At 65.1% G+C, this 57671-nt stretch carries 48 protein-coding genes (1 of these 48 running past the window's edge); 25 read left to right on the top strand and 23 right to left on the bottom strand.

Annotated features, from left to right (window positions below; translation table 11 throughout):
* Nucleotides 1-591 carry the 3' portion of a threonine/serine dehydratase gene (locus tag JQ621_RS25910; RefSeq protein WP_212238268.1) on the top strand. It extends 393 nt beyond the left edge of the window, so the window shows 591 of its 984 coding nt (coding positions 394-984); its start codon lies beyond the left edge, outside the window; it ends in the stop codon at nt 589-591.
* A 338-nt stretch (nt 592-929) separates the two neighbouring features.
* Here JQ621_RS25910 and JQ621_RS25905 read toward each other — a convergent pair whose 3' ends face one another.
* A complete protein-coding gene (locus JQ621_RS25905; protein WP_212238266.1) occupies nt 930-2693 on the bottom strand; it encodes a caspase family protein in 1764 nt (587 codons plus the stop codon).
* Between the two features lie 143 nt (nt 2694-2836).
* Between JQ621_RS25905 and JQ621_RS25900 the strand changes: the two genes are divergently transcribed.
* Entirely contained in the window at nt 2837-3280 is a 444-nt protein-coding gene (locus JQ621_RS25900; protein WP_212238264.1) for an RbsD/FucU family protein, read from the top strand.
* A gap of 44 nt (nt 3281-3324) precedes the next feature.
* Here the strand turns inward: JQ621_RS25900 and JQ621_RS25895 are convergent, their stop codons facing one another.
* Nucleotides 3325-4719: a hypothetical protein gene (locus tag JQ621_RS25895; protein WP_212238261.1), complete on the bottom strand. Its 1395-nt coding sequence runs from the start codon at nt 4717-4719 to the stop codon at nt 3325-3327.
* Nucleotides 4720-4794: 75 nt separating this feature from the next.
* On the opposite strand from JQ621_RS25895, the gene JQ621_RS25890 reads away from it, so the two are divergent.
* A complete protein-coding gene (locus JQ621_RS25890; RefSeq protein WP_212238258.1) occupies nt 4795-5973 on the top strand; it encodes an MFS transporter in 1179 nt (392 codons plus the stop codon).
* Here the strand turns inward: JQ621_RS25890 and JQ621_RS25885 are convergent.
* Together JQ621_RS25885 and dgcA are read right to left on the bottom strand one after the other, a co-directional pair.
* Entirely contained in the window at nt 5961-6272 is a 312-nt protein-coding gene (locus JQ621_RS25885) for a hypothetical protein (protein ID WP_212238255.1), read from the bottom strand. The genes JQ621_RS25890 and JQ621_RS25885 overlap by 13 nt on opposite strands.
* Before the next feature lie 21 nt (nt 6273-6293).
* Complete coding sequence (dgcA, locus tag JQ621_RS25880; RefSeq protein ID WP_212238253.1) at nt 6294-7289, bottom strand: N-acetyl-D-Glu racemase DgcA; 996 nt, start codon at nt 7287-7289, stop codon at nt 6294-6296.
* Nucleotides 7290-7423: 134 nt separating this feature from the next.
* On the opposite strand from dgcA, the gene JQ621_RS25875 reads away from it, so the two are divergent.
* From JQ621_RS25875 to JQ621_RS25865, 3 genes are read left to right on the top strand one after another with little or no spacing between them, the layout of a single operon-like run.
* A complete protein-coding gene (locus JQ621_RS25875) occupies nt 7424-8557 on the top strand; it encodes an MlaE family ABC transporter permease (protein ID WP_212238251.1) in 1134 nt (377 codons plus the stop codon).
* A gap of 2 nt (nt 8558-8559) precedes the next feature.
* Complete coding sequence (locus JQ621_RS25870; RefSeq protein ID WP_212238249.1) at nt 8560-9354, top strand: ABC transporter ATP-binding protein; 795 nt, start codon at nt 8560-8562, stop codon at nt 9352-9354.
* Nucleotides 9355-9370: 16 nt separating this feature from the next.
* On the top strand, nt 9371-10252 hold the full coding sequence (locus JQ621_RS25865; RefSeq protein ID WP_212238247.1) for an MlaD family protein: 882 nt from the start codon (nt 9371-9373) through the stop codon (nt 10250-10252).
* Between the two features lie 269 nt (nt 10253-10521).
* Here JQ621_RS25865 and JQ621_RS25860 read toward each other — a convergent pair whose 3' ends face one another.
* Complete coding sequence (locus tag JQ621_RS25860; protein WP_212238245.1) at nt 10522-16167, bottom strand: apolipoprotein A-IV repeat region-like domain-containing protein; 5646 nt, start codon at nt 16165-16167, stop codon at nt 10522-10524.
* Nucleotides 16168-16589: 422 nt separating this feature from the next.
* Here JQ621_RS25860 and JQ621_RS25855 point away from each other — a divergent pair, with 422 nt between their 5' ends.
* Together JQ621_RS25855 and JQ621_RS25850 are read left to right on the top strand one after the other, a co-directional pair.
* Nucleotides 16590-16934 carry an Hpt domain-containing protein gene (locus tag JQ621_RS25855; protein WP_249125575.1) on the top strand — a complete coding sequence of 115 codons (345 nt, stop codon included), beginning with the start codon at nt 16590-16592 and terminating at the stop codon, nt 16932-16934.
* A 172-nt stretch (nt 16935-17106) separates the two neighbouring features.
* Nucleotides 17107-17427, top strand: coding sequence for a 2Fe-2S iron-sulfur cluster-binding protein (locus JQ621_RS25850; protein ID WP_011088626.1), 321 nt, complete (start codon nt 17107-17109; stop codon nt 17425-17427).
* Between the two features lie 101 nt (nt 17428-17528).
* On the opposite strand, the gene JQ621_RS25845 is transcribed toward JQ621_RS25850, so the two are convergent.
* Entirely contained in the window at nt 17529-17996 is a 468-nt protein-coding gene (locus JQ621_RS25845) for an acyl-CoA thioesterase (protein ID WP_212238240.1), read from the bottom strand.
* 181 nt (nt 17997-18177) lie between these two features.
* Here JQ621_RS25845 and JQ621_RS25840 point away from each other — a divergent pair, with 181 nt between their 5' ends.
* The 3 genes from JQ621_RS25840 (at nt 18178) to JQ621_RS25830 (ending at nt 20520) form a co-directional block, all read left to right on the top strand.
* A complete protein-coding gene (locus JQ621_RS25840) occupies nt 18178-19206 on the top strand; it encodes an NAD(P)/FAD-dependent oxidoreductase (RefSeq protein WP_212238237.1) in 1029 nt (342 codons plus the stop codon).
* A gap of 107 nt (nt 19207-19313) precedes the next feature.
* The gene (locus JQ621_RS25835; protein WP_212238234.1) at nt 19314-19916 is read left to right on the top strand and encodes a DUF2147 domain-containing protein; all 603 of its coding nucleotides are present in this window, start codon (nt 19314-19316) and stop codon (nt 19914-19916) included.
* Between the two features lie 247 nt (nt 19917-20163).
* A complete protein-coding gene (locus JQ621_RS25830; protein WP_212238231.1) occupies nt 20164-20520 on the top strand; it encodes a hypothetical protein in 357 nt (118 codons plus the stop codon).
* Between the two features lie 52 nt (nt 20521-20572).
* Here the strand turns inward: JQ621_RS25830 and JQ621_RS25825 are convergent, their stop codons facing one another.
* The 11 genes from JQ621_RS25825 to JQ621_RS25775 form a co-directional block, all read right to left on the bottom strand.
* A complete protein-coding gene (locus tag JQ621_RS25825) occupies nt 20573-20842 on the bottom strand; it encodes a hypothetical protein (protein ID WP_212238228.1) in 270 nt (89 codons plus the stop codon).
* Between the two features lie 270 nt (nt 20843-21112).
* Nucleotides 21113-22654 carry a galactarate dehydratase gene (gene garD / locus JQ621_RS25820; RefSeq protein WP_212238225.1) on the bottom strand — a complete coding sequence of 514 codons (1542 nt, stop codon included), beginning with the start codon at nt 22652-22654 and terminating at the stop codon, nt 21113-21115.
* 116 nt (nt 22655-22770) lie between these two features.
* Complete coding sequence (locus JQ621_RS25815) at nt 22771-24219, bottom strand: aldehyde dehydrogenase family protein (RefSeq protein WP_212238222.1); 1449 nt, start codon at nt 24217-24219, stop codon at nt 22771-22773.
* Between the two features lie 24 nt (nt 24220-24243).
* Nucleotides 24244-25602, bottom strand: a complete 1359-nt coding sequence (gene gudD, locus JQ621_RS25810) for a glucarate dehydratase (RefSeq protein WP_212238219.1) — start codon at nt 25600-25602, stop codon at nt 24244-24246.
* 26 nt (nt 25603-25628) lie between these two features.
* Nucleotides 25629-26573, bottom strand: coding sequence for a 5-dehydro-4-deoxyglucarate dehydratase (gene kdgD / locus JQ621_RS25805; protein ID WP_212238216.1), 945 nt, complete (start codon nt 26571-26573; stop codon nt 25629-25631).
* A 127-nt stretch (nt 26574-26700) separates the two neighbouring features.
* Nucleotides 26701-27606 (bottom strand): LysR family transcriptional regulator, encoded by a 906-nt coding sequence (locus tag JQ621_RS25800; RefSeq protein WP_212238207.1) that lies wholly within the window; start codon nt 27604-27606, stop codon nt 26701-26703.
* A 127-nt stretch (nt 27607-27733) separates the two neighbouring features.
* Nucleotides 27734-29083 (bottom strand): MFS transporter, encoded by a 1350-nt coding sequence (locus tag JQ621_RS25795; protein WP_212238206.1) that lies wholly within the window; start codon nt 29081-29083, stop codon nt 27734-27736.
* Between the two features lie 178 nt (nt 29084-29261).
* Nucleotides 29262-30455 carry a DUF1501 domain-containing protein gene (locus tag JQ621_RS25790; RefSeq protein ID WP_212238204.1) on the bottom strand — a complete coding sequence of 398 codons (1194 nt, stop codon included), beginning with the start codon at nt 30453-30455 and terminating at the stop codon, nt 29262-29264.
* Between the two features lie 15 nt (nt 30456-30470).
* Nucleotides 30471-32018 carry a DUF1800 domain-containing protein gene (locus JQ621_RS25785; RefSeq protein WP_409334251.1) on the bottom strand — a complete coding sequence of 516 codons (1548 nt, stop codon included), beginning with the start codon at nt 32016-32018 and terminating at the stop codon, nt 30471-30473.
* 164 nt (nt 32019-32182) lie between these two features.
* Nucleotides 32183-34135, bottom strand: coding sequence for an SGNH/GDSL hydrolase family protein (locus tag JQ621_RS25780; protein ID WP_212238191.1), 1953 nt, complete (start codon nt 34133-34135; stop codon nt 32183-32185).
* 113 nt (nt 34136-34248) lie between these two features.
* The gene (locus JQ621_RS25775) at nt 34249-35331 is read right to left on the bottom strand and encodes a lysylphosphatidylglycerol synthase transmembrane domain-containing protein (protein WP_212238189.1); all 1083 of its coding nucleotides are present in this window, start codon (nt 35329-35331) and stop codon (nt 34249-34251) included.
* 430 nt (nt 35332-35761) lie between these two features.
* On the opposite strand from JQ621_RS25775, the gene JQ621_RS25770 reads away from it, so the two are divergent.
* Nucleotides 35762-36268, top strand: a complete 507-nt coding sequence (locus JQ621_RS25770; RefSeq protein WP_212238187.1) for a YciE/YciF ferroxidase family protein — start codon at nt 35762-35764, stop codon at nt 36266-36268.
* 144 nt (nt 36269-36412) lie between these two features.
* Here JQ621_RS25770 and JQ621_RS25765 read toward each other — a convergent pair whose 3' ends face one another.
* Nucleotides 36413-36847 carry a hypothetical protein gene (locus JQ621_RS25765; protein ID WP_212238470.1) on the bottom strand — a complete coding sequence of 145 codons (435 nt, stop codon included), beginning with the start codon at nt 36845-36847 and terminating at the stop codon, nt 36413-36415.
* A 79-nt stretch (nt 36848-36926) separates the two neighbouring features.
* On the opposite strand from JQ621_RS25765, the gene JQ621_RS25760 reads away from it, so the two are divergent.
* Together JQ621_RS25760 and JQ621_RS25755 are read left to right on the top strand one after the other, a co-directional pair.
* Complete coding sequence (locus JQ621_RS25760) at nt 36927-37514, top strand: hypothetical protein (protein WP_212238467.1); 588 nt, start codon at nt 36927-36929, stop codon at nt 37512-37514.
* Nucleotides 37515-37675: 161 nt separating this feature from the next.
* Nucleotides 37676-38275, top strand: coding sequence for a YdcF family protein (locus JQ621_RS25755; protein ID WP_212238185.1), 600 nt, complete (start codon nt 37676-37678; stop codon nt 38273-38275).
* Nucleotides 38276-38287: 12 nt separating this feature from the next.
* On the opposite strand, the gene JQ621_RS25750 is transcribed toward JQ621_RS25755, so the two are convergent.
* Nucleotides 38288-39631 carry an aminotransferase-like domain-containing protein gene (locus JQ621_RS25750; RefSeq protein ID WP_212238183.1) on the bottom strand — a complete coding sequence of 448 codons (1344 nt, stop codon included), beginning with the start codon at nt 39629-39631 and terminating at the stop codon, nt 38288-38290.
* 187 nt (nt 39632-39818) lie between these two features.
* Here JQ621_RS25750 and JQ621_RS25745 point away from each other — a divergent pair, with 187 nt between their 5' ends.
* Complete coding sequence (locus JQ621_RS25745; protein ID WP_212238181.1) at nt 39819-40052, top strand: DUF1127 domain-containing protein; 234 nt, start codon at nt 39819-39821, stop codon at nt 40050-40052.
* A gap of 159 nt (nt 40053-40211) precedes the next feature.
* Here JQ621_RS25745 and JQ621_RS25740 read toward each other — a convergent pair whose 3' ends face one another.
* The 3 genes from JQ621_RS25740 to JQ621_RS25730 all read right to left on the bottom strand — a co-directional run bounded on the left by JQ621_RS25740 (nt 40212) and on the right by JQ621_RS25730 (nt 41847).
* Nucleotides 40212-40670 (bottom strand): hypothetical protein, encoded by a 459-nt coding sequence (locus tag JQ621_RS25740; RefSeq protein ID WP_212238179.1) that lies wholly within the window; start codon nt 40668-40670, stop codon nt 40212-40214.
* 158 nt (nt 40671-40828) lie between these two features.
* On the bottom strand, nt 40829-41254 hold the full coding sequence (locus JQ621_RS25735) for a universal stress protein (protein WP_212238176.1): 426 nt from the start codon (nt 41252-41254) through the stop codon (nt 40829-40831).
* A gap of 56 nt (nt 41255-41310) precedes the next feature.
* Complete coding sequence (locus JQ621_RS25730; RefSeq protein WP_212238173.1) at nt 41311-41847, bottom strand: SixA phosphatase family protein; 537 nt, start codon at nt 41845-41847, stop codon at nt 41311-41313.
* A 181-nt stretch (nt 41848-42028) separates the two neighbouring features.
* Here JQ621_RS25730 and JQ621_RS25725 point away from each other — a divergent pair, with 181 nt between their 5' ends.
* The 9 genes from JQ621_RS25725 to JQ621_RS25685 all read left to right on the top strand — a co-directional run bounded on the left by JQ621_RS25725 (nt 42029) and on the right by JQ621_RS25685 (nt 56203).
* Nucleotides 42029-43501: an NAD(P)/FAD-dependent oxidoreductase gene (locus JQ621_RS25725; protein ID WP_212238171.1), complete on the top strand. Its 1473-nt coding sequence runs from the start codon at nt 42029-42031 to the stop codon at nt 43499-43501.
* 86 nt (nt 43502-43587) lie between these two features.
* A complete protein-coding gene (gene msrB, locus JQ621_RS25720) occupies nt 43588-44100 on the top strand; it encodes a peptide-methionine (R)-S-oxide reductase MsrB (protein ID WP_212238169.1) in 513 nt (170 codons plus the stop codon).
* Between the two features lie 292 nt (nt 44101-44392).
* Nucleotides 44393-46651, top strand: coding sequence for a flagellar hook-basal body complex protein (locus JQ621_RS25715; protein WP_212238167.1), 2259 nt, complete (start codon nt 44393-44395; stop codon nt 46649-46651).
* Between the two features lie 34 nt (nt 46652-46685).
* Nucleotides 46686-48566, top strand: coding sequence for a flagellar hook-associated protein FlgK (gene flgK, locus JQ621_RS25710; RefSeq protein ID WP_212238165.1), 1881 nt, complete (start codon nt 46686-46688; stop codon nt 48564-48566).
* 21 nt (nt 48567-48587) lie between these two features.
* Nucleotides 48588-50981 (top strand): beta strand repeat-containing protein, encoded by a 2394-nt coding sequence (locus JQ621_RS25705; protein ID WP_212238163.1) that lies wholly within the window; start codon nt 48588-48590, stop codon nt 50979-50981.
* A 70-nt stretch (nt 50982-51051) separates the two neighbouring features.
* A complete protein-coding gene (locus JQ621_RS25700; RefSeq protein WP_212238161.1) occupies nt 51052-51831 on the top strand; it encodes a hypothetical protein in 780 nt (259 codons plus the stop codon).
* A gap of 10 nt (nt 51832-51841) precedes the next feature.
* A complete protein-coding gene (locus tag JQ621_RS25695) occupies nt 51842-53446 on the top strand; it encodes a sugar phosphate isomerase family (protein ID WP_212238159.1) in 1605 nt (534 codons plus the stop codon).
* Between the two features lie 16 nt (nt 53447-53462).
* A complete protein-coding gene (locus JQ621_RS25690) occupies nt 53463-54710 on the top strand; it encodes an ATP-grasp domain-containing protein (RefSeq protein ID WP_212238156.1) in 1248 nt (415 codons plus the stop codon).
* Nucleotides 54707-56203, top strand: coding sequence for a pyridoxal phosphate-dependent decarboxylase family protein (locus JQ621_RS25685; RefSeq protein ID WP_212238153.1), 1497 nt, complete (start codon nt 54707-54709; stop codon nt 56201-56203). Before JQ621_RS25690 ends, JQ621_RS25685 begins: the two co-directional genes overlap by 4 nt.
* A gap of 73 nt (nt 56204-56276) precedes the next feature.
* Here the strand turns inward: JQ621_RS25685 and flbT are convergent, their stop codons facing one another.
* Nucleotides 56277-56723: a flagellar biosynthesis repressor FlbT gene (gene flbT, locus JQ621_RS25680; RefSeq protein WP_212238150.1), complete on the bottom strand. Its 447-nt coding sequence runs from the start codon at nt 56721-56723 to the stop codon at nt 56277-56279.
* Between the two features lie 322 nt (nt 56724-57045).
* Here flbT and JQ621_RS25675 point away from each other — a divergent pair.
* Nucleotides 57046-57671 (top strand): flagellin N-terminal helical domain-containing protein (locus tag JQ621_RS25675; protein ID WP_464165373.1); only part of this gene is annotated, 626 nt, incomplete at its 3' end.

Raw genomic sequence — 57671 nt, 5'->3', positions numbered from 1 at the left:
GACCGCGAGGCGATCTCGCGCGGCATCGCCGAGAAGCGCGGCGCGACGCTGGTCAGGCCTTACGACGATCCGCTCGTGATCGCGGGCCAGGGCACCGCCGGCCGCGAGATCGCGCAGGACATGGCAACGCTCGGCCTGTCGCCCGACATCGTGGTCGCCCCGGCCTCCGGCGGCGGCCTGATCGCGGGCGTCGCGACCGCCGTCAAGGCGCGCTATCCATTCGCCGAGATCGTGGTCGCCGAGCCCGAGTCGTTCGACGATCACGGCCTGTCGCTGACATCAGGCCATCGCGAGCCGCATGGCCCTGCGGGCCGCACCATCTGCGATGCGCTGATGGCGCTGATCCCCGGCGAGATGACCTTTGCGATCAACAGCAAGCTGCTGGCGCGCGGCGTCACCGCCTCGGACAAGGAAGTCGGGGCAGCCGTCGCCTTCGCCTATCGCGAGCTGAAGCTCGTGGTCGAGCCCGGCGGTGCGGTCGGCCTCGCCGCGCTGCTCGCCGGCCGCCTCGACGTCGCCGGGAAGAACGTCGTCATCGTGCTCTCCGGCGGCAATGTCGACGCGGACCTGTTCGCCGAGCTGGTGGCGTGAGATTCTGGCATAAAGCCGGGGACCTCTCGAACCCGCCATCCTGAGGCGCGAAACACGCAGCGCAAGGCGCCGCGTGGAGCCTCGAAGGATGAACGGCCCGTCTGCCCGTCACACCAGACTTACTTCTTCGATCTAGGCGATGCCCACAACATCATCCTTCGAGGCTTCCGGCGCGATGCCTTGCATCGCGCCACTCGCACCTCAGGATGACGGCGGTGCGCGTGGTGTCAATACTCTGAAGCGACTTCCGGGGTCTGCCAGCGTCAGTCGTTGCGCTCAGAAATGACGAGGGGCAGAGCGTTGCCGCTCTGCCCCTGCCTCGTTTGCGGTTGCCGCGATCAGTGCATGAAGCCGTGGCGGTTGTTGCCTGCATTCATGTTTGACTGGTTCATCGACTGACGGAAGTTGTTGCCGCCGGCATTCCCGATCGCGTTGAACTGAGGACGGGTGGTCTGAACGCTGTTCTGAACGTTGTTCTGGACGTTGTTCTGGACCTGCACCTTGTTCACCGGATTGTTGTTGAGCTTCACGATGCCGGTGTTGCCGGTGTTGCCGTTGTTGATGTGGACCGGCTGGTTCTGGGTCTGAACATTCGTGGTCTTCACATCGGTGGTCTTGACGTCGACACCTTTGCCGATCGTCACCGGCATGCTCACGACCTTGCCTTGCGCGCCGGCATTGTTGTTGCCGGTGGCCTGGTTGCCGTTCGTCGCCGGCAGGGTCACGATCTTGCCGATGCCGCCGGTGTTCGTCGTCGTGTTGGTCGGCGCGGGCAGGGTGACGATCTTGCCCGGATTGCCGTCGACCGGCTTCTGCACGACCGGCAGGTTGGCGTTCAGCTGCGAGCCACCATGACCCTGCTGGTCCTGCTGGATCAGCGGCATGTATTTGGGCTGGCCGAGATTGCCGATCTTCAAGGTCGGAGCAATGTTCTGCGGGGCCAAAAACTTCGTCGCCTGCATCAGCGGGATCTGCTTCGGCTGCGCCTCGAGCTTCAGCGCGACTTGCGCATAGGGGCTGTTGCCGTAGTTGTCGTAGAAGGCCTTGTAGGCGACCGGCGAATTCAGGAGCACGGTCTGGTGCCAGGCCTGCGAGAGCAGGAGGTTCGCCAGCAGCCAGCGGATGTGATCGCACAGCGGGTCGTGCGGATACATCTGGATGAACTCCTGATAGTACTCCGGCCGCCCCTCTGACACGACGTAGTCATAGGCCTGGCGCGTCGAACGGCTCGGCAGGTTGGAGGCCATCTGCACCACAGGCGCGCGCACCGGGGCGCGGTTGGCGGCAACGGCGGTATCGCCGAAGAAGGTGAAGTCGGAGGTGAGCGACGAGCTCTCCCACGGAACTTGCGCGCCGCTCGTGGTCTGGTTCACGGCGAGGCGCACGCGCTTGAACAGCTGCTCGATCGGCACGTTGGGTTCGCGCGCGATGTTCAGGAACGCCTGCGTGTAGGGGCTGTGGCCATTGTTGCCGTCGAGCGCCTCAGTGCCCGGCGCGGTCGAATAGCCGACGATCGAGCCGTTCGGCGCATCGACGATGGCAAGGCCGCGGCCGGCGTCGTTCACGTTCGGGAACGGGTTGTTGCGGCAGGCATCGAGGATGACGATGCGCATCCGGCTCGGGATCGTCTCGAGCGTCGACATCACGTCGACCAGGCGGACCGAGTCGTTCACGAGCTCGGTCTGGCTGGTCACCTTTGCATCGACGGGAACGAGGTAGTTTTCGCCGGCGAGCTGGACGCCGTGACCGGCGTAATAGACCATCGCCACCGTGTTCGGGCCGCGCGCGGACACCTTGGCCGAGAAATCCTGCACAGCGCGGAGCATGTCATTCTGGCCGAGATCGGTCGCCGAGATCACCTCGAAGCCGGCGGAGTTGAGAAACTGCGCCATCGACTGCGCGTCACTGTCGGGGTTCGCAAGCTGCGGCGCGTTGCGGTAGTTCGAATTGCCGATCACCAGCGCAACCCGCTGCTCCGGGCCTTGCAGCGCGGTCGGGGCGGGTTCGACAGGGGCAACTTGCGCGGAAACGGGCCCGCAGGCGAAGCCGAACAGGCTTCCCAGCAGGCCCACTGTCATCAGGAAGGGTTTTAGGCGGAACATGGCGTGCTCCTTTGGCACTCATCTCGATGCGAGATTGGTTGCACCGAAGCGTGGCCGCGTTCGAACCGTGGGTCCGTGATCGCAATCACTATGGTAGGATGCGTGATCTGAATCACGTTGGAACCTGCCATGGTGAGCGCCGCATGCTGAAATCGATCGACCCGATCCTGACGCCCGATCTGCTCTGGCTGCTGGCCGCGATGGGCCATGGCGACGACCTCGTCCTCGTCGACGCCAATTTCCCCGCGACCCACATCGCCCGGACGACGTCGTCGCAGCGCCTGATCCAGCTGCCGGGCATGAGCATGGAAACCGCCGTGCGCGCCATCATGACGCTCTATCCGCTCGACGATTTCGTTGCCGATCCGGTGCGCGTGATGATGCCGGTCGACGATCCCGAGCGCGTGCCTGAGGTGCAGCACGCGGTGCTGGCGGAGATCGCGCGCGCCGCCGGAGGCCTCGTGACGCCCGGCAAGCTCTCGCGGCCGGACTTCTACCGCGCCGCGGCCGCGGGCTTCGGCGTCGTCCAGGTCGGCGACAGCAGGGGCTATGGCTGCTTCCTGATCCGCAAGGGCGTGATCAGTTAAGGGAAGCTGCGCTCGCAATGACGATGGTGAGCGCGCCGCGCCCCCTACGAGAAGAACGCGATCTTCTCGGCCTGGGTCATGCGGCGGATCGGGGCCAGCGCGTCATTGGCCGCAGGGCGGGGCCTTTGCACGATGCCGCTGGCGAGGATGGTGGCGCCGAGCGAGGGCTCGGGCAGCGGGGAGGGCATCGGCAGCGTCGCGCCGGGTGGCGCGTCGAACGACGCCGCGGCCGCCATGGCCGGGGCCGGCTGCTCCATCACTTCGGCGGCGGCTTCCGCGATCGCGTCGGTGAGGCGCGCGAGCGAGTCCATCGCGATCGGGGCCTCGACCGGCTCCTCGAACGGAGGCGTGACTGGCGGCGCGACGGGTGTCCTGGCTGCGACGGGCTCTGAAATCTCAGCGGCAACGAGTTCCGCAACTTCCTCGGCCATTGGCTCCGGCATCGGCTCGGGAACGGCCGCTTCCATCTCCATGGGCTCGACGATCTCGTCGAACTCCGGATCGGGCGCGGCCATCTCCATGGCGATGCGCGCGAGCACGGCGTCGTCCTCGGCCTCCGCCGCGGCATCGAGCGAGAACGCATCGGCGATCTCGGCGACGGAAGCGGGATCGGCGAGGCTGTCCTCGACCGCGACAAAATTCTCTCCGGAGGCCGCGTTGCTCTCGGCGATCTCGGGCGCGATCGCGACGTCCATCGCCGCGTCCTCGGCGATGCCGCCGATGTCGGCAGCAACCTCGGGCGCGATCTCCTGCGGCATCTCCGTAAAAGCCACGGGGGCTTCGCTCGCCATCGCGGCGGGCGCTTCGGCAAACGGCGCTTCGGCAAACGGCGCTTCCGCGACAGGCGCTTGAGGCGCGGGCGCCGGAGCGGGCCGCGCTGAACCTTGCGGCGATGCGACGCCGCTAAATTCGGTCTCTTCGACCCGGTCCTTGAGCAGATCGAAGGCGGCCTTGAGATCGGCGCGCGGGTCGAAGGTCGAGATCTGGGCGCAGGTGGCCTCGATCGAGGCGAGCTGCGAATCAATCAGGTCGCAGATTCGCCCGTCGGCGCCGATCTCGCGCCAGCGCCAGGAGATCTCCTTGATGATGCGCACGCCGCGCGGAATGGGCGCAAGGCTCGCCTCCATCGCGGCCGGATCGAACGCCTTGCTGACAGCGGTTTCGGCGTCCTCGACGGCGCGGCGGATCGCGACCAGCGCCTCGGGCAGGCGGTCCACGACGACGGGTTGTCGCTGCGCCGCAAGGGTTTCTTCGATTTTTGCTACCGCATCGAGCACCATGCGTGTGTCGGCATTGCGGTTGCGCTTGGCGTATTCGCCGAGGAACCAGCGGCCGCGCGCGGTCTCCATGAAGGCTTCGCGGATCGCGTCGTAATCCTGCTCGTTCGGCTCGGCCGCGCGGGCAGACATGGGCGAGAGGGCGAATGCTTCGTTGGCCATGACAATCTCGTCGCGCAAATCACCGCGCGGTACTGTAACGATCACCACGATATCGACCGAATCGCAATTGGTTTGATGCCGCCCGAATCACAAATCCCCATCGCAGCAACCGTCAAGCGGCGATTCGCCGCGAGTCTCGCGCTGTTCTACGGCATGTCATACGGTGTCCTGGGCACCCACCTGCCGTTCTTCACGGTGTGGTTGAAGGCGATCGGTATCGAGCCGGGCTGGATCGGAATCATCAGCGCCGTCCCGGCCGTCACGCGCTTCACGACGCTGCCTTTCGTGACCGGTCTTGCCGAACGGCGCCACGCCTTGCGCGGCGCGATGATCCTGACGGCGTTCTCCACCGCGCTCTGCTTCGTGCTCGTGGGCACCCGGCAACAGCCGTTGCCGGTGCTCATGTTCTATATCGTGACCTGTTGCTGCTGGACTCCGCTGACGCCGCTCACCGATGCCTACGCCTTGCGCGGCGTCGCCAGGTACAAATTCGCTTACGGGCCCGTGCGGCTCTGGGGATCGGTCGCGTTCATCCTCGGTGCGCTCGCGTGCGGGCTGTTGATCGATGTGATCGCGGCGCGTCAGCTGATCTGGGTCATTGTCGCGATGGCGACGATCTCGGCTTTATCAGGGCTTGCGCTTCAGCCGCTGGAGGAGATGCCGCGAACATCCGGGGTGGCGGAGGCCGGCAAGCCTCTGCTGCGCGATGCGGGCTTTCTCGCCATCATCGTCTCGTCCGCGCTGATCCAGTCCAGCCACGTCGCCTATTACACCTTCGCCTCGATCAACTGGCAGAACAATGGTCTTGGCGGATTGACGATCGCGGGGCTGTGGACGCTCGGCGTCTGTGCCGAGATCGTCGTATTCGCGGTGTCGCCGCGCTTTTCGCTGCATCCTGTGGTGCTGGTGCTGATCGGAGGCTCGAGTGCGGTGATGCGCTGGTCCATCACCGCGCATGAGCCGCCGATCGCCGTCCTCGCGATCACGCAGCTCGGGCATGGCCTGAGCTTCGGCCTGACCCAGGTTGGCGTGATGACTCTGATGGTGCGTCACGTCCCGCCGCGTCAGATGGCGCGGGGGCAGGGATACTACGCGGCGACCGGTGGGTTGTTGAGCGCGGCCACGTCGATCGTCTCAGGCGCGATCTACGCTCGCTATGGCGAGGGGCTGTACTACGTCATGGCGTCGATGGCCGCGGCCGGTGCTGTTGTCATCTGGTCGGCGCGGCACCAGCTCAAGGCTCAAGCCGAATAGCGCTCTCGCAGACGGAAGGCAAGGCGGGCAGCGGCAACACCGCCGGTGATGCTCGCAGACAGTAGCCAACCAAGGTAGAGAAGGACCGCGAACGTGGACTGGAGCGTTGGCCCGATGCCAACCACTAGCGTCGCGGCTAGGACAGCAAGAGCGCCGGAGAGAATCGCTCCGCCGACGAAGGCGAGGGCCAACCCGAGCGCCATTCGGGAGGAATACCTAAAGAGCAGAATACAGAACAGGATCGCGACGAGCGTTCCCGCACCGAAGGACACGAAGACGATGGTGACGGCTGGACCCATGGTTCCTCAAGCTCAACGATCTCAGCCCCAGAGCGATGCATCCGGCGGGTAGACCAGGCTCTCGTCATAGCGCAGCCCGTGATCGCGATCGCGCGCGAGCAGCAAGGGACCATCGAGATCGACGAAACGGGCCTGCGGCGTCACCAGCATGGCCGGGGCCATCGACAGCGAGGTCGCGACCATGCAGCCGATCATGATCTCGAAGCCGAGCGCCTGCGCCGCATCGGCCATGGCGAGCGCTTCGGTGAGGCCGCCGGTCTTGTCGAGCTTGATGTTCACGGCGTCGTAGCGGTCGCGCAAGGGCGCCAGCGAATTGCGATCATGCACGCTCTCGTCGGCGCAGACGGCGAGCGGCCGCTTGATCCGCGCCAGCGCCTCGTCCTTGCCTGCCGGCAACGGCTGCTCGACCAGGGTGACGCCGGCAGCGGCGCAGGCGGCGAGGTTGTGCTCCAGATTGGCCTCGGTCCAGGATTCGTTGGCATCGACGATCAGCTCGGACTCGGGGGCAGCCTTGCGCACGGCCGCGATCCGATCCGGGTCGCCGTCGCCGCCGAGCTTGATCTTGAGCAGCGGCCGGTGCGCGGCCTTGGCGGTCGCCGCCGCCATGGCCTCGGGCGTGCCCAGCGAGATCGTATAGGCGGTGGTGCGCATGCCCGGCACCGGGCGGTCCAGCAGGGTCCAGGCCCGCCGGCCGGTCGCCTTGGCCTCGAGGTCGATCAGGGCGCAATCCAGCGCGTTGCGGGCAGCGCCAGGCGGCATGGCGGCCTGGAGGGCCTGCCGCGTCAGCCCGCCCGCCACGGCTGCCTGCATGGCCAGGATGGCCGCGAGGGTCGTCTCGGGCGTCTCGCCATAGCGCGGATAGGGCACGCATTCGCCGCGGCCGATCAGGCCGTTCCGGCCCACTTCGGCCACAACGGTCACGGCTTCCGTCTTGGCGCCCCGGCTGATGGTGAAACTGCCGGCGATCGGGAACCGCTCGATTCCCGCGGAAAGATCAGGAACTTTGCTGGAAGTCATTTTGAACTCTGGCGAAATCTGAACCTGCTGGTTACCTCTAGCAACTAATATTAACCAGTTGGGGGTACCTTTCCCGGGTAAGGGCGCGTGCGCAACACTCTGATTTTCTCCGCCCTCGAACGGGAGCGGACACCTTGAGCGGCGATCCGAAGCTGGAACGGATTGCCAAAGGCAATGCGCTGGCCCTTTGCGCCACCGGAACCTGGACAGCGAGCTTCGCCCCGGTCCTGGAGCGGATGGTGGCCGACGCCGAGAAGCTTGCCGGCAGCCCGCAGAATATCTTTATCGACGTCTCCGAGGTCGCCAAGCTCGACACGTTTGGGGCCTGGCTGATCGAGCGGCTGCGTCGCAGCCTGACCAAGGGCACGGTCGAGGCGCAGATTGCGGGGCTGTCAGCCAATTATTCGAGCCTCGTTGACGAGGTGCGGCGGGTCAGGGCGACGCCCGTCGTCGACGGCAGCACGATCACCATTTCAGGCATGCTGGAGCAGATCGGCCGCGCGGTCGCCGGCGTCGGCGGCACCTTTGCCGGCCTGATCGACATGCTTGGCGCGGTGCTGGCCGCGGGCGGGCATGTCCTGATCCATCCGCGCTCCTTCCGCCTGACCTCGACCGTGCATCACATGGAGCAGGTCTGCTGGCGCGCGGTGCCGATCATCGTGCTGATCACCTTCCTGATCGGCTGCATCATCGCCCAGCAGGGCATCTTCCATTTCCGCCGCTTCGGCGCCGACATCTTCGTCGTCGACATGCTCGGCGTGCTGGTGTTGCGCGAGATCGGCGTCCTGCTGGTCGCGATCATGGTGGCGGGCCGCTCGGGCAGCGCTTACACCGCCGAGCTCGGCTCGATGAAGATGCGGGAGGAAATCGACGCGCTGCGCACGATGGGCTTCGACCCGATCGAGGTGCTGGTGCTGCCGCGCATGCTCGCGCTGGTGCTGGCGCTCCCCATCCTCGCCTTCCTCGGTGCGATGGCCGCGCTTTATGGCGGCGGTCTCGTCGCCTGGCTCTATGGCGGCGTCGATCCCGAGGCGTTTCTGCTGCGACTGCGCGACGCCATCTCGATCGATCATTTCATCGTCGGCATCGTCAAGGCGCCTGTGATGGCCGCGGTGATCGGCATCGTCGCCTGCGTCGAGGGCCTCGCCGTGCAGGGCAGCGCGGAGTCGCTCGGACAGCACACCACCGCGTCGGTGGTGAAGGGCATCTTCTTCGTCATCGTCATGGACGGCGTGTTCGCCATCTTCTTCGCCTCGATCGGGATGTGACGATGGCGCAAGACACTCAAAAGGAAACTCGAAGCGAGATTCAAAACCCCATCATCCGCGTCCGCGACATCACCGTGCAGTTCGGCACGACGCGCGTACTCGACGGCCTCAACCTCGACGTCAAGCGCGGCGAGATTTTGGGCTTCGTCGGTCCTTCCGGCGCGGGCAAATCGGTGCTGACGCGCACCATCATCGGGCTGGTGCCGAAGGTGGCGGGCTCGATCGAAGTGTTCGGCGTCGACCTCGATTCCTCCAACACCTCGCAGCGCCGCAATGTCGAACGGCGCTGGGGCGTGCTGTTCCAGCAGGGCGCGCTGTTCTCCTCGCTCACGGTGCGGCAGAATATCCAGTTTCCGATGCGCGAATATCTGCGCGTCTCGCAGCGGCTGATGGACGAGATCACCATGGCCAAGCTCGCCATGGTCGGCCTCAAGCCCGAGGTGGCCGAGCGTTTCCCCTCGGAACTGTCGGGCGGCATGATCAAGCGCGTCGCGCTGGCGCGCGCCTTGTCGCTCGATCCCGACCTCGTCTTCCTGGACGAGCCGACCTCCGGCCTCGATCCGATCGGCGCCGGCGACTTCGACGATCTGGTCAGGACGCTGCAGCGGACTTTGGGGCTGACCGTTTTCATGGTAACCCACGATCTCGACAGCCTTTACACAGCTTGCGACCGCATCGCCGTTTTAGGGAACGGTAAGATCATTGCGGCAGGGTCGATCGCCGACATGCAAGCCTCGCAGCATCCCTGGCTGAGGCAGTATTTCCACGGCAAGCGCGCCCGCGCGGTGATGAGTTGAGTAGCCGGAGCACCTGATGGAAACGCGGGCCAATTACGTATTGATCGGATCCTTCACGCTGGCGGTGATCGCGGCTGCGATCGGCTTCGTGCTGTGGTTCCAGTCGCTGCACACCACCAAGCAGCGCAGCCCCTTCCGCGTCGTGTTCGAAGGCCCGGCGGCGGGTCTGCGCAACGGCGGCAGCGTCAACTTCAACGGTATCCGGGTCGGCGAGGTGGTCTCGGTGAAGCTCGACAATCCGCGGCGGGTTGTCGCACTCGCCATGATCGAGAACAACACGCCGCTGCGCAAGGACACCCTGGTCGGTCTCGAATTCCAGGGCCTGACCGGCGTCGCCGCGATCTCGCTCAAGGGCGGCGAGGAGGCCGCGCCGCCGCCGCCGCTCGACGAGGATGGCATCCCGACGCTGACGGCCGATCCGAACAAGCTCCAGGACGTCACCGAGGCGATCCGCGGCACGCTGCAGAACATCAACAGGATCGTTGCCGACAATCAGGAATCGGTGAAGAACTCGCTGAAGAATCTCGAGACCTTCACGACCTCGCTCGCCCGCAACTCCGAGAAGATCGACGGGGTGATGGCCAAGGTCGACGGCGTGATGCTCAAGGCCGACAACCTCATGCTCGGCCTCAACACGCTCGCCGGCGGCAAGGACGGCGGCGAATTGTTCCTGACGGTGAAATCGATCCGCGAACTCGCCGAGGATTTCGACAAACGCTCCGGCGCGCTGATCACCGACGGCCGTCGCACGCTCGGCGACATCAGCCGCGCCGTGAACAACTTCGACCGCAATCCGACCCGCGTGCTGTTCGGCGCCAGCAACAGCGCCCCGGCCGCCGCGCCGCCGCCAGCCGAGCCGCCGAAGCCGGCGCCGGCGAACGAGCGCAAGCGGCAGTAGGCGGGCTACCTGCACGGGGTCGTCCTGGCGAAAGCCAGGAGCCATACCGCGAGGTCCATCGATTGCATTCGGTCGGCGTACCGAACGACCTGTCTTCGCCAAACTCCGCCTTGGGGTAATGGGTCCTGGCTTTCGCCAGGACGACATCGAATGTTTGGTCGGCTTTTTCGTTCGGAATGACGCGCCCAAAACAAAAACGGAGCCCGCGAAGGCTCCGTTTTTTCATTCGCTATTCGCTATTCGCCACTCGCCATTCGCGAGCTTCCACTTTACCCCAGCCGGCCCGCCGCATGCGCGAGCAGCGTGTACACCAGGCCCGTTTCCGAGGTCAGGTGGCTGCGCAGCTCCTGCGGGCCGCGGCCGTCGCGGGCGACTTCGTCGAGCAGGCGTTCGAACTCGCTGATGTAGCGGTCGACCGTGCCCTTGAAGTTGCGGTCTGCGCGATATTTGCGGGCGACCTCGTCGAAGGCCTTCTGGCCGGCGGGCGTGTACAGGCGCTTGGTGAAGGCCTTGTTCTCGCCGCGCTGGTAGCGATCCCACATCTCGGAGGCGAGGTTGCGGTCCATCAGCCGGCCGATGTCGAGCGACAGCGATTCCAGCGGATTGCCGCCGCCCTGCGGGGCCTGGGGCGCGGGCGCGGCCTGGCGGCCACGTGGGGCTTCTCGCCCCGTGGGAGCCGCCTGGTTGGCGTCCGTACGGTTCAGAAGATCCGACAGCCAGCCATCCCGGCCCGGGTCGTTGCCGCCGGGGGCAACCGGCGGGGCCTCGGTGCGACGCGAGGGGGCGGGCATGCCGAGATCCGGCGGCGGCAGCGTCGAGGCGCTGCCGGCGTCGCGCATGCGGGTCTCGGTGCCACGACCGCCCACGCTCGCCATGACAGGCTCTTCCTGGCGCTGGACGGCGACGGATGCGCGGCCCGTCGTGGTGACGTCGAGGCCACGGCCGTGCTGGGCCACGATGCGGTTGAGCTCGGCGAGGGCCTCGATCTGGTCGACGATCACCTTGCGCATCTGCGCGGTGCTCTCGGCGGCCTCCTGCGGCATCTCGAGCACGCCGCGGCGCAGCTCGTTGCGGGTGGCTTCGAGCTCGTTGTGCATCTCGAACGCCATCTGCTTCATGCTGGACACGAGGTTGCCGAACTTCTCGGCCGATTGCTTGAACATCGCATCCGCCTCGTCGGTGGTCTGGCGGTAGATGTCGTGCATGGCTTCGATGGTCTGGCGATGCTCCTCTTCGGACGCCGACCGCACCGCCTCGAACTGGCGGGTGATCGCGGCCGACCCCGCGCCGGCGGTCTCGGCGACCACGCGGGCGATGTCGCGGGCACGCTCTTCGGCTGCAGCAAGCGACTCGTCGAGCAGCCCGGTGAAGCGCGACAGGCGCTGGTCGAGATCGGCGGTGCGCAGGTCGATGGTGGTGACGAGCGATTCCAGCGCCGCCTTGCGTTCGGCAAGCGAGGCGGTGGTGTTCTTGTTGCTCTGCTCGACGACCTGCGCTGCATCGACGAGGGCCTTGCCGTGCGCGTCGAACTGGGTCGACAGCTCGCCGAGATCCTGGAGCGCCCGCGTGGTCTTCGTGTTGAAGACGTTGAGCTGGTCTTCCAGGTTCTGCGTCGCAGCGCCGTTGCGCAAGGTGACGTCGTTCATGGCCGAGACGAAGTCGGCGACACGCGTCACCAGCGCCCGCTCGAGCGAGTTGAGATTGTCGTGCGCACCGGTCAGCACCTCCTGGAGCAGGATGTTGCCTTCGCGCAGGCGCTCGAACAGGGCGACCGTGTCGGTGCGCAGGATCTTGCTGGTCTCCTGCATCTCGGTGACGGCCGCGATCGAGACCTGGCGCGACTGGTCGATCGCCGCGCGCGAGGCCGCCTCGAGGTCCTTGAGCGACCGGCCGACGGCGCTGGTCGCGATCTCGCTCGCCGCATTGATGGTGCGGGCGACTTCGTTGCCGTTGCCCATCATGGTCTGCGAGAAGGCCTGGCCGCGGGTCTCGATCGACTTCAGCGCGTCCGAGGTGACGCGGTCGATGTCGAGCGTGAGCTGGCTGGTCTTCGAGCCGATCGCGTCCACGAGCGAGCCGCGCTTGGCGTCGATCATGTTGGAGAGGCGGTCGGCCTGCTGCTGCACATAGGTGACGATTTCGTCGGTCTTGCCGGTCATGGCCTGGCCGAAGCTGGAAGAGGCAGCGAGCACCGAACGCTCGACGTCGGCCGAGCTCGACTTGACCCGCGAGCTCGCCTCGTTGGAGGCGGAGATCAGGGCGTTCTGGGCATTGAGCGCGCTGGTCTGGATGTCGTTGGTCGCGTTCGACGTGGCCGTGCTCAGCGCGCGCTCGATCTCGGTCGAGATCGTGCGGATCTGGCTGGCGGCATCCGCCGAGGTCGAGGTCAGCGAGGTCTGGGCCTCGCGGGCGCTGTTGAGGATGGTCGAGGCGGTGTCGGCGCCGACCGCGGTCAGCGTCCGCTCGATATCCGTCGTGAGCGACTTGATCTGGGTCGCCGCGTCGGTCGAAGCCGTGATGAGCGTGCTCTGGGCCTCGCGCACGCCGCTGGTGAGCGCCTCGATGGTGGCGCCGCCGGCGGTCGCCAGCGCGCGCTGCATCTCGGCCGCGAGCGAACGGACCTGGCCGGTCTGTTCGGCGGAGACCGCAAGCAGGGTGCTCTGGGCGTCGCGGGCGCTGGACGTGATCGTCTCCGCGGTGGTCTGGCCGACCTGCGAGAGCGAGCGATGCACTTCGGCCGCGAGCGACTTGACCTGGCTCGCCGCCTCCGAGGACGCGGTGACCAGCGTGTTCTGGGCTTCGCGTGCGCCGGTCATGATGCTCTCGGCGGTTGCCGTGCCCGCCATCGAGAGCGAACGCTGCACGTCGGAGGAGAGCGCCTTGATCTGGTTGGCCGTCTCGGTCGAGGCCGCGATCAGCGTACCCTGCGCGTCGCGTGCGCCGGCGGTGATCGATTCCGCCGTCGAGGTGCCGGCCATCGAGAGCGAGCGCTGCACGTCGGCCGTAAGCGACTTGACGTGGTTGGCGGCGTCCGAGGAGGCGGTCACGAGCGTGGTCTGCACCTCGCGGGCGCCGGCCAGGATCGAGGCTGCGGTGGCCGCGCCGGCCGCGGACAGGGTGCGCTCGACATCGGCCGCGAGGCCCTTGATCTGGTTGGAGGCATCGCCCGAGGCCGCGACCAGGCTCGACTGAGCCTCGCGCGCGCTGGTCAGGATCGAGTTCGCAGCACCAGCGCCAACCGCGGTCAGCGAGCGCTCGACTTCGGCGGAGGTCATCTTGAGCTGGGCGTTGACGTCGGTGGAGACCGTCATCAGCGACTGCTGCGCCGTGCGCGCACCGGTCTGGATCGTCTCGCTGGTGTTGACCACGAGGTTGGTGAGCGAACGCTCGGCGTCCTCGACATGCGAGCGGATCGCGGTCGAGATCATCTCGGCGCGGGACATCATGTCCTCGCTGGCCTGGCGGCCGCTGCTCTCGATGCGGCCGGCAACCGCCTCGACACGCGAGCCGAGCAGGTCCTCGAACTGCGCCACGCGGACGTCGATGTCGTTGGCAACCGAACCGACCTTGGTCTCGATCGCCTGCTGGATGTCCTGGAAGCGCGCGGTGACCGTGTCGGTCAGGTGCATGCTGCGGCCGTCGATGATCTCGGTGACGCCGGTGATGCGACGGTCGACCGCGTCGATCGCCTGCGCCGTGCCGTCCGTGAGCGTCGAGGTCAGGAGGGTAAGGCGGGTGTCGATCGACTGCACGGCCTGCGAGGCGCCGTTGGTCACCGCGGTGGTCAGGTAGGTCAGGCGGCTGTCGATGGATTCGAGCGCCTGTGTCGCCCCTCCGGTGAGCGTGCCGGTGAGGTGGGTCAGGCGCGTATCGATCGACTGGATCGCCTGCGAGGCGCCGTCGGTCAGCGACGTCGTGAGGTGGGTGAGGCGGGAGTCGATCGACTGGATCGCCTGCGTCGCACCGTCGGTCAGCGTCGCGGAAAGCGCGTTGAGACGTCCGTCGATGGTCTCGGTGACGGACTTCGCACGGGCATCGAACGACTGCTCGAGCGCGCCGACGCGGCCGCCGAGCTGCTCGTCGAAGGTCTTGATGTGGCCCTCGATGGTGCCGTCGAGGTGGGCGATCTTGCCGCTCAGCGAGGTGTCGAAGTTGGAGACGCGTTCACCGATCGTGGTCTCGAATTGCAGCAAGCGCTGGTCGAGCACGGCCGTGATCGCGCCGCCGTTGGCGGTGAAGCGGGTGTCGAAATTGTCGACATAGGTCTTGAGCGACTCATGGATGTCCTGCGTGCGCTGGCCCATGCGCTCGACGATTTCGCCGCCGAAGGTCTTCACGGTGCGGTCGAACTCGGAGATGTGGCGCGTGATCAGGGCACCCAGCGTGCCGGAATCGCGGGCGAACTTCTCGACCAGCTCGGAGCCCTGGTTCTTCACCAGCTCGTCGAACGCGCTCATCTGCAGCGACAGCGAGTCGTGCGCGGTCTCGGTCTGGCTGACGACCTTGGCGACGAGGGTGTTGACCGTGGCGTCGAGCGCCTCGCTCGCCTTGTCGCCTGAGGTCATGATCTGCCCGGCGAGGCGGTTGCCGGCGTCGTCGATCTTGGCCGAAAGGTCGTTGGAGCGCAGCTCGAGCTCGAGCAGCAGCGAGTCCGACGAATTCTTGAGGCTGTCGTGCACCTGTTCGGTGCGCTCGGAGATGCCGTCGACAATCGCAGCCGAACGCTGCTCGAACTCGCCGGTGATGCGGTCGATACGCTCGTTCAGCATCTCGTGGACGCGGTCGGCGAGATCGACGAATTCGTCGTGGACGTGGCCGGTCTTGAAGTTGAGGCTGGTGGTCAGCCGCTCGCTGGCGTCGAGCACCGCGCGCGTGGTCTCGGCGCTGGCTTCCTCGAGGCGGTCGAGCAGGTCGCCGCCGCGCTCGCCGAGCGCCAGGATCATGTTGTCGCCGGCATGGCTCAGCGCGCTGGTGATATGGGCGCCGCGCTCTTCCAGCGCGCCGGTGATGGATTTTGCCACCTCGTCGACGCGCGAGGCGATTGCGTCCGAGATCAGCGCGATGTCGTGGCGGAGATCGATCTGCACGCCGGAAATGGCGCTGCGGACCTGCTCGGCCTGGCCGACCAGGTTGTCGCGCTGATGCGCGATGTCCTGGAGCAGGGCGCGGATGCGCACTTCGTTGTCGGAATAGGCGCGCTCGAGCGCCGCGACCTCGTTGGCGACCAGCGTTTCGAGCTCGCCGGCGCGTGCGATGGCGCGTTCGATACCGTCGCCCATCGCCGCGACCTCGCGGCGGATGGCCTGGCCGACGGTGACCATGGAATCGGAGGCCGAGCCTTCCGGCTCCGAGAAGCGGATCGCGACCTGCGCCATCGCCTGCGCGACCTGGCTCATCTGCTGGCCGCGCCAGACCAGGCTCGCCAGGAAGTAGAACAGCATGATCGGCGCGAAGAACATCGTGACGAGGCCGGCGATCGCCAGCACGCCGCCGCTGTCGCCCATGGCGGCCCGGATCGAGGGCAGGAAGCCGACCGTCAGCGCGGCGCAGGCGGCCAGCCAGACCACGGTGAAGATGGTCGCGCCGGTATAGATGTTGCGGGAAGGGCGGCTGGTCTGCAGCGACTGCAGCAGCTGGCCGATGGTCTCGCGATCGTCATTGGCGGCGCGGCGCGCGTTGCGCGGTTCCTCGATCGTGTCGAACACGGTGGCGCGCTCGTTGGCGGCAGGCCGCGGCTCGAAGGCCGGTTCGTCGAACATTGGAGGCGCCGGCGGCGCGACCGAAGGCGCCGTTTCGTTGCGCATCGATGCATTGCGGCTGGTATCGGCAGCCGTGTCGCTGATGTTGAGGGCTTCCTGGATCGCAGAAAGCGCAACTTCTGTGGGGTCTTTGACCTTTTTGGGAGTGTTGGCCATGTTCAGTCCGAGCCCTCGTTACTTTTACGCGTCCCCCCGCGAGCCCTGCGCGCTGCGCAAGCCCACAGACCGGATCATGCCGCTTGCGCGGATCACCGAGCCATCCCCACCCGGACGGCTTGTCCGCCAATTTCCGCAACATCCTATTGGCAGAGCGTCGCGAATGAAATGCCTGCGATTAATACAATCTTAATCATCGTTAACAGGATCAGGCCGTAACGCCTTAGGGCCAAATGAAATTCTCCACGGAACCCGGTGGATTGCGGCAACTTTTCGTCAATAAACGGGCAGATTTGCGCAAAGCGGCCCAAACACTTCGTTAACCATTTTCATGCTTCGGTGGGGCGAACCGCCGGACCGGCGGACCATCGTGCGATGCCGGGGCCCGCGTCATGCCGCCTGAACTGCCAGGGATGGACTGGATGCCCTCGCCCCCGCTTGCGCCCATCGACAGCCCGCTCGACCTCGACCACCTCTCGCGCATGACACTCGGCGATTCCGAGCTGGAACAGGAAGTCCTTGCGATGTTCGCCGAGCAGGCCGTTCGGCTGCTCGCAGCGATGACGGCGCTGCCGGCCGAGACCGGCGCGCTTGCCCACAAGCTCAAGGGCTCGGCCCGCGGGATCGGCGCCTTCGCTGTTGCCGATGCGGCAGCCGGCCTCGAGCTGGCCGTCCGGACCGGCAACAACCCGCCCCGGGCCTTTGCGGCCCTGAGGGAGGCGGTCGCCGAGGTGCGTGCGGCGATTGCGACGATCCTCAAGCACTAAGCCGGCGCCCCGAAGTCGAGGCCTTGAGCAATAGTCTCTTGTTTTGACGCGTTTTCCCTCCGGCGAGCCGCCATCCACTTCGCTTCAAAACGCTATGGCGCGGCCCGGAGCGACCCGTTATAGGACAACCCGGACCCTCCTTTTTCCCCAGATCGCGGCAGCACGAGAACACATGGCCAAAATTCACTTTGTCGACCACAAGGGCGAAACCCGCACGGTGGAAATCGAGAACGGCGCAACCGTGATGGAAGCCGCCATCCGCAACAGCATTCCCGGCATCGAGGCCGAGTGCGGCGGCGCTTGCGCCTGCGCGACCTGCCATGTCTATGTCGACGAAGCCTGGCGTGAGAAGGTCGGCAGCCCGACCCCGATGGAAGAGGACATGCTCGACTTCGGTTTCGACGTGCGCCCGAACTCGCGCCTGTCCTGCCAGATCAAGGTCTCCGACGAGCTCGATGGGCTCGTGGTGTCGACGCCGGAACGCCAGGCCTGATCGGTCTCTCCAGGAGTGCGTGATCTTTAAGAGTGCATGATCTTTCCGGAAAACCGCCGCACACTTTGCGCCAGCGCGGTCCTGCGGGTCCGGATCATGCACTAAGCGCGCGGCAGCGCGACCTCGATGCCGCGCTTGTGCCAGGGTTTGAACTTTTCGATCACCTCTGCGGTCAGCGGGGCCGGCCGACGCGTCGCTTCGTCGAGCAAGACGCCGACGGAAGTTGCCGAGGCGATGCACGTCCCGTTTGAAAACACCACCTGCTCGAAGGTCACGGACGTGCGTCCGAACTTCACGACGCCGAGGCCGAGCTCGATCGTATTCGGCCAGCGCAGCTCGGCGCGGAAATGCATGTCGAGCCGTACCATGATCCAGGCGAAGCCCGGTGGGGTCAGCCCGTACTGTGGAAGCTTCATCAGCGTGACGCGGCCGGTCTCGAAATAGGTGGCGTAGACCGCGTTGTTGACGTGCTGGTTCGGATCGAGATCGCCGAAGCGCACACTGTCGCTGAGGCGAAAGGGGAAGTCCTCCAGGCGCGGCGGCGTGTCGAGGCGGCTTGGTGCGTTCACCTGATGATCTCCGTCAAATCCATCCTCGTTACAGCCCAGTTATTTTGACCCGGCAAGTGGGTGTGCCTGCGGGGTGCCCTGCTTTTATGCCTTCCCTGATCCATCCCCGTTGGCTAGACAGGCAGGGCCACCTCCGCCCGCAGGGCGCCGTCCCACCGACAACGACCGATAAAGAGACGACATGAGCGACGTGATCAAAACCGATGTGCTGATTATTGGCGCCGGCCCTTGCGGTCTGTTCGCCGCCTTCGAGCTTGGCCTTCTCGACATGAAGGCGCATTTCGTCGACATCCTCGACAAGGTCGGCGGCCAGTGCGCCGAGCTCTATCCGGAAAAGCCGATCTACGACATTCCCGGCATCCCGCATGTGTCCGGACAGGGTCTCACCGATGCGCTGATGGAGCAGATCAAGCCGTTCCATCCGACCTTCCATCTGGGCGAGATGATCGAGACCGTCGAGAAGATCGGCGATCCCGCATTCCGCTGCACCACCGATGCCGGCAAGGTATTCGAATGCAAGGTGCTGGTGATTGCAGCCGGCGGCGGCTCGTTCCAGCCCAAGCGTCCGCCGGTGCCGGGCATCGAGGCCTATGAAGGCACCTCGGTGCATTACGCCGTGCGCAAGATGGAGACGTTCCGCGACAAGAACGTGCTGATCGTTGGCGGCGGCGATTCCGCGCTCGACTGGACGCTCAACCTGCATCCGCTGGCCAAGCGCATCACGCTTCTGCACCGTCGCGACGATTTCCGCGCTGCCCCTCACAGCGTCGAGCGGATGCGCGCGCTGGTGGCCGACGGCAAGATGGATCTGCGGATCGGTCAGGTTACTGCGCTGTCCGGCGCCGATGGCCAACTGACCGGTGCCACCGTCAAGGGCAACGACAACAACGTCAGCGAGATCGCATGCGACACCATGCTGCCGTTCTTCGGGCTGACCATGAAGCTCGGTCCGGTCGCGAACTGGGGCATTGCGCTGGAGAACAATCTGGTGCCGGTCGAGACCTCGGCGTTCGAGACCAACGTTCCCGGCATCTTCGCCATCGGCGACATCAACACCTATCCGGGCAAGATCAAGCTGATCCTGTGCGGTTTTCACGAGGGCGCATTGATGTCGCAAAAGGCCCACCGCTACGTCTACCCGGACAAGCGGCTCGTGTTCCAGTACACGACCTCTTCGTCCAGCCTGCAAAAGAAGCTCGGTGTCAACTGACCACCGCGCGAACGGGGTCGTGACATCCCACGTTCTGGTGCTGGAACCGTTCGCGAAATCGCCGTAGTCTTCGGCCATTGCCGTGGCGGCTCAGCAAGGTGATCATAATGCGGAATCTCTTTACCGGCTTTCGGCTGCTCTCGCTCGTGACACTCGTCGTTGCGCTGTCGATTGGCGCGGCGAAGCCGGCTGCCGCGCAGCAGCCGACCGCTGCGGGCCTCTGGCAGAAGGTCGAGGACGGCAGGTCGGTGGGCTGGTTCCTCTTCATCGACCACAACGGCATCTTCGAAGGCGTCATCGCCAAGACCTTTCCGCGTCCCGGCGACGATCCGAACGAGGTCTGCGCGAAATGCACGGATGACCGCAAGAACCAGCCGGTGCTCGGGCTCTCCTTCATCCGCGACATGAAGCGCGACGGATTGAAGTATGAGGGCGGCAACGTGGTCAATCCGCGCGACGGCAACATCTGGAAGGCCAAGATGACGGTCAGCCCGGACGGGCAAACGCTGACCATGCGCGGCTTCCTCGGCATTTCCCTGTTCGGCAAGGATGAGACCTGGCAGCGCCTTCCGGATACCAGCATGGCGGAGGTCGATCCCGCCATCATCGCCAAATATCTCCCCGCACAGGCCGCCGCGACCGCGCCGAAGGCTGCGCCCGCAGCCAAGAAGGGCGGCGCGATGATGATGGCGCCGGCGGCAAAGAAGTAGGCGCGCCGCGCCAGCCGTCACGGCCTCTTCCACACACCTCGTTGCCATTTCTCGCAAAGACGCATTCGTCGAAAGACGAATGCTCGCCGTGGCTGCGGCAGTAATTCCCCGGAATGCGCGCTGGCGCCGGATTTGCATAGCTATCGGCAAAGCCGCTGGGGAGCGATTTGCCGATTCCGCGCCTGTTGAGGGCGTGAGCGGCCTTGTCTGTCCCTGCGGCGCCGATTTCGATCCGCGAGACAACGCCATGAAACTTGCAAGACCGTGTGCTGCGACGTTGCTGGGGCTGATGACGCTGCTGGCGACATCAGCGCTGGCACGCGATGACGGGCGTTACGCCAATTCACCGCTCAAGCCCTGGTTCGAGAGTCTGCGCAGCGAGTACGGGCAGTGCTGCTCGGACGCCGACGGCTATGTCGTCGCCGATGTCGATTGGGAGTCCGACAAGGGACACTACCGCGTGCATCTCGACGAGGAATGGGTCGTCGTGCCCGACGGCGCCGTGATCACCGAGCCGAACAAGATCGGCCGCACCATGGTGTGGAAGCACTATATCGACGGCCACCCGCGCGTGCGGTGTTTCATGCCCGGCAGCATGACATGAGAGTACGCACGGCGGCCGCGTCAGACGCGGACACCGTCAATCATGTGAAGGTTTAGCGTGCTTCGTTGTCGGAGTTCGTGCTGGCGAGCCGCTTCACGCGCGGCGACAGCACTGATATCTGCGCGGGCGATGCGGGCATGCCGGCGACGATCATCGTCGGCGCGGTCGACTGCTCCTCGACGCCAACTCCGCCGAGCACTTGCACTTGTACCGCCGAGATCGGAAACGACTTCACTTCGTAAGAGGGGAGCTCGCCGGCAAATGCACTGGCCGTGCTCGCAACCATCGCACTGGCCACCGCAATCATCGAGAGGATACGCATTTCAGAAACTCCATTGGAGGAAAAAGTGACGATCGGAGGTTTGGTCGCGGCAGTGCCGCAACAGGTTCGCTTGTGTACGAACATTCGCGTTCGGCCGGCAAAGATATCTGGTTGCGTGCCATCATCGCGATGAAGCGAAAGCGACGTTTTATCGGCGTTTGTTTCAGAACGGTTTCAGCGGCCCGTCGCAACGCGACGCCAATCGTGCCTCATGCGTCGCGCCTGGACTCCCGCACCACTGGCGCGCGGTGTGGCTGCCGTTGTCGCCGCTCAGGTCACCGGCGCTGGATTGAACAGCGTGAGGTCATTGTGGATGCCCCAACGGTCCGACCAGGGCTTGGTGCGGCCGGAGGCGACGTCGAGGATCAGGCGGAACAGGTCCCAGCCGGTTTGCTCAATGGTCTTGGCGCCGGTGGCAATGCCGCCCGCGTCGAAATCGATCAGGTCCTTCCAGCGGCGCGCGAGCTCCGTGCGGGTCGCGACCTTGATCACGGGCGCAGCCGCGAGGCCATAGGGTGTGCCGCGGCCGGTGGTGAAGACCTGCAGGGTCATGCCGGAGGCAAGCTGGAGCGTGCCGCAGATGAAATCGCTCGCTGGCGTTGCCGCAAACAGCATGCCCTTTTGCGTCGCCTTCTGGCCCGGCGAGAGCACGCCGGTGATGGCCGATGAGCCTGATTTGACGATCGAGCCGAGTGACTTCTCGACGATGTTGGCGAGGCCACCCTTCTTGTTGCCGGGCGTGGTGTTGGCGCTGCGATCGGCGCCGCCGCGGGCGAGATAAGAATCGTACCAGGCCATCTCGCGCACCAGCGCGCGACCGACATCCTCGTTGATGGCGCGGCGGGTGAGGAGCTGGATGGCGTCGCGCACCTCGGTGACTTCCGAGAACATCACGGTGGCGCCGGCGCGCACCAGCAGGTCAGCGGCGAAGCCGAGGGCGGGATTCGCGGTAACGCCGGAGAACGCGTCGCTGCCGCCGCATTGCAGGCCGATCACGAGATCGGCGGCCGGACAGGTCTCGCGGGTGCGCTTGTTGAGGATCTTCAGGCGAGCTTCGGCCTGGGTCATGATCGCGTCGACGATGGCGCCAAAGCCGTCAAAGGCCTCGTCCTGCATGCGGACGATGGCGTCGCTGACGCCCTCGGGGACCAGCCGCTCGGGCGCGAGCTTTTCGCATCCCAAGCTAATGACCAGGATCTCGCCGCCGAAATTCGGGTTGAGCGCGAGGTTTTGCAGCGTGCGGATCGGGATGACCGCGTCGGGCGCATTGATCGCGACGCCGCAGCCATAGGCATGCGTCAGCGGCACGACGTCGTCGACATTAGGATATTTCGGCAGCAGCTCGGCGCGGATGCGCTTCACCGCATATTCCATCGTGCCCTTGACGCATTGCACGGAGGAGGAGATGCCGAGGATGTTCCTGGTGCCGACCGAGCCGTCCGGATTGCGAAAGCCTTCGAAGGTGAAACCTTCGAGCGGCGGCAGCGGCGCGGGAACGGCGGTGGAGATCTCGAGCTTGTCGAGGTCGGGAGCCTCCGGCATGCGGATGCGCGCCTCGTCCACCCATTCGCCGGCCAGGATCGGCGACAGCGCGTAGCCGATCACCTCGCCGTAGCGGATGATCGGCTGATCTTGCCCGATGTCGACCAGCGCCGTCTTGTGCCCCTGCGGCACGAAGGCGCGCAGCGTCAGTCCACAGGCAAAGCGGGAACCGGCGGGAAGCCCGAAATCATTGACCACGATCGCGACATTGTCGCGCTCGTTGAGCTTGATGTAGCGGGGCTGCTCTTTCGCTGCGACGTCCTGGTCCATCACGGACTCCGGGATTTGTAGGGTGGGTTAGCGCAGCGCAACCCACCACTGTCTGCATCTGTCGAACCAGAAGAGGTGGGTTACGCTGCGCTAACCCACCCTACGATGTCAGCCTATCAGCCCGGATAGGTATAAGCGGTCTTCACCGTCGTGTAGAACTCGCGTGCATAGGAGCCCTGCTCGCGGGCGCCGTAGCTCGAGCCCTTCCGGCCGCCGAACGGCACGTGATAGTCGACGCCGGCGGTCGGCAGATTGACCATCACCATGCCGGACTCGCTGTTGCGCTTGTAGTGCGTGGCGTATTTCAGGCTTGATGTGCAGATGCCGGAAGCGAGACCGAACTCGGTGTCGTTGGAGATCGCCAGCGCCTCCTCGTAGTTTTTGGCGCGGATGACGGCGGCAACGGGGCCGAAAATCTCCTCACGCGCGATGCGCATGTTGTTGTTGGCCTCGGTGAACAGCGCCGGCTGCAGGTAATGGCCGGGGTTCTCGCGCTTGAGCAGCTCGCCGCCGAAGGCGAGCTTGGCGCCCTCGTCCTGGCCGATCTTGATGTAGCGCAGGTCCTGGTCGAGCTGGCTCTGATCGACCACGGGGCCGATATGCACGCCGGCCTTGAGCGCGTCGTCCACCGACAGGCTGTTCAGCCGTTCGGCCACCGCGGCGACGAAACGGTCGTGGATGCCCTCGGTGACGATCAGACGGGACGAGGCCGTGCAACGCTGGCCGGTCGAGAAATAGGCGCCGTTGACGGCGACTTCGACCGCGGTCTTGAGGTCGGCGTCGTCGAGCACCACCAGCGGGTTCTTGCCGCCCATCTCGAGCTGGAATTTCTTCATGGGATTCGAGAGCACGCAGGCCTGCGCGATCTTGCGGCCCGTCTGCACCGAGCCGGTGAAGGAGATCGCGGCAACATCGGGGGATTCGAGCAAGGTCTGGCCGACCACCGAGCCGGAGCCGACCACGAGGTTGAACACACCGGCGGGAATGCCCGAGCGGGCGATGATCTCGGAGAGCGCATGCCCGGAGCCGGGCACGAGCTCAGCCGGCTTGAACACCACGGTGTTGCCATAGCAGAGCGCCGGCGCGATCTTCCATGCGGGAATCGCGATCGGGAAATTCCAGGGCGTGATCATGCCGACGACGCCGACCGGCTCGCGGGTGAGCTCCACGTCGAGGCCCGGACGCACCGAGGCGCCCTTCTCGCCGATCAGGCGCAGCGCCTCACCGGCGAAGAACGCAAAGATCTGGCCGGCGCGGGCGACCTCGCCAATGCCCTCGGGCAGCGTCTTGCCCTCTTCGCGGGCGAGCAGGCGGCCGAGCTCTTCCTTGCGGGCGAGGATTTCGAGGGAAATCTTGTTCAGCGCGTCGAAGCGCACCTGCGGCGTCGACTGCGACCAGGCGGGGAAGGCAGCCTTCGCGGCGGCGATCGCTTTCTCGGTCTGCGCCTTGTCGGCCTTGGCGTATTCGCCGACGAGATCGTTGGTGTTGGAGGGATTGATGTTCTTGGTGACGCCGGAGCCGTCGACCCACTCTCCGCCGATGAAGTTCTTCAGGATCGCAGTCATCTCATTCCTCCAGGGAAGGTTTTCTTAACGTACGAGGCAGGGACGCTTGTCGTCGAAGGTCCAGCCGGGGATCAGGTCCTGCATGGCAGTAGCGTCATCGCGGGCGCCGAGTCCATGCCTCTTGTAGAGTTCATGCGCGGCCTCGATAGCCGCACGGTCGATCTCGATGCCGAGGCCCGGACGATCCGGGACCGCGATCTTGCCGCCTCTGATCTGGAGCGGCTCTTTCGTCAGGGCCTGGCCATCCTGCCAGATCCAGTGTGTGTCGATCGCGGTGACCTTGCCGGGAGCCGCGGCGCCGACATGGGTGAACATCGCGAGCGAAATGTCAAAGTGGTTGTTGGAGTGCGAGCCCCAGGTCAGGCCGTTGTCGCGGCAGGTCTGGGCCACGCGTACCGAGCCTTGCATCGTCCAGAAATGGGGGTCGGCGAGCGGAATGTCCACCGCGCCGAGGCGCAGCGCATGGGAGAGCTGACGCCAGTCGGTCGCAATCATGTTGGTCGCGGTCGGCAGCCCCGTGGCCCGCCGGAACTCGGCCATGATCTCGCGGCCTGAGAAGCCGGCCTCGGCGCCGCAGGGATCCTCGGCATAGGCGAGGATGCCGTGCATGTTCTTGCAGAGGCCGATTGCCTCGTCGAGCGACCAGGCGCCGTTCGGGTCGAGCGTGACGCGGGCGTTGGGGAAGCGCTTGGCGATGGCCGTGACCGCCTCGATCTCCTGCTCGCCGCGCAGCACGCCGCCCTTCAGCTTGAAATCGGCGAAGCCATAATGGTCTTGCGTGGCTTCCGCGAGGCGCACCACCGTCTCCGGCGTCATCGCCTCCTGATGCCGGAGGTTGAACCAGTCGGGCTTGCCAGTCTCGCCCTTGACGTAGTCCAGCTTGCTCTTGCTGATGTCACCGACGAAGAAGAGATAGCCGAGCGTCTCGACGCTCTTGCGCTGCTGGCCCTCGCCGAGCAGGGCTGCGACCGGCAGATTGAGGTGCTGGCCGAGCAGGTCGAGCAGGGCGGATTCGATGGCCGTGACCGCGTGGATCATCACGCGCAGGTCGAAGGTCTGCTTGCCGCGGCCGCCGGCGTCACGGTCGGCGAAGGTCGTTCTGATATCGGCAAGGATGTTGTTCATCGCGCCGACGGTCTTGCCGATCACGAGATCGCGGGCGTCCTGGAGGGTCTGCCAGATCTTTTGCCCGCCCGGCACCTCGCCGACGCCGCTGTGACCGGCATTGTCGGTGAGGATGACGATGTTGCGGGTGAAGAACGGCGCATGTGCGCCGCTCAGATTGAGGAGCATGCTGTCGCGGCCTGCAACCGGGATCACCTGCATCGCTGTGACGACTGGCGCGCCGGCGACTTGCGCGCCGGATGTATTAACCTGGGCCATCGCACGCGTCTCCCTGCTGTGTTGCCTTATTCTGCGGCCTGTTGTGCCGATCCTGCGGCAGGCAGATTCTTCACCAGCGTGGTCAGTTCCGCAACCTCCTGCTCGGTGAGGTCGGTCAGCGGCGGGCGGACCGGGCCGGAATCGCGGCCGATCACCTTCATGCCGGCCTTGATGATCGAGACCGCATAGCCCTTCTTGCGGTTGCGGATCGCGATCAGCGGCAGAATGAAATCCTTCAGACCGGCGTGGATCGTCGCATGGTCGCGCCTGCGCACGGCGGCATAGAAGTTGGTGGCGAATTCCGGCACGAAGTTGAACACGGCCGACGAATAGGTCGTCACGCCCATGTCGAGATAGGGCAGCGCGAAGGTCTCGGCGGTCGGCAGGCCACCGACATAGGTCAGGCGGTCGCCGAGCTTGGTGTAGACGCGGGTCATCAGCTCGATGTCGCCGATGCCGTCCTTGTAACCCACGAGGTTTGGGCAGCGCTCGGCGAGGCGGGCAAGCGTGTCGGGCTGAAGGATGGCGTTGTCTCTGTTATAGACGATGACGCCGATCTTGACGGAGGCGCAGACGGCCTCGACATGGGCGGCAAGGCCTTCCTGCTCGGAATGGGTGAGGTAGGGCGGCAGCAGCAGCAGGCCGTCAGCGCCGGCCTTTTCCGCAGCCGTCGCGATCTCGCGGGCGATGGCGGTGCCATAGCCGGTGCCGGCGAGCACGGGCACGCGGCCCTTGGTCTCCTCGACGGCGACCCTGACCACTTCGGGGACTTCGGTCGGGGTCAGCGAGAAGAACTCGCCGGTGCCGCCGGCGGCGAACAGGCCCGCGACATCGTAGCCGCACAGCCAATCCATGTTGGCGCGGTAGGTCGCTTCGTCGAAGGAATAGTCCGCCTTGAACGGCGTGACGGGGAAGGACAGGAGGCCCGAACCGATCTTCTGGGCCATTTCCTGCGGTGTCATCTTGCTCATGGGCGCTGCTCCCTGTTTCTGATGTTGTGGAGGACGCAGGAAGTCCGCGCGTCCATGCGCCGCTGTTTAAGAGACGGTTCGATGCGCGTCCAAGCCAAAGCCTATATCGACCGATACAAGTTCAGCATCAATCTTCCACCACCTCCGGCGAGGACAATTCGCTGGCGATTTTAATCAGCGCGGACAGCAGCGGATTCTCATCGTCCCGGCGCCAGACCATGAAGAGCTCGACCGGAACGCGGTTGCGCAACTTCAGCGGTCGCAGCCGGACGTCGGAGATCTTCAGGCCGGCGGCCGCCGCCGGCACGATGGCGAGGCCAAGGCCCGCGCGCACCATCGCCAGGATCGAGTGAATTTGGCTGAGGTGCTGGACGTAGCGCGGCAGGATGTCGGCGCGGGTGAACAGCGCCACCAACAGATCGTGGAAGTAGCGGCTCTCATAGGGCGAATACATCACGAAGGGCTGGCCGTCGAAGTCCTTGATGGTGATGTTTTCGGCATTCGCCAGCGGGTGCTTCTTCGGGATTGCCGCGAGCAGCGGTTCGGCAACAACCCTGCGGCTCGCAAGCTCGGGCCGCGCGATCGGCGGCCGCAATAGGCCGGCATCGATCTGGCCCGAGGTCAGCGCCTCGAACTGGTCGCCCGAGACCATCTCCTTCAGCGAGAAATCGACTTCCGGCAGCCTGGCGCGGCAGGCCGCGACCAGCTCGGGGAGGAAGCCGTAGGCCGCCGCGGCGGTGAACCCGATCTTGACCGAGCCGGTCTTGCCGAGAGCGATGCGGCGGGCAACCTGAGAGGCGCTTTCGGCAAGCTTCAGAATGCGGCGGGCCTCCGGCAGGAAGCTGCGACCTGCCGGCGTCAGGCGCACCGAGCGGCTGGTGCGCTCCAGCAGCGGTGCGTCAATGATGTGCTCCAGCACCTGGATCTGCCGGGACAGCGGCGGCTGGGTCATGTTCAGACGCACGGCCGCGCGGCCGAAGTGCAGTTCTTCGGCCACCGTCACGAAACAGCGGAGCTGGTTGAGGTCGAACATCGATACATGCCTTAGATGAATAAGGCGTTTCCCCGACGCTTCTAGCATCGATCATCCCCAAAACAAAGACGGCGGCTTTTGAGGGCCGCCGTTGAGTTGCCTGTCCCGCTCCGATCACTCGGAGCGCTCAGGAGGAACGTTTGAGCACCACCCGCTCGATCTTGCCGACCACCACGAGGTAGGCGAACGCCGCGACCAGCGCGTTGATGCCGACGAACACCAGGGCCCCGTTGAAGGAGCCGGTCCAGGCCACGATGTAGCCGATCACGATCGGCGTAGTGATCGAGGAGAGGTTGCCGAAGGCGTTGAACAGACCGCCGGAGACGCCGCCGGCTTCCTTGGGCGAGGTGTCGGAGACGACCGCCCAGCCGAGCGCGCCGATGCCCTTGCCGAAGAAGGCGAGCGCCATGAAGCCGACCACCAGCGCCTGGCCATCGACATAGTTGCAGCCGATGATCGACATCGACAGCAGCATGCCGCCGACGATCGGGATCTTGCGCGCCATGGTCAGCGAACCGGTCCCGCGCAGGATGGCGTCGGAAATAATGCCGCCAAGCACGCCGCCGATGAAGCCGCAAAGTGCGGGCAGCGTCGCGACGAAACCGGCTTGAAGGATCGACAGGCCGCGCTCCTTGACGAGGTACACGGGGAACCAGGTCAGGAAGAAATAGGTCAGCGTGTTGATGCAGTACTGGCCGAGATAGACGCCGAGCATCATGCGGTTGGAGAGCAACTGGCGGATATGGTCCCATTGCGGACCGGAAGCCGTCTGATTGTTCTTCAGGCCGTCTCTGGGCGCGTCGAGATCGACCAGCGCACCGCCGTCCCTGATATAATCGAACTCGGCCTCGTTGATCGAAGGATGCTCCTTCGGGCCGTAGACCGTCTTGATCCAGACGAGGCCCATGACGATTCCGAGCCCGCCCATCGCGAAGAACACGTAGCGCCAGCCGAAATCATGGGCGATCCAGGCCATCAGCGGCGCGAAGATCACGGTCGCGAAATACTGCCCCGAATTGAAGAAGGCCGACGCGGTGCCGCGCTCATTGCCGGGAAACCAGGCGGCGACGATGCGTGCGTTGGCGGGGAAGGACGGCGCTTCCGCGACGCCGACCAGCAGACGAAGCGCGAACAGCACGACGATGGCAGCACCGGCGCCGAGGAAGCCGACCCAGCCCTGCATCATCGTGAACAGCGACCAGACGATGATGCTGAAGGCATAGACGAGGCGCGAGCCGTAACGGTCGAGCAGCCAGCCGCCCGGCACCTGCGCGACCACATAGGACCAGCCGAAGGCCGAGAAGATCCAGCCCATGGCGACGGGATCGAGATGGAGTTCCTTGGAGAGAGCGGGGCCCGCGATCGAGAGCGTGGCGCGGTCGGCATAGTTGACGGTCGTGACCAGGAACAGCATGGTCACGATGAACAGCCTGACGCGGGACCTCTTCGCGTCCGTTGCGGACAGCACTGCGCTCATCAGGCGCCTCCTTAGAACTCGAATTGTTTCCTCACTGCGACTCCTAGAGGCGCGCGCGGGAAAGTGTCCAAGTTGAAGGGGGTATCGATTGATGCCGTTTTTGAATTGATGGAGCGGCACGCCTGGAACGCGATCGCGATATCGCGCCGGGCGAAAGGGGCTGTGGCGGCAGAGCCGCCTAGACCAATGCCAGGTTCGTCGGGTGCACGCCGGCGAAGATGCGCTGGATGCTCTCGTTGCCGAGACCGAAGACGTGGCCGAACAGATCGGCAAACAGAGCGCGGTAATCGGTCAGCACGGGATAGTCGCGGTTCTGGAACAGATGCGGCTGCTCTACCTTGATCTGCTCGCCGAGAATGCGACCGCCATTGATGCCGCCGCCAAGCACCCAATAGACGCTGCCATGGCCATGATCGGTGCCGCGGTCACCGTTCTCGCGAAAGGTGCGGCCGAATTCGGAGATCACGACCACCACCGTGTCGCGCCACGCCGCCGACCCGACTTCCTCGGAGAAGCCGACCAGCGCGCGCCCGAGCTCACCGAGCCGGTCGGCGAGATAGCCGTTGGCGGCGCCCTGGTTCACATGCGTGTCCCAGCCGCCGACGTCGACGAAGCCGAGGTTGAACTGCTCGCGCATCAACCGGCCGATGCGCCGTGCCGACAACTCGAAGCCGCGCGGGGAGACGGCGCCGCGGTTGGCGGCGTTCATCTCCTCCGAGACGGAGCGATAGACGTCGTCGCGTACGCGAAAGCCTTCCGACACCGAGGAGGCCAGATTGGACTGCGCGTACATCTTCCTGATCAGATCGGCCTGACGATCGTCGACACCGGGCTTGGCGACGTTGTTGATGCTGGTGTTCGGCACTTGCGACTTGCCGCGGAAGATCAGCGGCAACTGGTCGGTGAATGCGATCGGCCTGACGCGTGTCAGCTCGGTGGCGAGCCGGCTCATGAAGCCGGAACGATAGTCACGCGAACCGCCGGCGGTCTGGCCGAGCTCGATGGTGTCCTGCGTCTCGAAATGGCTTCTGGTCAGGTCGTCGCTGGTGCCGGCGAAGGGAATGAACGCGATCTCGCGCTTGGCCCAGAGCGGATAGAGGCTATCGCGCAAAGCCGGATGCAGGCCCCAATCGGAATCGAGCGCGAGCGCCGCGTTGGGGTTGCCGGCATCGGGTTTGGCGATGGCGAGTGTCGGCCGCGAGGTACGGTAGAAATCACTGGAGACCGGCACGACGACATTCGCCGCGTCATAGGCGCCGCGCAAAAACACCACCAGCATGCGGGCATCGGTCGCCGGCGCGGCCCAGACGCGGCCTGCGACCGTGAGCGGAGCGAGTGCGGCGAAGGTCTTGATCAACTCGCGACGGTTCATGGTGATCTCCGTAGCTCAGTGCATGAATTCCGGTGACGACAGGAACAGCGTGTTCCAGTCCTGCGGCGACACCGCTCTGTCGAGCGATGCCAGCGTCGCCGGGCCGAGCGTCTTGCGAAGGCCGTTGAAGTAGAGCGCGTTCTGGAGCTGCGGGAACGCAGGCTGCTCGACCGGGTTCGGTCCATCCGGCTTGAACAGACCGGATGAGCTTGATCCGATCTGGCGCGCGATCTCGAAGCGAACCATCATCTGACCGGGGCCGTTCCATGACGCCGAGGTCAGCGCGTAGCCGTCCGGCGTCTCGTGGTTGAACAGACCTTCGCCGAGGCGGTTGATCCAGCCTTGGATCGGTGCAGTGTTCAGGATCACCCGGTCGTCATAGGCCAGACGAACCGCCGACAACACGTATTGCACGGGATCCTTGAAACGTGTGCCGGGCTTCAGCGCGGCTTCGAATTCTGCCGAATGGATCATCGTGGCGAGCACGGCGGCAATGTCGCCGTCGGTGGCTCTGAAGGTCTGCGCCATCCGCGCGACCAGCGCTTCGGGCGGATTATCCGAGACGAAGTAGGTCGCGATCTTGCGCGACACATGGCTTGCGGTTGCCGGATGGTGGACCAGGATGTCGATGGCCTCGTCGACCTCGGCGAGACCTCGCCCCTTGATGGTGTGGCCGAGGAACGTCTTGTCGCTGTAGTCGTGACGAGCCGGGTTGAATTCGAAGGCGCCTTCGCGCACGAGCTGGGATTGCAGTTCCGGCTTGAGCTTCGGGTCTTCCGGCTTGGTGTCGATACCGACGCCGGTGAGGATCTTCGCGAGCGCCTCGACGTCGGCCTGGGTGTAGCCGGAGCCGACCCCCATGGTGTGCAGCTCCATGATCTCGCGGGCGTAATTCTCGTTCAGATGGCTCACCGCGTTGTCGGCATTGTCGAGATAGCGCAGCATCGCAGGATGATGAACGGTCGCCGCGAGCAGATCGCGGAACTTGCCGAGCGAATTGGGACGAATGGCGTGGTCGGTGTAGTCGCCGACCAGCACGCGCAGATTGGACTTGTACTGGTGAACGTTGAAATGATTGAACCAGAACCAGACCATGCGCTCGCGGAGCTGATCGGGCGCATAGAGCGCGCGCAGGATAGTGCGCGCCGCGGCCTGCTTGGCGCGGTCGCTCATCGCCTGCTGAAAGACCTGCTGGGCCGCCTTTTTCTGATCGGGATCGGCAACCTGATTGGCGCTCTTGGATTGCTGCTCGAAGGCAACCGCGATGTCGAACGGGAAGCTGTGCACATCAGGCATCGCTTCGATCTGCGCCTTGGCCGCGTCAGGCAAGGCTGGATTGCCGGCCGGATGGAGCTGCTCCTGGAGCCAGCGTTCGGTGCCGATGCCGTGCATGTGCGTGGCACTGGCAGTGCTTACCCCGAAGGTCAGCCGATCGAGCAAGGCGAGATCGTGCGGATTGAGATCGTCGGCGCGGGAGATGTTCGCGGTGAGGCCTGTGGCGAGCACCACAAGCGTTGCAAGGCTGGAGAGTCGCGGTCGACAATATGCGCTTCTGCTATCCACGATCGGTTCCGACGCGTTCGGACGACATGAGATGCCCACATCTCATGCGTCATCATGCGCCGCTCGGCTGAACCTGCCCTGAATGCATCGGCCTCAATTGGAGGCAGCGCCATCAATTCTGTGCGATCGGTAACCGAACGGTTTCCGGATCCATTGCAATCCGATTATTGCCGCGTGCCCGGCAAGAGCGGAGCGAGCAGGCCGCGCGTGACGACGGGCGGCACGGCATCCAGCCCCAGCACGGCGCTAGCCGCGGGCAGGGTGGCGTCCGCCATCGCGGCGTGGCCTTCGGCGCTTGGATGCACGGCGCCACCATAGACGGCCGAGAGCACGCCCCAGGTTGCGTCGTGGATGTCGTTCGGCTGACTCGCCGCCGGCAACCCTTGGGGATATGTCATCGCCGCGAAATAGCTGTCATTGGCATCGCGGATCCAGCGCGCGCGGGGCAGATAGGCGCGATATTCGGAGGCGCCGCGGCCGCAGAGCATCGGCTGGCTCGCCGCACTGACGATATCCGGATTGAAGCTCTGTCCGTTCTCGGCAAAGCAGGCGCGATCGAATTCGGGATCGCTGCCGGCATGCGCGCAGAAGCCGTGATCGGCGAACGCGGTCTGGTGGGTATCGACAAAGGTCATGCGGTCGGCCTCGGGATCGCGGCACAGCGCGCCCTGCGTGCAGGTCGCCAGTCCCTTCAGTTGCGGCAGGAACTCGGTGTCGACGAACGTCGAGACGCGGGCGAGCCGCTGCGGGTCGGCATTGAAGGCCGGATGGACGTCGAAGCCGCCGCGGCCGCCACGACAGGGTACCCCACCCTCTGCGAGTGCCGGATTGGCGTAGGAGACATAGACCACGTGCGAGAGATCGCCGCCGACCAGCGGCTTCAGCGCTTCGCGCAGCTTGACGAAATTCTGCGGCAGCTCGCGCTGGAGCGCGTCACGGGAATCGTCGACGCCCGCCATGACGCCGGAGCGGCGGAACAGGGCACGCTCGGTTGCGGTGTCGACGATGACGTCGGCGACCAGGCCGGAGAAGTAAACGTCGTTGGCACCGATCGAGAGCAGCACGAGATCGAGATTGCGATCCGGCTGGCGCTTCCTCGCCGCGGTAAGTGCCTCGCGCAGTTCGGCGACCTGCGCATTCACACTGGTGTTGCAGACACCGCTCTTGCCCGGCGGGCATTCACGCGCGCGCTGGGATCCGAGCAGGCCGTCGCTGATGCTCGCGCCGGTGCAGGCCAGCGGCAGATAGGTGACGGCGATGTGGGTATAGCGGACCGCGAGCGCGAGCGCGGTGCGAGCCTGATAGCTGTAGAGCGAGCGGTGGCATGGCGAGTTGAACCAGAGCGCGCCGTAGCGCTGCCAGTTGGCGAGCGTATCCGGCGCCTCGCAGGCGCGACCGCCCTTGAAGCCGGCGCGGCTCGGCCGGTAATATTGTCCGCCGCCCGTGCCGAGATAGGAGCGGAAGCAGAAGCCCTCGTCGGACAGCGCCAACGGCCGGTCCGGATTGCCCTCGCCGGAGGCGATGCTGTCGCCAAGGCCGGCGATGAAGATGTCGCGGACCTGGATTTCGGTCTGCAGGCGCTGGCTCGGATCGGAGCCGGAGGAGACGTCGACGGTCGCCAACGTCTGCTTGCCGTAGCGGACCCGCAGATTGATCGGTTCGGCGCAGTCGAAAGTGGTGGTTTGCGGTCCGTCGCCGTCGTCGAAAGACCAGGCGCAGGTGGCGCCGACCGGCACCGTGCCGGTCAGGCGCACGGTGATTGGGTGATCGACCGGCGTGAGGTAGTTCTCCTTGACGTTGTCGCGGGTGCAGGGTTGGTTGACCCGGCCCTGCAGGTCGATGCAGAGGCGGTTGACCATGTTGCGGGCCCAGCCGCGGCCTTCGCTCTGGAGCTCCAGCGACTGCTCTGCGGCGAGGATGCTGCGGCTGCGCGCATTCTCGACATGCAGCAGGAAGTCGCGCTCCTCGCGGAACAGGCGGAAGCGGTTGCGGACCTCCCAATTGATCTGCATGGCGCCGGAATCCTGCGCGACAGCGCGCTGAATCGGCAAAGCGGTGAGGGACCCGGCCAGCAGCAGGGCGGCGACGAGAAAAGTGCGAAGGAAAACTGGGATCATGACCCGCGTCTTCAACGGCAAAGTTGAGGCGGAAATAAGAGAGCATTGCTCTCCGGCCCGCAACCTTTCTCACTGCCGCTTCGCGGGCGCCCGGTCCTGGCCCGGCAGCGACCTTACCGCTTGCTGACCTGACGCACCAACCGCTCACGTTCCATCGGCGTCACTTCCTTGGGCAGGTTGGCCTGCGCGCAAGCTTCCGCCAGCCGTCGCCGCTCCTGCCAGGGCCGGACCACATTCATCCAGAGCTCGCGGGTGCCCATGATCGAGATGGCGAGACCGAACGGGATCACGAAATAGAGGATGCGGAAGACCAGCAAGGTCGCGAGCAGCTGCTCACGACCGAATTCGGGCAGCGCCACCAGCATCGCGGCGTCGAACACGCCGATCGAGCCGGGGGCATGGCTGGCGAAGCCAAGCAGCGTTGCCAGGATGAACACCACCGCGAGCGACAGGAAGTCGATGTGCGGATCGGCCGGTATCAGCAGATACATCGCGAAGGCGCAGAAGCCGAGATCGACCACGCCAATCAGGATCTGCACCAGCGTCAGTGGCGCCGACGGCAACACCACTTTCCAGCCCTTCTGGCCGAGTTCGCGGCGCTTCTCGCCCATGCCGAGCCAGACCAGATAGGCAGCGATCGCGGCGAGCCCACCGAAGGCGATCAGCCGGTTGATCGACGATGGCAGCTGATCCATGTAGGAGGCCGCATCCGGATGGATGGCCATGCCGATCGACAGCACGAAGATGTTACCGAGCCAGAAGGTCAGGCCCGACAGGAAACAGATCTTGGCGACGTCGATCGCGTTCAGCCCATAATCCGAATAAATCCGGAAGCGGATCGCACCGCCGGTAAACACGGTCGCGCCGATGTTGTGCCCGATCGAATAGGACGTGAAGCTGGACAGCGCTGCGATGCGGTAGGGAACGTGTTTCTTGCCGATCGTTCGCAGTGCAAAAAAGTCGTAAAAGGTCAGCGTGCAGAAGGCCAGAAAGACGCACAGCGCCGCAAGCCCGATGTGGCCGCGGGGGATTTCAGTCAACGTGGTGAGGACGACCCCGGTATCGATGCCCTTGAGAGTGCGCACCAAATGAGTGACCGCGAAGGCGATGATCATCACGCTCGCGGCAATTCCGAGCCGTCGCCAGCCGATCCATCTCTTGAAGCCGCGCTTCAACGCGGGCAGCAGTCCGTGCATTCATCCTCCCGGCGGGGGAAAGACCGGCTTGGCCAGGCATTGGCCAGTCGGTTGCGATCAGTGCCCGAATAGGGCGTCGATCGCTGGGCATGATGTAACTCATTTAAGGCAAAAACGGCGGCTTGTGCAGCCCTTGACAAGGGCAGGTCGCGCGCCGGACCGGCTGTTTTTGTCATACGTGGTTCACATGGGGCGCGCGTTAAGCATGTGTGAGTCGGAGGCGAAGTGTCGATTGCGCGCCCTGACATTCAGATGGTCCCAAATCCGGCGCCCGCAAGCATTGTCCTGGCGCAAACGCGCATGGGGTTTCTTTGGAACGATGGCGCCAGGCACAGGTTAGCGCCCCATCAGCAACCGAACACGACAAAACAAGCGGCTTTCCGTCCAAGCCGGCGTCGTCGTGTTCCCGAAACCAACGAGGATCGGAACGATGGGACTGTTCACAAAAGACATCAAGACCATGAACGACCTGTTCGTGCACCAGCTGCAGGACATCTATTACGCTGAGCAGCAGCTCATCAAGGCGTTGCCGAAAATGGCGGACAAGGCGACTGATCCGCAGCTGAAACAGGGCTTTTTGACGCACCTCGAAGAAACCAGGCAGCATGTCACGCGGCTCGAGGAAGTGTTCAAGATGCACGGTACCCAAGTGAAGGCCGTCGATTGCCCGGCCATCGACGGTATCATCGAGGAGGCCGACGAGACCGCGGGTGACGTCGCCGACAAGGCAGTGCTCGATGCCGCCCTGATCAACGCGGCGCAGGCGGCCGAACATTACGAAATCGTCCGCTACGGCAGCCTGATCGCCTGGGCCAAGCAGCTTGGCCGCAGCGACTGCGCCGCCGTGCTTGCCAAGACGCTCGAGGAAGAGAAGGCGACCGACAAAAAGCTGACGACGCTGGCCGAGAGCAAGATCAACCTGCGCGCCGCCAGCTAGCGCAGGCCAAAAGCGAAACGCCGCGCGGCCGAGGCGCGGCGTTTCGTCATTCAGCGAAATCCATCCTGGATCAAGATCGATCGTTCCTTCGCGAAGCGCGAGGATGCTGGAAGCGGAATGGATGCGCGCTTCAGCATGGAAACGTCAACTGCGGCGCAGCGCGAAATGCGCCCCGCAAAATGCCATCACGGCGCCGAGACACAGCGCCGCGAGACCTGCGAGCACGCCTGAAATGGTCGGAATCGGGCTCGGTCCCGAGGCCGCTTGGCCCGCGCCTGCGAGCAGCAAAACGCCGACGGCGATCAGGAATTGGCGCATCCGTTGCGGGATCTGGCCGGAGACCGCGCTCTGCATCAACGTCGCGGTGAAATAGCCGCCGGAAAAGCCCACGGTCGCGATCAGCCACCAGGCGATCGCCGCGCCCGCCGGCATGAACTCATGCGCGTCGGCGCGCCAGAGGCCGCCGAGGTCGAGCCCGTAACGTGCACCCAGCATATGCACCGCGAGGGCGAGCAGGATCCCCGCGATCGCAGCGGCCCCGAGAATCAGGCGGCGCGGAAAATAGATCGTCTCAGCCATGCCTCGCTTGTAGGATGGGCGGGGACGATCGCGCAAGCGGATCGCGCGCGGAATGGCGCAGACGGGATTGATGATCGACATGCAGGTTTCGCAGGCGCAGGACCCGCCAGTCACGAGCTACGCCTACAAGGCATCGCTGATCGGTTCGGCGCATCGCTTCGAGCTGACCGACGAGGGATTGTCCTGGCACATCGCCGGCCGCTCGGGCGTCTGGCGCTACGACGAGATCAGCGCGGTCAAGCTGTCGTTCCGCCCGGTCTCGATGCAGCAGCACCGCTTTCGTGCCGATATCAGCCGCACCAAGGGCGGCCGCATCGCCATCCTGTCGACGAGCTGGCAGACCGCGGCGTTGATGGCGCCGCAGGACAACGGCTTTCGCGATTTCATCATCGCTTTGCACGCGCGGATGGCGAAGGCCGGCAGCCGGGCCGAACTGACCGCCGGCCTCGGCGCCAGGACCTATGCGGCGGTGCTGACGTTCCTGGCGATGCTGGCGGTGGCGATGGCCGGGCTGCTCGTCCGCGCCTTGATGATCGGCGAATTCGCCGGCGTGTTGTTCATTCTCGGCTTTGCCGCGCTGTTCGTCTGGCAGGTCGGCGGCTTCGTCCGGCGCAACCAGCCGCGCATCTACACGCTGGACCATCTGCCGACCGATTTGCTCCCCTAGAGCCCCGTTCCCACGGGATCGGAACGGCTCTAGATTGATGTTTTGACGCGTTTTCTTGACGCGAACCGATATCCACTTCGTTCGAAAACGCTCTGGGGCTTGCAACCGGCCGCAATCAAACGTGACTTCGCATCTAGGCGCGGGTCTCGCATCGTGCCGCGATGACTGTCATGGATCGCAGCACGCGCCTGCCGACGGCGGAGGAGATCGCCGAGATCAATCGCACCCATCTGATCGACACGCCGCTTCGCCCGGCCGACCTGCTGTTTCTGTTCGGCACCCGCGAGGACGTTGCGCTCCGCGTCGAGACCGCCGCGCGGCTGTGGCGCGAGGGCTATTTCCGCTGGTCGATTGTCAGCGGCGGCGTCACCTCAGGCTCGGAGCAATCCGAGTGCATGATCATCAAGGCGGCGATGGTCGCTGCGGACATTCCGGCGGATCGGATCCTCGAGGAACATCGGGCGACGAACACCGGCGAGAACGTCATCTTCTCGCTGCCCATCATCGATGCGGCGCTGGGACTGCACACCATCCGCAGCGTGATCTGTCTCGGCAACACCTGGACCGCGCGGCGCTATCCGATGACGCTGCACCGGCACTGGCCGGAGGTGACGAAGCTGCTGCTTACCGTCGACAGCTTTGCGACGCCACGCGCGCTTTGGCATACCGACGCCGAATTTCGTCGTCGTGTCCTGCACGAATGGGACAAGATCGAGCCCTACAAGGCGAAAGGTTTTATCGCCGAATGGCCGGAAGGCTAGGGCTTGCGCGCGTTACTCCGTCGAGTCGAAATCTTCCTCCTTGGTGCCGAGCAGCGACACGATCGTGCGCAGGCCGGAATCGAGTTGCTCGAACGATGGCGGGGCGAGGGCCAGTCGCACCGCATTCGGTGCGTGGCCATGTGCGACCGCGAAGGTCGATGACGGCGTCAGCGCGATACCGCGCCTCGCCGCCGCGGCGACGAATGTCTGCGAGCGCCAGTGTGACGGCAGCGTCAGCCAGAGATGATAGGAGCGCGGGTCGGCCGAGAGCTGGTGGCCAGCGAGCAGCCGCGCCGCGGTCTGCTGGCGCCGCGCGGCGTCGATGCGCTTGAGCCGCGTCAGCTCGGCGACGGTGCCGTCAGCCATCAGTCGCTGTCCGGATGCGAGCGCGTGGCCGGACGCGATCCAGCCGCCCGTGCGCACCGCACTCATCAGGCTTTCGCGCAGGTGCGGGGGCGAGACCAGGATGCCGAGCGCAAGACCCGGTGCGACCTTCTTGGACAGGCTGTCGAGCACGATGCAGCGGTCCGGCCCCAAGGCGGCGAGGGGCGTGTCGTCGGCGAGGAAGCCGTAGACGGCGTCTTCGATGATGGTCAGGTCGAGCTTCTCGGCGACGCGCATGATGTCGGCGCGCCGTGTCGCATTCATGGTGACGCCGAGCGGGTTCTGAATGATGGGCTGCAGATACAGCGCCGACAGATGCGCCTCGCGATGCGCCTTCTGGATCGCGTCGGGCCGTGCGCCAAATTCGTCCATCGGAATCGGCACCAGCGTGATGCCGAGCCGCGCAGCGATGCTCTTGACGTAAGGGTAGGTCAACGCCTCGACGCCGCAACGACCGCCGGCCGGAACGAGCGCCGCAAGCGCGGCCGCGAGCGATTGCTTGCCGTTGGCGGTGAACAGGATCTGCTCGGCCTGCGGCGTAAAATCCTTGCGCGCGAGATAGGCGGCGGCCGCATTGCGGGCGCTCTTGGTGCCGGTGCTGGTCGAGGAGCGCAGCGCGGCTTCCAGCGCGTCGGCGCGTTCGAGCCCGGCGAGGCTCTTGGCGATCATCGCCCATTGCTGCGGCAGCAGCGGATAATTCACCTCGAAATCGATGCGCGCATCGCGCGGCTCGGTGATGGTCTCGACCTCGCGCCTGATGTCGCCGGAGATGAAGGTGCCGCGGCCGACTTCGCCGACCACGAGGCCGCGACGCAGCAGCTCCGTATAAACCCGGCTCGCGGTCGAGACTGCGATGCCACGGTCATAGGCAAAATTGCGCTGCGGCGGCAGCCGGTCGCCGGGCCTTAACGTGCCGTTAGAGATATCTGCGGCAATGGCATCCGCAAGCTTCACGTACTCGAACTTGGACATTATTGCACCGAGAGCAATGTTTTCCTTGCTCCGAGAAGTGTACTGGAGCATTTAAGTTCCATCAAGGGTCCTCGATGAGCCGAGGTGAGCGAGAGCAATCCTACGGCAAATGAGGTGCAGGCGCTTCCGAGCGTTTGCGCCAACGGCATCCGCTTCGCCGCGCAGGACCAAAGGCCGGAGAAGAAACATGACCACGATCTCGCAAACTGCCGGGCGGAGCTTGCGCCCATCCTCGAGCGGATTTTTTGCCACGCTCGCAGGCGCTGCCCATGCACTGTTCGACCGCCTGGAGCGCCGCTCCGCGATCAAGACATTGAACGAACTCGACGACCGCGCCCTGCGCGATATCGGGATCAACCGCAGCCAGATCGAAGACGCCGTCTACGGCCAGTTCAAGGCTGAGCTGACGCGGTATCTGTGAGCTTGCACTGTTGCTAGGCCCGGCGGATCCGGGCGTAGCAATGCACATGTTTCGCATTGTCTCGAAGGATGCACGGCCGGGAGGCAGCCGGGCTGTCGCCCTTCGAGGCTCGCGCTCGTAATGACGGCGCGGCGAGAGTTCAGGCCGGCATTGTCAGCATCAAGCCAGCACGACCTCGCCCCACACGCCGCCGTAACCTCGCGCATCGTCGGACTGGTCAGGCTTGCGGCGGGGCCGCGCCGGAGCACCACGCTGTCGCCGATGCCTGATATCCAGGCGCTGCCACGCGGGGGCGCTTCCAGCGAGCGCGGCGATCCGTGCCGCCGCCTGCTTCACGACGAACAGAACCGTGCTGATGCGACTGAGCACGCCGACCAGGATCAGCACCGAGAAGATGTCGATATAGGCGAGGAAGTCGCCGATCAGCATCAGCTCCGGCGGAATCGGGATGCTGTGATAGTAGGCGCCGATGAGGATGACGACAGGGATGAAGGCGACGACCTTCCGCACCGTCAGCCTGTCCAGTAGCGCCGCCAATTGCACGACCAGCACTTCCCACAGCGCATCGCCGATTGCGAGCGGGACCTCGTAGGTCCACCTCCGCCACCATTGCTTCACGACATTGCTCCGAGTTGAGTGTCTGATTGGAGGTCTTGTAGCCCGGATGGAGCCAACGGGTCGGCGCGAAGCGCCGCCCGATGACGGGCTCCGTGTAATCCGGGAATCCATTCGATGCGCTGCGCTCCATCCGGGCCACGACCGAGTTTCCTCCGAGGCTAGTGCCTCACCACCAGCACCGAGCATTTGGCGTAGCGCACCACGTGTCCGGCATTGGAGCCGAGGAAATAGGTGCGCATCGCCGGCCGGTGCGAGGTCATCACGATCAGGTCGGCCTTCATGTGCGCGGCTTCCTCCAAGATCTCGTGATAGATGCCGCCCTGGCGCACCACGCTGGAGATGCGGGCGGGCTCGATGCCGGATTCGCGGGCGACGATGGCGAGCGCTTCTTCCGAGGTCTGGCGCTGCTGCTCGTCGAAATCGGCCGGCACGTATTCGGCCAGCATCACCGGGGTCATCGGCAACACGTTGAGCAGCCGGATCGATCCGCTCCAGTTCTGCGACAGCGTCGTCGCGGTTTCAATCGCAGGCTTTGCGAGGTCGGTGTCGGCGAGGTCGATGGGCACGAGAATGGACTTGAACATCTGCGCCTCCCTAATGACCAAGCTGGATCAACCTGGTGAGACCGCGCTCGTGCGTCTCATCCCTGTCGAAGCAACTTGGGGCTGACGAACAGCACCAGTTTGCCGCGGCGGTAGGCCACGTCGCCCCAATCCTTGACGTCAAAGTCGAGGATCGCAAGCCCCGCCGTGGGCAGATTGTCCGCGAGCGCCTTGGCGCCGGCGGGATCGCCGCTGCCCATCAGCATCAATCCAGCCTCGTGCAGGCCCGGATTGTGCCCGACCAGAAGCAATTGCCTGGGATTGGACTTGATGGTTGCAGTGCGAATGGTTTCCAGAATCTGCGCGGGATCGGCGCCGTAGAGTTCCGGCAGGATCTCGACCTCTGGCGCCGCGACACGGCCCTTCATTGTCTCCCACGCGATGTCCCAGGTCTGCCGGGCGCGGACAGCATGCGACACCAGCACCATCTCGGGGGCGGGCGGACGGGTGGCGAGCCAGTCGCCCATCTCGGCAGCATCCTTCCGGCCCCGGTCGTCGAGCCGGCGGTCCTGATCACGGCCGCTTGGCGCGTCGGTCTCGGTCTTGGCGTGACGCAGCAGCATCAAACGGCGCATGGCATTCTCGAATCGTTCCATGTCCAGAATAATCTACAGGCGCCCTTTGAGGACAAGGTGACAGGCGCCCGACTGGTATGAGCTTGTTATTTTGAGCATGATCTCCGCGCAAACCCAAATCCGGGTTTGTCGCGATAGAAAACCGCTTCACACTTTTCCGGATCATGCTCTAAGAAACGCCATGAGCGAGACTTTCACAAGCGTGTCCCAGGAAGAAGCCGGCTTCCGTGAGCGTGCCCGGCTGTCGTTCGATCTCGACGCCGACATTTGCGTGATCGGGGCAGGGCTTGCCGGGCTTTCCGTTGCGCTGGAGGCGGCCCGGTTAGGGGCCAGCGTCGCGGTGCTCGAGGGCCGCCATATCGGCTGGAACGCCTCGGGCAACCAGCTCGGCACCGTGACGCCGGGCTTTGCACTGCCGCTGACCGAGCTGATCGAACGCATCGGCTTCGAGGACGCCAGTGAATTGTGGACGCTCTCGAAGGAGGGCGCCGATTTCGTCCGTGCCAACGCCACCGAAGAGAACATGCCGGGCATCGGCCTCACCGACGGTGTGCTCGAGGTCTCCAACGTCGATGCCGGCGACCGGCTGATCAGCCGGCTGCAGATGCTGTACGAGGATTTCGACACCGAGGTCGAGGGCTGGCAAGTCGATCGCGTCCGCGCGCTGCTGAAGACCGATCGTTACTTCCACGGCGTCTATTATCCCGGGTCATTCCAGGTCGACGGCCGCAAATATGTGCATGGGCTTGCGGCGCTGGCACGGCGTGCGGGAGCCCGCATCTTCGAGGATACGCCGGTCGTCAGCATCGATCATTCCGGTATCCGCAAGCGCATCGTCACGCCGTCGGCCCGGCTGCGCGCCACCCATATCGTGCTTGCCGGCAACATCCATCTCGGCGCGCCGCTGCGACGATTGTCGGAGACGCTGCTGCCGGTCTGGCGTTACGCCGGAATAACCACCCCGCTCGGCGAGCGCGTGCACGACATCATCGGCTTCAAGGGATCGGTGATGGATTCCGACGGTGTCGATCATTTCCGCATCGTCGACGGCGACCGCCTGATGTGGGAGAGTCCGGAGACCACCTGGTCCGCGCGGCCCCAGCGCTTCGCAGGTGCCGTCAGGCGGCGGATCCGGTCGATCTTCCCCGAGCTCGGCAATGTCGAGATATCGGAGACGTTCGGCGGCGCCACCGGCCAGACCGTGCACGGCATGCCGCAGATCGGCCAGTTGCGCAAAGGCCTGTGGGTCGCGAGCGGTTTCGGTCGCCAGGGCATGAACACCTCCGCCATGGCCGGGCAGCTGATCGCGCGCAGCATTTTGTGGGGCGACGAGCGCTGGAAGCTGTTCTCGCCGTTCGAGCTGGTCTGGGCAGGCGGCACGACGGGGCGGGTCGCAGGCCAGTTGGTCGGCATGTGGGGCAGGGCAAGTTCCGCCGCCGCGGGGGCGCTTGCCCGTTACCGCGAGCGTGCGCGGGTGAAGGACAGGGAACGCGAGGCGCGGCTGGCTGAAGCCAACCGGGCCGCCGGCACCGGTCCGCGTCGTCCCCCGCCCGGCGGCCGGCCGCGCGTGGCGCCGGCTCCGCAGCCGGCTGCCGCTGCGAGCCCGGAACCGGTCTCCCAAGAAGCCGTCCGCGACCAGAGCGTCTCGCAATAAGTCGAGAAAAATCCCGCCCGGACGTGTAACATCGGCGGTCATAGCCCGTATCTCAGGGCGTGGACTTCCCGCGCACGGAGAATGAGATGTTTGACCGCCGCATCCTGTTGACCACTGCCGCCGGCCTGTTCGGCTTTTCGGCCTTCCGCTGGCTGAGGGCAACGCCGGCCGAGGCCGGTGAGAAGGCCGCGCAAAAGTTCGAGATCGAAAAGACCGACGCCGAGTGGCGCGCACAGCTGACGCCGCAGCAATATGAGATCCTGCGCAAGGAAGGCACCGAGCGCCCAGGCTCCAGCCCGCTGCTGAACGAGCACCGCAAGGGCATCTTCGCCTGCGCCGGCTGTGACCTGCCGCTGTTTGCTTCGGAGACCAAGTTCGAGAGCGGCACAGGCTGGCCGAGCTTCTACCAGCCGATCGAGGGCAATGTCGGCAAGACCGAGGACCGCACCTTCGGCATGGTGCGCACCGAGGTGCACTGCCGGCGCTGCGGCGGCCATCTCGGCCACGTCTTCGACGACGGTCCGAAGCCGACCGGATTGCGTTACTGCATCGACGGTTTCGGGCTGGTGTTCCACCCGGCGGCGCCGTCGGCGACGTGAGGCTTTCTCCTCGTCATTCCGGGGCGGTCCGCAGGACCGAGCCCGGAATCTGAAGGTTCTCAGGTGCGCAAGGGCGCACCATAGTTCGATGCTTTCGCATCGCCCCGGAACGACAATATCTCCCGGCAATTGTTGCCGGTCCGGCAATTATGCCCCGGTCGTCTGGCCGGGGCATTTCTATTTAAGTCATTGATTTCGTAAGAATACCCGCTTTGGCATAGGCCTTGCGACGTCTCCTCCGACTGCGGCCACGGGTCTGCCGGCCGCCGAGATCGGATTTGGAGACAAAGTTATGGGTATCTTCGATGCAATGAACACCTCGGTGGGTGGCCTGCAGGCGCAGTCCTTTGCGCTGCAGAACATTTCCGGCAACATCGCGAACTCATCCACCACCGGCTACAAGGGCATCGGGACCAGCTTCGTCGATCTCATTCCCGACTCCTCGGTGCCGAGCAAGCAGGTCGCGGGCGGCGTGACGGCCAATGCCAAGGCCACCATCACCACACAGGGCACCATCTCAGGCTCCACCGTCGCCACGAACATGGCGATCACCGGCGACGGCTTCTTCTCGATCCAGAAGGCGACCGGCGTCGTCGACAACGTGCCGGTGTTCAGCGGCGTTACCTATTACACCCGCCGCGGCGACTTCCAGCTCAACGCCAACGGCAACCTGGTCAACGGCGCCGGCTATTACCTGATGGGTACTACGGTCGACCCGAAGACCGGCAACCCGACCGGCAACGTCGCCACCGTCCTCAAATTCCAGAACAACTTCATTCCGGCGCAGGCGACCACCTCGATCCAGTACGCCGCGAACCTGCCGAGCGTTCCCAACACGCCGGCGAGCTCGACCGCGGCGAGCGGCACGTTGTTGGCGGCCGGCGGTCTCAACCCGTCGGACTTCGCCGCCAATCCGTTGCCGGTGGGTACCCCGCCCCCGCCCTATACCAACGCGACGGTCGCCGGCGCCGCCGCAACCGGCAACCTCCGCTCGGCCTATTCGGCGACGACGGCCACGGGATCGGTTGCGCTGCAGAACAATTCGTCCGCCGTGGCCTCGACCAGCACGTCGCTCGACAACGCCGCCGGCACGCATCTGGCTTCCAGCATTCTCACGGCACTGAGCGGTCAGACGCTGACCATCAACGCCCATACCATCACCTTCAACGCCGGCAACACCGTGACGCTCGGCACCAACTCCACCATCGGCCTCGGCGCCACGACCCCCGCCACAGTTCAGGACATTCTGACCGCGATTCAGAATGCCGGCGGCGCCGGCGTCACGGCAACGCTGAATGCGAGCGGCAACATCGTGATCTCGAGCGGCACGACCACCGACGTCGCGATCACCAGCGGCACGGCGGCGACCGCGCTCGGCATCAGCAGCGTGACGCGTGGCGGCAACGTGCTGTCCTCGCCGGCGATCACCGGCGCCACGGTGCTGAGCGGTGCCGCGACCGCCGGCGGCGCCGAGGTGCTGTCGTCGGGCTTTTCGGCCGGTCCGCCCGCCGACACGATCACGGTCAACGGCCAGATACTGACCTTCATGGCCTCGGGCGCCTCGGGCCCGAACCAGATCAATATCACCGACAACATCACGACCCTGCTCGGCAAGATCGACGGCCTCTCCGGCGCGTCGGGATCATCAGTCAGCGCCGGTGGCGTGATCACGCTGAACACAGGCACCGTTTCGAACCTGACGGTGTCGAGCTCCAACAGCGCCGCCTTCGCCGCGCTCGGCTTCACCTCGACCATCACCAAGAATCGCAACGGTGGCGGCACCGCCGGCACCGGCGGCGTGATCGGCAACGACATCGCCACGTTCACCAAGGAATCGATCAGCGGCGGTGCGGTGACCGCCTACAATGCCGCCGGCACACCGGTGAACCTGCAATTGCGCTGGGCCAAGAGCGACAGCGCCTCGCTGGGTACGGGTCATGCCGATACCTGGAACCTGTTCTACCAGACCGACCCGAACGCGACCGGCACTGCGGTCGGCTGGGTCAACACCGGCCAGGCCTTCACCTTCGCCGCCGACGGTTCGCTGACCTCGCCAAGCGGCTCAGGCATCACCATCCCGAACGTCAGCGTCGGCGGTCAGACGCTCGGCTCCGTCGCCTTCAACATCTCCCAGGGCGGACTGACGCAATATGCCTCCACCAGCGGCGCAGTGACCATCAACACCATCACGCAGAACGGCTACGCGGCGGGCCAGCTCCGCTCGGTCGCCGTCAACAACAGCGGCCTCGTGGTCGGCACCTTCTCGAACGGCCAGAACCTCGACCTTGCTCAGGTGACGTTGTCGCACTTCAACGGCACCAACTACCTCAAGGCGCTCGACGGCGGCGCCTACGCCGCGACCGACCAATCGGGTCCGGCGATCGACGGCGCCTCAGGCTCCATCAGCGGCTCGTCGCTGGAGGGATCCAACACCGACATCGCCGACGAGTTCACCAAGTTGATCGTGACCCAGCAGGCCTATTCGGCCAACACCAAGGTGATCACGACGGCGAATACGATGGTCCAGGATCTCCTGAACGTGTTGCGCTGATCGGCGCGTAACGTAACCAAAGGCGGCAAGTAACATGGGTTTGAGTTCAGCCCTTGCCAGTGCGATGAGCGGTCTGCGTGCCAACCAGGCGGCGCTGTCGATCGTTTCGTCGAACGTCGCAAACTCGCAGACGCCGGGTTACGTCGCCCAGACGCCGAACCAGATCGAAGTCACCACCGGTGACTTCGGTGCGACAGCGAAGACGACAGGCGTCAGCCGCGAGATCGACAGCTATGTGCAGAACCAGCTGCGCACCGAGACCGGCGGCAGCGGCTATGCCGACCAGATGGCCAACATTCTGAAGCAGCTTCAGAGTGTCTACGGCACGCCCGGCAACAGCGGTACGCTCGAAAACGCGCTGAACACTTTCACCTCTTCGCTGCAGGCGCTCTCCACCAGTGCAGGCTCCTCGTCGGCGCAGCGCGTCGCGCTCGGCGCCGCGCAGGCGCTGGCGACGCAGCTCAACGTCACCACCAAGGGCATCCAGTCGCTGCGCTCGAACGTCGAGCAGGATCTCGGCACCTCGTCGCAAGCCGCCAATGCGGCGTTGAACCAGATCGCCGACATCAACACCAAGCTGCAAGGGCTGGCGCCGACCGATCCGTCCGCCGCGAACCTGATGGACCAGCGCGACCAGGCCATCAACAGCCTGTCGAAATATGTCGACGTCCGCGTCACCACGGACGGATCGAACCAGGCCAATATCTACACCACGACAGGCATCCAGCTGGTCGGCGCCGGACTCGCCTCCCAGTTCACGTTTGCATCCGCCGGTGCGCTGTCGGCGACCTCGCTCTACAACACCGATCCGACCAAATCCGGGGTCGGGACGCTCAACATCAAGCTGCCGAACGGCTCGTCCATCGACGTTGCCGGCAACAACGTCGTCTCCTCCGGTCAGATCGCGGCCGACCTGAAGCTGCGCGACCAGACCCTGGTGCAGGCGCAGAACCAGGTCGACCAGCTCGCCGCGACGATGTCGAGCGCGCTGTCGGACAAGACCACGGCGGGCACCCCCGTCTCCGGCCCGCCCGCCGGCTTCGACATCGATCTTGCCGGCGCGCAGCCGGGCAACACCGTCAACATCAGCTATATCGATTCCACGAACACCCAGCGCCAGGTCACGCTGGTGAACGTGACCGATCCGACGGCGCTGCCGCTGCAAAATGCCACCGGCGCCAATCCGATGCAGATCGGCGTCAATTTTTCCGGCGGCATGGGCGCGATCGCCTCCGCGCTCAACACCGCGCTGTCGGGCTCGCACCTGATATTTTCCGCGGCACCGTCCCCGGCGACCGCGACGACGCTGCGCGTCACCGACGACAACAGCGGCCTTGCCAAGGTCAATTCGGCCTCGAGCTCCAAGACGGTCTCGTCGCTGACCTCGGGCGGTCCGCAACTGCCGTTGTTCACCGACGGCGGCCAGGCGCTCTATACCGGCGCGATCACGGGCACGGGCTCGCAGATGACCGGCCTTGCCGGCCGGATCGCTGTCAACACGCAGCTCACGGCCGACCCCACCAGGCTGTCGATCTACAGCACCTCGCCGGTGACGCCCACGGGCGACACCACGCGCTCGGACTATCTGTACTCGCAGCTCACCACCGCTGTGTACTCCTATTCGCCGCAGACCGGCCTCGGCTCGGCGAGCCAGCCGTTCACGGGCAGCGTCTCGAACTATCTGCAGCAGTTCCTGAGCGTGCAGGCCAACGCCTCGACCCAGGCGACCCAGCTCCAGCAGGGCCAGAGCGTCGTGGTTTCGACGCTGCAGGCCAAGTTCAATTCGACCTCCAGCGTCAATCTGGACTCGGAGATGTCGAACCTGATCCAGCTTCAGAATGCCTATGCCGCCAATGCGCACGTGATGTCGGTGGTGCAGAGCATGATGACCACGCTGATGCAAGTTCAATTGTAGGCCCGGTAGGAAGCTTGAACGATGTCGATCAGCAGCATCAATTACGGCTCGTCCGTCCTCGGAGCGCAGGTCCGCAACATCAACCAGCAGCTCACCGACCTGTCGACGCAGCTGTCGACCGGCAAGCTGTCGCAGAACTATTCCGGCATGGGGACCAACGAAGGCTTCGCGATCGCCTCGCGCGCGCAGCTTTCGGACATCGCCGCCTATACCGACACGATCACCAACGTCAACGTCAACATCAACCTTGCCAACACCGCGCTGCAGTCGCTGACGACGATCCGCAACACCGTGCAGACGGGCTCCGCCAGCACCTCGCAGGATCTCAACGTCAATGGCCAGACCGTTGCGCAGAACACCGCCGCCGCGCAGTTCGGCTCGATGGTCGGCGTGCTCAACACGCAGTCGGGCAACCGCTATCTGTTCTCCGGGACTGCCTACAACACTCAATCGGTCGCGGACGCCGGCATCATCATCAACGGCACCACCACGCAGGCCGGCCTGAAGCAGGTCATGGCCGAGCGTCAGGCCGCCGACCTCGGCACCAACGGCATGGGCCGGCTGGTGCAGTCGACCTTGGCATCGGGCGCGATCCAGGTGCAGGAGGATTCGGCGACGTCGCCGTTTGGACTCAAGATCGCCGCGGTCTCCTCGACGCTGACCGGCGCGACCGTCACCGGCCCGAGCGGTTCGCCGGTGTCGTTCTCGGTCAATCTCAACGGCGTCAACCCGAACAACGGCGACAAGCTCAGCGTGAAGTTCACGCTGCCTGACGGCTCGACCGAGCAGGTCGACCTGACCGCGTCCACCACGACGCCGACGCCGGTCGGCAGCTTTGCGATCGACCCGGGTAATCCCAAGGTAATTCCACCGGTTCCCTCCAACCCGGCCGTCACGTCGGCGAATCTCAACACCGCGCTGAATACCGCGATCACCAAGCTCGCCAACACTTCGCTGGTGGCAGCATCGGCCGTCGCCGCCGGCGACAATTTCTTCAATACGGCGGGATCAGCCACGGCGAATGCGGCGGCCACAGGCAATCTCAGCTCCTATACCTCGACGACCGGGACGGCTTCGGTCGCGTTGCAGGACAGCACTTTGGCGGCTGCGTCGACGACCACGTCGCTCGATCCTTCGGCGACACCCCATCTCAACGGAGCCATTCTCAACGCGCTCGCCAACGCTCCGACGGGCACCACCCTGACCATCACCGGCGCGAGCGGCGCCCACACGATCACCTTCGACCCTACCGTCACCACGGTCACGACGGCCAGCGGCAATACCACGATCGGACTAGCTTCGGGCAGCGCCGCGAAGGTGTCTGATATCTTGAATGCGATCGCGACGGCCGCCGGCGTTCCGTCCGCCAACGTGACTCTGAGCGCCAGCGGTAATATCCAGATCGCAACCGGCACCGGCGCCGACGTGTCGGTCACCGGCGGCGCAGCGGCCACGGCGCTCGGTCTCAGCAGCGTGACCCGCGGCAATTTGTCGTCGACACCTCCGATCACCGGTTCGACTCTGCTGAGCGGCACTGCGACCACGGGCGGCCCGGAAGTCCTCTCAACCGCGTTCCAGGCGGGCTCGGCGGGTCCGCCTGTCGTCAACCCCGATACGATCACGGTCAACGGTCAGACGCTGACTTTTGTCGCCTCGGGCGCCGTCGGCCCAAACCAGATCAACATTACCGACAACGTCTCAACGCTGCTGGGCAAGATCGATCAGATCACCGGCACCTCGAAGCCGTCGACCATCCATGGCGGCGTGATCACGATCAACACCGACGATCCCGGCAGCCTCAACATCACGAGCTCGAACAGCGCGGCGTTCGCGGCGCTCGGCTTCACGACCTCGCCGGTCACGGCGGCAAAGGCTCCGCTGCGCGTCGGCTCCTCGCCGGCAGGTTCAGCGACCACGCTGGTGAACGGCACGGCCAACACCGTGAAATGGTACACCGGCAATGACGGGCCGGGCTCGGCGCGCTCGACCGCGGTGGCGCGGGTGGATGACTCCGTCACGGTGCAATATGGCGCCCAGGCCGACGAGACTGCGATCCGCAAGCAGTTGCAGGCGATCGCCGTGTTCGGCACGTTCTCGACCTCGCCGACCGGGCAATATGCGGGCGCGCAGGTGTCGGCGCTGAGCCTGCGCACGACGCAGGCGCTGACGCCGCAGGCCGGGCAGCAGAAGATCGAGGACATCCAGACCGACATCGCGATGGCCCAGAACACGATGAAGGACGCGACCACGCGCCAGACTCAGGCGAAGGCGCAGCTCCAGACCATCGTCGACCAGGCGGAATCGGCCTCGCCCGACCAAGTCGCGAGCGAAATCCTGTCGCTCCAGAACGCGCTGCAGGCGTCCTACCAGACTACCGCCAAACTCGCGGAGCTCTCGCTGGTCAAGTACCTCTAGCGGTGCATTAAGACGCCATTAACCATGCCTCTTTACCTCTTGGAGAGGATTTGAGCGCACGGAGCCGTCGATGTCGGACAAGATGCAACTGGTGGTGGCGACGCCCTGCTTCGGCGGCCAGGTGTCGAGCATATATGCGAGCTCCATCTTCGCGCTCCAGCGCGCCGTGCACGGCATGTCCAATCTCGGACTCAAGGTGCTGCTGCGGGACGGGGATGCGCTGATCACGCGCGCACGGGCCAATCTGGTCGCGATGTTCCTGGACGACCCCCACGCCACGCATTTCCTGTTCATCGACGCCGATATCGGCTTCAAGCCCGACCAGGTGTTTCGGCTGATCGAATGCGGCGCCGACGTCGTCGCCGGTTGCTACCCGATCAAGCGGGTGAACTGGGACAAGGCCGCGCGGGCGATCCAGTCCGGACGCACCGATGTGCCGGCGGCCGCGCTCGACTACGTGCTAGAGATCGAGGACCCCGATCGCATCGTGGTGGTCAACGGCTTTACCCGCGTGCGCTATGCCGGCACCGGCTTCCTGATGATCCGCCGCCAGGCGCTGGAGGCGATGTGCCGTCATCCGGACTACGCCAATCTGCAATTCTTCCGCGAACATTCGCATGACACGTTGGTCGCGAGCCCGAACCGGTTCGCGCTGTTCGAATGCATGATCGACCCGGCGACCGGCACTTACCTCTCCGAGGACTTCGCCTTCTGCAAGCGCTGGACCGATATCGGCGGCGAGATCTGGGCCGATATCCAGAGCTCGCTCGACCATGTCGGTCCCTCCGTCTTCCACGGCGATATCGCCTCGCAATTCGCAGCCGCGCCTGCGGCGGCCGACGCGGCGTGAGCCTGTCGGGATGAGCATCGGCGCATCCCACCTGTCGGACATCGGGCACGCGTCCGGGGGCGGCTCGCGCTATCGCCTGCGCGATCTCTTCACGCCGCTGGACACGCTGCTCGTCTCCGGCGGTGATGAACGGCTGGCGCTGGATCCGAAAGAGCGCGTCAACGCCTATGGCTGCGCGGCTTCGCCCGAACCCGAGATCTGGAATTTCGCCTCGTCGACGGCTTCGCCGATCTCGCAAGGCTCCTACGAGCGCGCCGCGCTGGCGCGCGAGGAGCTGGTCCACAAATCGCTGTTCGACGAGGTCGAGATCGCCTTCGACCGGCGCTGCGAGCACCTGCGCGATGAGTTGCGCGGACACTTCCAGCTCCCGCCGCGCGTCGACGTGGTGTTCTCGCCATCGGGCACCGACTCGCAGCTGCACGCCTTGTTCCTGGCGCATGCTGTGCTCGGCGCGCCGCCGGTGACGATCGTGGTCGGTGCCGACCAGACCGGCAGCGGCACGGCACATACCGCGCGCGGGCATCACTTCAGCACGATGACGGCGAGTGGCCTTGCGGTGCGCAAGGACGGCGCGATCGCGGGTCTTGCAGGCGACAGCATCAGCGTGCCGCTGCTTGACGCCGAGACCGGCTTCACGATGCGCGCTGACGCGGATGCTGCGGTCATGCGCGCAATCGAGGACAGCCTGGCGCAAGGCCGGCGCGTTCTGTTGCACATTATGGATTCGTCAAAGCTCGGCTGGCGTGCACCGAGCGTCGCCTGTCTCGATGAGATCGCGCGGCGCTGGCCGCGCAAGGTGCAGGTCGTCGTCGATGCCTGTCAGGCCAGGCTCGGCCGACGCCGGCTGCGCTCCTATCTCGATCGCAGCTATATGGTCCTGATCACGGGGTCGAAATTCTTCGGCGGGCCTGCCTTCAGTGGAGCGCTGCTGGTGCCGAAGGGGTTCTCTCGCCTGCTTGGCCAGACCGAGGGACTCGCGCCGGGCGTCTTCGACTATGCCGGCCGCTGTGACTGGCCAATGACATGGAGTGCGCTGCGCTCTCGCTTCGAACGTCGCCCGAATTTCGGCCAGTGGCTGCGCTGGGAAGCGGCACTCGCCGCGATCGGCAGCTACCATGCAGTGCCTGGCGCGTTCCGCGCCAAGGCGTTTGCCGAGCTCGCATCCGGTATCGACGCCATGATCGCGTCGTCGCCGTCGCTGCGCGCCATCCCGGCCGCCATTGGTACCGCGGACGTCGGCGACGAGGAATTCGCCCAACCCACGATTTTTCCCTTCACCCTCATGCGCAATGGCAAGCCGGTATCCGTCGCCGAGACGAGCGCGGTTCATCGCGCGCTGGCGCGCGACATGACCGATTACGTCGGTGGCAGCGCGGAGAACCGGCAGGTTGCGGCCCAGCGCTGTCTCGTCGGCCAGCCGGTGCGACTGGAGCAGCCGGAGGGCGCACCGCAGGCTGCGCTGCGGCTATGCGTGGGTGCAAGGCTCGTTACCGACGCCTGGTCGCCCGACGGCGCGCAAGCGCAACGCAATATGCAGCACATTGTCGATCGCATCGCCCAAATCCTGGCGAAGATCGATCTGCTGCTTGACCGAACCGCCGCCGTGCCGGCGTAGCCCTTATAGGTGTGAGATGTTGCATCCGCTTGCCGCGCCGAACTATGCCGACCGCATCGGCTTTGCGCATTTGACGCGCCAGGCTTTCGAGGGCGTCGATCTGCTTCCATTGCGCGAGCATCTGCTGGCGCGGATCGCCGATGGGACGGCGCAGGCGGGCGAGGGGCTCGATCTGTCGCTGATCGCCCAGCTGATGGGCGAGAAGGAAGCCGGGCTCGTGATCCAGTCCGAAGTGTTGTCCTTCCATCAGCTGTTTCGCACCCCCACTGCGGCGCCGAAGCCGGGCTTGCGCGTGCTTGCGCTCGCGGCGGACATCGACATGGGCGGCAATACGCCGATCGAATTTTTGCTGGAAGGATCCGACATCGAGCTGTTGACGCTCTATGTGACCAAGACGACGGGTCTGCCGGATACGCTTCCCGAACACGACGTTGCTATCGTGGTCGCCTCCGATTCGGACGAGTGCCGCGACGTGCTCGCGCTGATCGAAAAGGCCGCGCCGCACTGGCCGCGGCCGCTGCTCAATCGTCCCGAGCTGATCGGCAACCTCGATCGCGACAAGCTGTATCGGCTGTTGGCTGGCATCCCGGGTCTCGACATTCCCGTGACTGCGGGCGCGACGCGCGCGCAGTTGACGGCTCTCGCGGAAGGGCGGATCGCCTGCGCGGAGATCACCGGTGAGCTGCACTTCCCAATGATCGTGCGGCCGCGCGGCACGCATGCAGGCGTCGGGCTTGCGAAGGTCGACGATGCCGCTGCGCTTGCGGCTTATCTTGCCGAGCGGCAGGAGCAGGAGTTCTTCGTCGCGCGTTTCGTCAACTACGCGAGCCCCGACGGCCTTTATCGCAAGATCCGGCTTGCCATCGTCGACGGCAAGCCGTTTGCCTGTCACATGGCAATCGCCGATCGCTGGGACATCTGGTATCTCAACGCCTACATGGCGTTCAGTGAAGAGAAGCGCGCTGAAGAAGCCATCTTCATGCAGGACTTCGACAACGCCTTCGCAGCACGCCACAGGCACGCGCTCGACGAAATGAGCCGGCGCGTCGGCCTCGATTATTTCATCGTGGATTGCGCCGAGAACCAGAACGGCGAGCTTCTGGTGTTCGAGGCCGACAACACCGCTGTCGTGCACAACATGGATTCGCCGGTCGTGTTCCCGTACAAGCCGCCGCAGATGCGCAAGATCTTTGCCGCATTCACCGCCATGCTGTCGCGGCACGCAGAGGGGCCTGCAAAGGCAGGCATCGGGAGCGCTGCATGAACGAGATGATCCGCAACACGCAGACGTCCGTCACGAAGGGATCGCTCGATCCGCAGGATTGGAGCGAATTTCGCACGCTCGCCCATCGCATGCTGGACGAGGCGATCGACGGTATCGCCAATGTCCGCGCGCGTCCGGTCTGGCAGCCGATCCCCAACGAGGTTCGCGCGGCTGTCAGAACCGGCCTGCCGCGCGCGGCAACCGATCTCGCCGAAGTCTATCGCGAATTCTCCGAGCACGTCGCGCCCTACGCCACCGGTAACGTTCATCCCGGCTTCATGGGCTGGGTGCATGGCGGCGGCACTGCGGTCGGTATGGTCGCAGAGATGCTCGCGGCCGGGCTCAATGCCAATCTCGGCGGACGCGATCACATGCCGATCGAGGTCGAGCGCCAGATCGTCGAATGGATGCGCGGCCTGTTCGGCTTTCCACAAGGCGCGAGCGGGATCTTCGTCACCGGTACGTCGATGGCCAATCTTATGGCGGTGCTGGTGGCGCGCACGAGCGCGCTCGGCGCGCTGGCGCGGCAGCACGGCATCGGCAATGACGGTGCGCTGCTGACGGCTTATGCCTCAAAAGCGGCGCATGGCTGCATTTCCCGCGCGATGGACATCGCCGGGTTCGGCACCGATGCACTGCGCAGGATCAATGTCGATTGCGATCATCGCATCGATGTCAGCGCGCTGCGCGCGCAGATCGCTGCTGATCGCGAGGTCGGTTTCAAGCCGTTCCTGGTCACGGCGTCCGCCGGCACTGTCGACATCGGTGCGATCGACGACCTGAAGGCGGTCGCGGATTTGTGCCGCGAGGAAGGGATCTGGTTTCACGTCGACGGCGCCTTCGGTGCGCTCGCGATCCTCTCGCCCGAACTCGCGCCGCTGCTCGAGGGCATCGAGCGTGCGGACTCGATCGCGCTCGACTTCCACAAATGGGGGCAGGTGCCCTATGACGCCGGCTTCCTGCTGGTGCGTGACGGCGAACGGCATCGGCAAGCCTTTGCGCAGCCGGCTGCCTATCTCAGCCGAGAGGCGAGGGGGCTTGCGGCCGGCGCGGTGTGGCCTTGCGATCTCGGTCCCGATCTGTCGCGCGGGTTCCGCGCGCTGAAGACATGGTTCACGCTGAAGACGTTCGGCGCCGACCGGCTGGGTGAGGTGATCGCGCGAAGCTGCGCGCTCGCAAGATATCTGGAGACGCGCGTGCTCGCCGAGCCCAGGCTCGAGTTGCTCGCGCCCGTCAATCTCAACATCGTCTGCTTCCGTTATCGCGCTGATGACGCGATCAATCGCGAGATCGTCGCCGATGTTCAGGAGTCCGGCATTGCCGCACCGTCGAGCACGACGCTGGACGGCAGGTTCGCGATCCGCGCGGCGATCGTCAACCACCGCACCGCGGAGACCGATATCGAAGCGCTGCTGGCGGCGGTGACAAGGTTCGGGATGCAGAGGACCGGCGGAGTGATCGAGGTCGAAGCGCCGCCGCTCGCGACGCAGTAGATGTCATCGGTCGAAACGACGACGGCCCCGGAGATGATCCGGGGCCGTTGTCGTTGAGGCGGGAGCGCGCCGATCAGGCCGCCGTGCTGACGTCGCCCGGCTCGGTCTTGGCTTCGTTCTTGGGATGAGTTGCCTCGAACTGCTCACGCAGCTTGTCTTCGTAGGCAATCAGCTTGCGGGCGTCCTTCAGCGCCCGGTAGAGATCGCCGCTCATGATGTTGTTGTTAATGCTCTCGATGATTGGCCAGGCGCTGGGCACGGCAGTGATGATGTCGCGGACGAGGTTGAAATAGGTGCCGTGCTGGCTCTGCGGATCCGGCGAGATGTACATCAGCTGGACCGCCAGATAGACGAGCTTGGCCGGCGTATCGGCAGTCTCCGGCGTGAGAATGTCACGCTCGCGCAGGATCGGCACGTTCTCGCCGTCGATCAGAAGGCGGGCGCGTTGGTCGGTGTTGGTGATGACGCAATTACCGACAATAATGCGTTCGTGCGGCCTGAGCTCGACCTTGAGGGCCATTGCCTGTTCTCCATCAACGCTTTCGTAACCGAAGCGCGTGTTGTGGCTGATCAGGGCGCAATACTCCCTCAACAATAGTTAACGAGTTCTGAATCCCGATCCTGGTCGCGGGAAAGCTCAATTATTTCAATGGTGAATTTGCTGGGCGATGCAACGTCGCCGCTGCGCAGATCAACCGAATCACGCCGCGACTCGGCGAAAGCGCCGGTTTCATTTCATGCTTCGTTAGAGTCTCGGCGCCACCGTCCGCCGGTCGCTGGATCAATCAAGACCCAAGCGGACGCGTAACAGTAGCGTCGTTTACCAGAAAGGTAACAGAGTCATGTCCGGTATCGTTCTCTCATCCTCGGTTCGTCAGAACCTGCTCTCTCTCCAATCTACTGCTGATCTTCTCGCCACCACGCAGAGCCGCTTGTCGACCGGCAAGAGTGTCAACTCGGCTCTGGACAATCCGACCAACTTCTTCACCGCCCAGTCGCTCGACAACCGCGCCAGCGACATCAACAACCTGCTCGACAACATCGGCAACGGCGTGCAGGTGCTGCAGGCTGCCAACACCGGCATCACCTCGCTGCAGAAGCTCGTCGATAGCGCGAAGTCGATCGCCAACCAGGCGCTGCAGACCACGGTCGGCTACTCCACAAAGTCCAACGTCTCCACCACGATCTCGGGTGCGACGGCGGCCGATCTGCGTGGCACGACCTCCTTCGCCAGCGCGACTGCATTGAGCAACGTCCTGTATAACGGCACGGCCGGCGGCACCACGGCGGCGAGCGGCACCACGACCCTTGGCGCAGCCCAGGGCTCGGTCGTGAGCACCGGTACGTCCTACGCAGCCGACGGCTCGACGGCCTTGACGGGTGCGATCACCCTGCTCGGCACCACCACGTCCAGCGCGCTGGCCACGGCGCCCGCCGATGGCGACACGCTGACGGTGAACGGCAAGAC

The sequence above is a fragment of the Bradyrhizobium manausense genome (genome assembly GCF_018129685.1).
GTDB lineage: Bacteria > Pseudomonadota > Alphaproteobacteria > Rhizobiales > Xanthobacteraceae > Bradyrhizobium > Bradyrhizobium manausense_D.
Note: the sequence above shows the minus strand (reverse complement) of the source record. Positions and strands in the feature narration are given on the sequence as shown.

Coding starts and splice junctions, on each gene's coding strand:
- JQ621_RS25905 (WP_212238266.1), bottom strand. CDS start 2,693: ATGTTCCGCCTAAAACCCTTCCTGATGACAGTGGGCCTGCTGGGAAGC.
- JQ621_RS25900 (WP_212238264.1), top strand. CDS start 2,837: ATGCTGAAATCGATCGACCCGATCCTGACGCCCGATCTGCTCTGGCTG.
- JQ621_RS25895 (WP_212238261.1), bottom strand. CDS start 4,719: ATGGCCAACGAAGCATTCGCCCTCTCGCCCATGTCTGCCCGCGCGGCC.
- JQ621_RS25890 (WP_212238258.1), top strand. CDS start 4,795: ATGCCGCCCGAATCACAAATCCCCATCGCAGCAACCGTCAAGCGGCGA.
- JQ621_RS25885 (WP_212238255.1), bottom strand. CDS start 6,272: ATGGGTCCAGCCGTCACCATCGTCTTCGTGTCCTTCGGTGCGGGAACG.
- dgcA (WP_212238253.1), bottom strand. CDS start 7,289: ATGACTTCCAGCAAAGTTCCTGATCTTTCCGCGGGAATCGAGCGGTTC.
- JQ621_RS25870 (WP_212238249.1), top strand. CDS start 8,560: ATGGCGCAAGACACTCAAAAGGAAACTCGAAGCGAGATTCAAAACCCC.
- JQ621_RS25865 (WP_212238247.1), top strand. CDS start 9,371: ATGGAAACGCGGGCCAATTACGTATTGATCGGATCCTTCACGCTGGCG.
- JQ621_RS25860 (WP_212238245.1), bottom strand. CDS start 16,167: ATGGCCAACACTCCCAAAAAGGTCAAAGACCCCACAGAAGTTGCGCTT.
- JQ621_RS25855 (WP_249125575.1), top strand. CDS start 16,590: ATGCCCTCGCCCCCGCTTGCGCCCATCGACAGCCCGCTCGACCTCGAC.
- JQ621_RS25850 (WP_011088626.1), top strand. CDS start 17,107: ATGGCCAAAATTCACTTTGTCGACCACAAGGGCGAAACCCGCACGGTG.
- JQ621_RS25840 (WP_212238237.1), top strand. CDS start 18,178: ATGAGCGACGTGATCAAAACCGATGTGCTGATTATTGGCGCCGGCCCT.
- JQ621_RS25835 (WP_212238234.1), top strand. CDS start 19,314: ATGCGGAATCTCTTTACCGGCTTTCGGCTGCTCTCGCTCGTGACACTC.
- JQ621_RS25830 (WP_212238231.1), top strand. CDS start 20,164: ATGAAACTTGCAAGACCGTGTGCTGCGACGTTGCTGGGGCTGATGACG.
- JQ621_RS25825 (WP_212238228.1), bottom strand. CDS start 20,842: ATGCGTATCCTCTCGATGATTGCGGTGGCCAGTGCGATGGTTGCGAGC.
- garD (WP_212238225.1), bottom strand. CDS start 22,654: ATGGACCAGGACGTCGCAGCGAAAGAGCAGCCCCGCTACATCAAGCTC.
- JQ621_RS25815 (WP_212238222.1), bottom strand. CDS start 24,219: ATGACTGCGATCCTGAAGAACTTCATCGGCGGAGAGTGGGTCGACGGC.
- gudD (WP_212238219.1), bottom strand. CDS start 25,602: ATGGCCCAGGTTAATACATCCGGCGCGCAAGTCGCCGGCGCGCCAGTC.
- kdgD (WP_212238216.1), bottom strand. CDS start 26,573: ATGAGCAAGATGACACCGCAGGAAATGGCCCAGAAGATCGGTTCGGGC.
- JQ621_RS25800 (WP_212238207.1), bottom strand. CDS start 27,606: ATGTTCGACCTCAACCAGCTCCGCTGTTTCGTGACGGTGGCCGAAGAA.
- JQ621_RS25795 (WP_212238206.1), bottom strand. CDS start 29,083: ATGAGCGCAGTGCTGTCCGCAACGGACGCGAAGAGGTCCCGCGTCAGG.
- JQ621_RS25790 (WP_212238204.1), bottom strand. CDS start 30,455: ATGAACCGTCGCGAGTTGATCAAGACCTTCGCCGCACTCGCTCCGCTC.
- JQ621_RS25780 (WP_212238191.1), bottom strand. CDS start 34,135: ATGATCCCAGTTTTCCTTCGCACTTTTCTCGTCGCCGCCCTGCTGCTG.
- JQ621_RS25775 (WP_212238189.1), bottom strand. CDS start 35,331: ATGCACGGACTGCTGCCCGCGTTGAAGCGCGGCTTCAAGAGATGGATC.
- JQ621_RS25770 (WP_212238187.1), top strand. CDS start 35,762: ATGGGACTGTTCACAAAAGACATCAAGACCATGAACGACCTGTTCGTG.
- JQ621_RS25765 (WP_212238470.1), bottom strand. CDS start 36,847: ATGGCTGAGACGATCTATTTTCCGCGCCGCCTGATTCTCGGGGCCGCT.
- JQ621_RS25760 (WP_212238467.1), top strand. CDS start 36,927: ATGCAGGTTTCGCAGGCGCAGGACCCGCCAGTCACGAGCTACGCCTAC.
- JQ621_RS25755 (WP_212238185.1), top strand. CDS start 37,676: ATGACTGTCATGGATCGCAGCACGCGCCTGCCGACGGCGGAGGAGATC.
- JQ621_RS25750 (WP_212238183.1), bottom strand. CDS start 39,631: ATGTCCAAGTTCGAGTACGTGAAGCTTGCGGATGCCATTGCCGCAGAT.
- JQ621_RS25745 (WP_212238181.1), top strand. CDS start 39,819: ATGACCACGATCTCGCAAACTGCCGGGCGGAGCTTGCGCCCATCCTCG.
- JQ621_RS25735 (WP_212238176.1), bottom strand. CDS start 41,254: ATGTTCAAGTCCATTCTCGTGCCCATCGACCTCGCCGACACCGACCTC.
- JQ621_RS25730 (WP_212238173.1), bottom strand. CDS start 41,847: ATGCGCCGTTTGATGCTGCTGCGTCACGCCAAGACCGAGACCGACGCG.
- JQ621_RS25725 (WP_212238171.1), top strand. CDS start 42,029: ATGAGCGAGACTTTCACAAGCGTGTCCCAGGAAGAAGCCGGCTTCCGT.
- msrB (WP_212238169.1), top strand. CDS start 43,588: ATGTTTGACCGCCGCATCCTGTTGACCACTGCCGCCGGCCTGTTCGGC.
- JQ621_RS25715 (WP_212238167.1), top strand. CDS start 44,393: ATGGGTATCTTCGATGCAATGAACACCTCGGTGGGTGGCCTGCAGGCG.
- flgK (WP_212238165.1), top strand. CDS start 46,686: ATGGGTTTGAGTTCAGCCCTTGCCAGTGCGATGAGCGGTCTGCGTGCC.
- JQ621_RS25705 (WP_212238163.1), top strand. CDS start 48,588: ATGTCGATCAGCAGCATCAATTACGGCTCGTCCGTCCTCGGAGCGCAG.
- JQ621_RS25700 (WP_212238161.1), top strand. CDS start 51,052: ATGTCGGACAAGATGCAACTGGTGGTGGCGACGCCCTGCTTCGGCGGC.
- JQ621_RS25695 (WP_212238159.1), top strand. CDS start 51,842: ATGAGCATCGGCGCATCCCACCTGTCGGACATCGGGCACGCGTCCGGG.
- JQ621_RS25690 (WP_212238156.1), top strand. CDS start 53,463: ATGTTGCATCCGCTTGCCGCGCCGAACTATGCCGACCGCATCGGCTTT.
- JQ621_RS25685 (WP_212238153.1), top strand. CDS start 54,707: ATGAACGAGATGATCCGCAACACGCAGACGTCCGTCACGAAGGGATCG.
- flbT (WP_212238150.1), bottom strand. CDS start 56,723: ATGGCCCTCAAGGTCGAGCTCAGGCCGCACGAACGCATTATTGTCGGT.